Origin of the sequence: Pseudomonas sp. KB_15, assembly GCF_052114525.1 — a bacterium.
Classification (GTDB): domain Bacteria; phylum Pseudomonadota; class Gammaproteobacteria; order Pseudomonadales; family Pseudomonadaceae; genus Aquipseudomonas.
Genome location: NZ_JBFREX010000025.1, coordinates 1 through 57,169, shown reverse-complemented (window position 1 = coordinate 57,169; position 57,169 = coordinate 1). Strand labels below are relative to the sequence as shown.

Annotated in this window: 48 protein-coding genes and 2 pseudogenes; 17 read left to right on the top strand and 33 right to left on the bottom strand. The window is 60.1% G+C overall.

Annotated elements, in window-relative coordinates; genetic code table 11:
- The 17 genes and pseudogenes from AB4Z35_RS19535 to AB4Z35_RS19455 all read right to left on the bottom strand — a co-directional run.
- Positions 1-535 (bottom strand): annotated as a pseudogene (locus tag AB4Z35_RS19535) (IpaD/SipD/SspD family type III secretion system needle tip protein); the annotation flags it as partial.
- A 14-nt stretch (positions 536-549) separates the two neighbouring features.
- Entirely contained in the window at positions 550-1,650 is a 1,101-nt protein-coding gene (locus tag AB4Z35_RS19530) for a cell invasion protein (protein WP_442098764.1), read from the bottom strand.
- A gap of 26 nt (positions 1,651-1,676) precedes the next feature.
- Positions 1,677-3,446 (bottom strand): type III secretion system translocon subunit SctE, encoded by a 1,770-nt coding sequence (sctE, locus tag AB4Z35_RS19525; RefSeq protein WP_442098762.1) that lies wholly within the window; start codon positions 3,444-3,446, stop codon positions 1,677-1,679.
- Positions 3,439-3,930 (bottom strand): type III secretion system translocator chaperone SicA, encoded by a 492-nt coding sequence (gene sicA / locus AB4Z35_RS19520; protein WP_442098760.1) that lies wholly within the window; start codon positions 3,928-3,930, stop codon positions 3,439-3,441. Before sicA ends, sctE begins: the two co-directional genes overlap by 8 nt.
- A gap of 119 nt (positions 3,931-4,049) precedes the next feature.
- Positions 4,050-5,084: an EscU/YscU/HrcU family type III secretion system export apparatus switch protein gene (locus tag AB4Z35_RS19515; RefSeq protein ID WP_442098758.1), complete on the bottom strand. Its 1,035-nt coding sequence runs from the start codon at positions 5,082-5,084 to the stop codon at positions 4,050-4,052.
- Entirely contained in the window at positions 5,059-5,865 is an 807-nt protein-coding gene (gene sctT, locus AB4Z35_RS19510; protein ID WP_442098766.1) for a type III secretion system export apparatus subunit SctT, read from the bottom strand. The genes AB4Z35_RS19515 and sctT overlap by 26 nt, the downstream gene beginning before the upstream one ends.
- Positions 5,866-5,869: 4 nt before the next feature.
- Positions 5,870-6,124 carry an EscS/YscS/HrcS family type III secretion system export apparatus protein gene (locus tag AB4Z35_RS19505; protein WP_017337483.1) on the bottom strand — a complete coding sequence of 85 codons (255 nt, stop codon included), beginning with the start codon at positions 6,122-6,124 and terminating at the stop codon, positions 5,870-5,872.
- Between the two features lie 10 nt (positions 6,125-6,134).
- Positions 6,135-6,794, bottom strand: a complete 660-nt coding sequence (locus tag AB4Z35_RS19500) for an EscR/YscR/HrcR family type III secretion system export apparatus protein (RefSeq protein ID WP_442098755.1) — start codon at positions 6,792-6,794, stop codon at positions 6,135-6,137.
- Positions 6,791-7,714, bottom strand: a complete 924-nt coding sequence (locus AB4Z35_RS19495) for a FliM/FliN family flagellar motor switch protein (protein ID WP_442098753.1) — start codon at positions 7,712-7,714, stop codon at positions 6,791-6,793. Before AB4Z35_RS19495 ends, AB4Z35_RS19500 begins: the two co-directional genes overlap by 4 nt.
- A complete protein-coding gene (locus tag AB4Z35_RS19490) occupies positions 7,711-8,604 on the bottom strand; it encodes a SpaN/EivJ family type III secretion system needle length determinant (RefSeq protein ID WP_442098751.1) in 894 nt (297 codons plus the stop codon). Before AB4Z35_RS19490 ends, AB4Z35_RS19495 begins: the two co-directional genes overlap by 4 nt.
- On the bottom strand, positions 8,601-9,056 hold the full coding sequence (locus AB4Z35_RS19485; protein ID WP_442098749.1) for a type III secretion protein: 456 nt from the start codon (positions 9,054-9,056) through the stop codon (positions 8,601-8,603). Before AB4Z35_RS19485 ends, AB4Z35_RS19490 begins: the two co-directional genes overlap by 4 nt.
- Positions 9,053-10,339: a type III secretion system ATPase SctN gene (gene sctN / locus AB4Z35_RS19480; RefSeq protein ID WP_442098747.1), complete on the bottom strand. Its 1,287-nt coding sequence runs from the start codon at positions 10,337-10,339 to the stop codon at positions 9,053-9,055. The genes AB4Z35_RS19485 and sctN overlap by 4 nt, the downstream gene beginning before the upstream one ends.
- Positions 10,336-10,743, bottom strand: a complete 408-nt coding sequence (locus AB4Z35_RS19475; RefSeq protein WP_442098745.1) for an Invasion protein B family — start codon at positions 10,741-10,743, stop codon at positions 10,336-10,338. Before AB4Z35_RS19475 ends, sctN begins: the two co-directional genes overlap by 4 nt.
- A gap of 13 nt (positions 10,744-10,756) precedes the next feature.
- On the bottom strand, positions 10,757-12,808 hold the full coding sequence (locus AB4Z35_RS19470) for an EscV/YscV/HrcV family type III secretion system export apparatus protein (RefSeq protein ID WP_442098743.1): 2,052 nt from the start codon (positions 12,806-12,808) through the stop codon (positions 10,757-10,759).
- A gap of 23 nt (positions 12,809-12,831) precedes the next feature.
- Complete coding sequence (gene sctW, locus AB4Z35_RS19465; RefSeq protein ID WP_442098741.1) at positions 12,832-13,938, bottom strand: type III secretion system gatekeeper subunit SctW; 1,107 nt, start codon at positions 13,936-13,938, stop codon at positions 12,832-12,834.
- Positions 13,935-15,590, bottom strand: a complete 1,656-nt coding sequence (gene sctC / locus AB4Z35_RS19460) for a type III secretion system outer membrane ring subunit SctC (RefSeq protein WP_442098739.1) — start codon at positions 15,588-15,590, stop codon at positions 13,935-13,937. Before sctC ends, sctW begins: the two co-directional genes overlap by 4 nt.
- 4 nt (positions 15,591-15,594) lie before the next feature.
- The gene (locus tag AB4Z35_RS19455; RefSeq protein WP_442098737.1) at positions 15,595-16,377 is read right to left on the bottom strand and encodes a helix-turn-helix domain-containing protein; all 783 of its coding nucleotides are present in this window, start codon (positions 16,375-16,377) and stop codon (positions 15,595-15,597) included.
- A 175-nt stretch (positions 16,378-16,552) separates the two neighbouring features.
- Between AB4Z35_RS19455 and AB4Z35_RS19450 the strand changes: the two genes are divergently transcribed.
- The 8 genes from AB4Z35_RS19450 (at position 16,553) to cobA (ending at position 28,152) form a co-directional block, all read left to right on the top strand.
- Positions 16,553-17,764: a CmpA/NrtA family ABC transporter substrate-binding protein gene (locus AB4Z35_RS19450; protein ID WP_442098735.1), complete on the top strand. Its 1,212-nt coding sequence runs from the start codon at positions 16,553-16,555 to the stop codon at positions 17,762-17,764.
- 15 nt (positions 17,765-17,779) lie between these two features.
- A complete protein-coding gene (locus AB4Z35_RS19445) occupies positions 17,780-18,355 on the top strand; it encodes an ANTAR domain-containing response regulator (RefSeq protein ID WP_442098733.1) in 576 nt (191 codons plus the stop codon).
- Between the two features lie 339 nt (positions 18,356-18,694).
- Positions 18,695-19,906, top strand: a complete 1,212-nt coding sequence (locus AB4Z35_RS19440) for a nitrate/nitrite transporter (protein WP_442098731.1) — start codon at positions 18,695-18,697, stop codon at positions 19,904-19,906.
- A gap of 7 nt (positions 19,907-19,913) precedes the next feature.
- Positions 19,914-21,581, top strand: coding sequence for a protein kinase domain-containing protein (locus AB4Z35_RS19435; RefSeq protein WP_442098729.1), 1,668 nt, complete (start codon positions 19,914-19,916; stop codon positions 21,579-21,581).
- A 290-nt stretch (positions 21,582-21,871) separates the two neighbouring features.
- Positions 21,872-24,325: a nitrite reductase large subunit NirB gene (nirB, locus tag AB4Z35_RS19430; RefSeq protein WP_442098727.1), complete on the top strand. Its 2,454-nt coding sequence runs from the start codon at positions 21,872-21,874 to the stop codon at positions 24,323-24,325.
- Positions 24,322-24,639: a nitrite reductase small subunit NirD gene (gene nirD, locus AB4Z35_RS19425; protein ID WP_008048618.1), complete on the top strand. Its 318-nt coding sequence runs from the start codon at positions 24,322-24,324 to the stop codon at positions 24,637-24,639. Before nirB ends, nirD begins: the two co-directional genes overlap by 4 nt.
- Entirely contained in the window at positions 24,639-27,356 is a 2,718-nt protein-coding gene (locus tag AB4Z35_RS19420; RefSeq protein ID WP_442098725.1) for a nitrate reductase, read from the top strand. The genes nirD and AB4Z35_RS19420 overlap by 1 nt, the downstream gene beginning before the upstream one ends.
- A 10-nt stretch (positions 27,357-27,366) precedes the next feature.
- The gene (cobA, locus tag AB4Z35_RS19415; protein WP_442098723.1) at positions 27,367-28,152 is read left to right on the top strand and encodes a uroporphyrinogen-III C-methyltransferase; all 786 of its coding nucleotides are present in this window, start codon (positions 27,367-27,369) and stop codon (positions 28,150-28,152) included.
- 75 nt (positions 28,153-28,227) lie between these two features.
- Here cobA and AB4Z35_RS19410 read toward each other — a convergent pair whose 3' ends face one another.
- The 8 genes from AB4Z35_RS19410 to ppsA form a co-directional block, all read right to left on the bottom strand.
- Positions 28,228-29,274 (bottom strand): OmpA family protein, encoded by a 1,047-nt coding sequence (locus AB4Z35_RS19410; protein WP_442098721.1) that lies wholly within the window; start codon positions 29,272-29,274, stop codon positions 28,228-28,230.
- A 107-nt stretch (positions 29,275-29,381) separates the two neighbouring features.
- Positions 29,382-29,972 carry an RNA polymerase sigma factor SigX gene (sigX, locus tag AB4Z35_RS19405; RefSeq protein ID WP_442098719.1) on the bottom strand — a complete coding sequence of 197 codons (591 nt, stop codon included), beginning with the start codon at positions 29,970-29,972 and terminating at the stop codon, positions 29,382-29,384.
- A gap of 90 nt (positions 29,973-30,062) precedes the next feature.
- A complete protein-coding gene (locus AB4Z35_RS19400) occupies positions 30,063-30,887 on the bottom strand; it encodes a mechanosensitive ion channel family protein (RefSeq protein ID WP_007996721.1) in 825 nt (274 codons plus the stop codon).
- Positions 30,888-30,889: 2 nt separating this feature from the next.
- Positions 30,890-31,138, bottom strand: a complete 249-nt coding sequence (locus AB4Z35_RS19395) for a hypothetical protein (protein WP_007996720.1) — start codon at positions 31,136-31,138, stop codon at positions 30,890-30,892.
- Positions 31,139-31,200: 62 nt separating this feature from the next.
- Positions 31,201-32,196, bottom strand: a complete 996-nt coding sequence (locus AB4Z35_RS19390; protein ID WP_116261790.1) for a zinc transporter ZntB — start codon at positions 32,194-32,196, stop codon at positions 31,201-31,203.
- Between the two features lie 34 nt (positions 32,197-32,230).
- Positions 32,231-32,719, bottom strand: a complete 489-nt coding sequence (gene rraA, locus AB4Z35_RS19385; protein WP_178087199.1) for a ribonuclease E activity regulator RraA — start codon at positions 32,717-32,719, stop codon at positions 32,231-32,233.
- A gap of 134 nt (positions 32,720-32,853) precedes the next feature.
- On the bottom strand, positions 32,854-33,849 hold the full coding sequence (locus AB4Z35_RS19380) for an alpha/beta fold hydrolase (RefSeq protein ID WP_442098716.1): 996 nt from the start codon (positions 33,847-33,849) through the stop codon (positions 32,854-32,856).
- Between the two features lie 215 nt (positions 33,850-34,064).
- Positions 34,065-36,440 (bottom strand): phosphoenolpyruvate synthase, encoded by a 2,376-nt coding sequence (ppsA, locus tag AB4Z35_RS19375; protein WP_442098714.1) that lies wholly within the window; start codon positions 36,438-36,440, stop codon positions 34,065-34,067.
- 174 nt (positions 36,441-36,614) lie between these two features.
- Here ppsA and ppsR point away from each other — a divergent pair, with 174 nt between their 5' ends.
- On the top strand, positions 36,615-37,433 hold the full coding sequence (gene ppsR / locus AB4Z35_RS19370) for a posphoenolpyruvate synthetase regulatory kinase/phosphorylase PpsR (RefSeq protein ID WP_007996714.1): 819 nt from the start codon (positions 36,615-36,617) through the stop codon (positions 37,431-37,433).
- Positions 37,434-37,551: 118 nt separating this feature from the next.
- Here the strand turns inward: ppsR and prpD are convergent, their stop codons facing one another.
- The 6 genes from prpD to AB4Z35_RS19340 form a co-directional block, all read right to left on the bottom strand.
- Complete coding sequence (gene prpD, locus AB4Z35_RS19365; protein ID WP_442098712.1) at positions 37,552-39,036, bottom strand: 2-methylcitrate dehydratase; 1,485 nt, start codon at positions 39,034-39,036, stop codon at positions 37,552-37,554.
- A gap of 126 nt (positions 39,037-39,162) precedes the next feature.
- A complete protein-coding gene (prpF, locus tag AB4Z35_RS19360; protein ID WP_442098710.1) occupies positions 39,163-40,353 on the bottom strand; it encodes a 2-methylaconitate cis-trans isomerase PrpF in 1,191 nt (396 codons plus the stop codon).
- A gap of 66 nt (positions 40,354-40,419) precedes the next feature.
- Positions 40,420-43,014 carry a Fe/S-dependent 2-methylisocitrate dehydratase AcnD gene (gene acnD, locus AB4Z35_RS19355; protein ID WP_442098709.1) on the bottom strand — a complete coding sequence of 865 codons (2,595 nt, stop codon included), beginning with the start codon at positions 43,012-43,014 and terminating at the stop codon, positions 40,420-40,422.
- Positions 43,015-43,217: 203 nt separating this feature from the next.
- Positions 43,218-44,345, bottom strand: a complete 1,128-nt coding sequence (gene prpC / locus AB4Z35_RS19350) for a bifunctional 2-methylcitrate synthase/citrate synthase (protein ID WP_442098708.1) — start codon at positions 44,343-44,345, stop codon at positions 43,218-43,220.
- 193 nt (positions 44,346-44,538) lie between these two features.
- Entirely contained in the window at positions 44,539-45,429 is an 891-nt protein-coding gene (gene prpB / locus AB4Z35_RS19345; protein WP_007988902.1) for a methylisocitrate lyase, read from the bottom strand.
- A complete protein-coding gene (locus tag AB4Z35_RS19340) occupies positions 45,426-46,145 on the bottom strand; it encodes a GntR family transcriptional regulator (RefSeq protein WP_008017617.1) in 720 nt (239 codons plus the stop codon). The genes prpB and AB4Z35_RS19340 overlap by 4 nt, the downstream gene beginning before the upstream one ends.
- A 297-nt stretch (positions 46,146-46,442) precedes the next feature.
- On the opposite strand from AB4Z35_RS19340, the gene rloA reads away from it, so the two are divergent.
- The 4 genes from rloA to pabB all read left to right on the top strand — a co-directional run bounded on the left by rloA (position 46,443) and on the right by pabB (position 51,063).
- Positions 46,443-46,979: a retropepsin-like aspartic peptidase RloA gene (gene rloA / locus AB4Z35_RS19335; protein ID WP_033051843.1), complete on the top strand. Its 537-nt coding sequence runs from the start codon at positions 46,443-46,445 to the stop codon at positions 46,977-46,979.
- Positions 46,980-46,984: 5 nt separating this feature from the next.
- A complete protein-coding gene (rloB, locus tag AB4Z35_RS19330; protein ID WP_442098706.1) occupies positions 46,985-48,520 on the top strand; it encodes an osmotic stress tolerance membrane protein RloB in 1,536 nt (511 codons plus the stop codon).
- The gene (locus AB4Z35_RS19325; protein ID WP_007993023.1) at positions 48,520-49,506 is read left to right on the top strand and encodes an alpha-L-glutamate ligase-like protein; all 987 of its coding nucleotides are present in this window, start codon (positions 48,520-48,522) and stop codon (positions 49,504-49,506) included. The genes rloB and AB4Z35_RS19325 overlap by 1 nt, the downstream gene beginning before the upstream one ends.
- Positions 49,507-49,719: 213 nt before the next feature.
- Positions 49,720-51,063, top strand: coding sequence for an aminodeoxychorismate synthase component I (gene pabB / locus AB4Z35_RS19320; RefSeq protein ID WP_442098705.1), 1,344 nt, complete (start codon positions 49,720-49,722; stop codon positions 51,061-51,063).
- A gap of 99 nt (positions 51,064-51,162) precedes the next feature.
- On the opposite strand, the gene thrH is transcribed toward pabB, so the two are convergent.
- The gene (thrH, locus tag AB4Z35_RS19315; protein WP_253561814.1) at positions 51,163-51,780 is read right to left on the bottom strand and encodes a bifunctional phosphoserine phosphatase/homoserine phosphotransferase ThrH; all 618 of its coding nucleotides are present in this window, start codon (positions 51,778-51,780) and stop codon (positions 51,163-51,165) included.
- A gap of 172 nt (positions 51,781-51,952) precedes the next feature.
- Between thrH and AB4Z35_RS19310 the strand changes: the two genes are divergently transcribed.
- The 3 genes and pseudogenes from AB4Z35_RS19310 (at position 51,953) to AB4Z35_RS19300 (ending at position 55,149) form a co-directional block, all read left to right on the top strand.
- Positions 51,953-52,693, top strand: a complete 741-nt coding sequence (locus AB4Z35_RS19310) for a phosphoadenylyl-sulfate reductase (protein WP_007971943.1) — start codon at positions 51,953-51,955, stop codon at positions 52,691-52,693.
- Between the two features lie 566 nt (positions 52,694-53,259).
- A pseudogene (locus tag AB4Z35_RS19305) lies at positions 53,260-54,364 on the top strand (cytosine permease).
- 56 nt (positions 54,365-54,420) lie between these two features.
- Complete coding sequence (locus AB4Z35_RS19300) at positions 54,421-55,149, top strand: aspartate/glutamate racemase family protein (protein ID WP_442098704.1); 729 nt, start codon at positions 54,421-54,423, stop codon at positions 55,147-55,149.
- Positions 55,150-55,295: 146 nt separating this feature from the next.
- Here AB4Z35_RS19300 and AB4Z35_RS19295 read toward each other — a convergent pair whose 3' ends face one another.
- Entirely contained in the window at positions 55,296-56,219 is a 924-nt protein-coding gene (locus AB4Z35_RS19295; RefSeq protein WP_442098703.1) for a LysR substrate-binding domain-containing protein, read from the bottom strand.
- 124 nt (positions 56,220-56,343) lie between these two features.
- On the opposite strand from AB4Z35_RS19295, the gene AB4Z35_RS19290 reads away from it, so the two are divergent.
- Positions 56,344-57,090 carry a 3-oxoacyl-ACP reductase family protein gene (locus AB4Z35_RS19290; RefSeq protein ID WP_033051845.1) on the top strand — a complete coding sequence of 249 codons (747 nt, stop codon included), beginning with the start codon at positions 56,344-56,346 and terminating at the stop codon, positions 57,088-57,090.
- The last annotated feature ends 79 nt before the right edge of the window (positions 57,091-57,169 follow it).

Sequence of the window (57,169 nt, the reverse complement as noted above, 5' to 3'; positions counted from 1 at the left end):
GCTCATAACCGGCCAGGTAGCCGTTTTTGATCAGGTCGATGAGATTGAGCAGCTTGTCGAAAAATTCGTTAGACGATCTCAGTTCGGCGGCAAATTCGTCAGCTATCTCTACCGGTACCGGCATTCGTTTCAGCTCACCGAGAATAAGATTCTGCCCGTCATAGAGTGGCTGTAGTTGTTCCATCGACAGCGTTGCAAGGCAATGGGTAAGCACCATTGCACATTGCCTTGTCTGCTGTATCCACATCTGCGATCGAATGCGTTTGCTCTGGATTTGTTCGACAAATTCGGCCGACGCGAAGTATTGCGCCAACGTCTCGGCTGACCCGCCTTCAAGCCCTTTGGCAACTCCTGCCGGGCACTTGAGCATATTTTCAAGATTACGATTCAGCGCTTTTACCGAGCGTTCGAGCAACTGTACAAGGGAAAACCCGGCGTGGATCGCGGTGGGAATTTCAGGAGGCAGCGGCGCCTCCCTGACGACGTTGAAGTCTGCAGGCAGGCTGGTTGCAGGTACGAGGTCCGAAATTCTCATATTGGTTTCCTCACTCAAACCCTTCCAATGACTTCAATGCGCGACTGCAGTATCTGCATCACCATATCCATGAGTTTTTGCAGCAGTGCCCCGTCGGCCGAGTCTTTCTGGCCGACCTCGTCGCTCAAACTCTTCTGAGTGTTCTGCGCACTTTGCTGCAGGACTTCTTTCTCCCGCGCAGCGTGTTCGGCAATGCGCACTATGCAGGACACGACCTGACTCAGGTTCATCGACATCGCACTGAACGTACGGCCGGTTTCGAGCTTTTCCTCGATGCCTTTGGTGCCCATTTGGCTCAGCCAGTCGCAGGTTTGCCCAATCTTCTGCGCCTTGAGGATTTCCCTGTCGAACCACGCCTGCTCCTGAGGCGTCAGCGTGGCCCCCTTGGGTTTGAAGTCGACGGAATTCGACCGGCCGAAATCATCGAAGGTCTTAATTTTGTAGGTGGTTTGCGGATCCCAGTCATCGCGGGAACGATGGTGCTTCAGGTCACGCTCAATGTTGTTGGCGTCCAGAGCGTTGCGCTTGTGCAGGTTGATATCCGCATGCTTGAGCCCCTGACCTTGAAAGGTTTTGAACATGGCAAATCCGGCGATTGCACCGGACACCACGGCGGCAGTGATGGCGCTGTTAAGGGCGGCCTTGCCTGATTCAATGATGGCAGAACCCTGAGCCTTGGCGGCCTCCGCGGCCATGACACTGAAATGCCCGCGCAATTGCGCGTTGGATACCCGTGCGATGTTGAGTGCAATTATCGCAGCGACCAATACGTTGGCATGTTTCTCCCAAGCGCCCGGATCAAACACCAGATCGTTGCGCGCTTCATCGTTGAGCATCGCCTTGGCTGCAACGAAGTCTTGCCAGTCCGACTCACCGGGCTGGTAGGCGTTGATTGCACTTTCGAGCGCCGCCACCGTAGGCGCTATGAAGCTACCGTTCTGGAGCACTTGCTTTGCGGTGACCTGGTTGAGAAACACCGTATCCGAGAGGCGCTTGCCTTTGAGATCTTTCGAGAATTGCTCCTGGGCAATCAACTCGCTCAACCCTGCGTCGTTCACCGGATCGTGAGTCAATACCGCTGGAGCAGGCCTGGTCGTGGTGTGAATGGTGGTCATGAAAAATTACCTTTTTATCAGTGACTTCAAACGTGCCGCGCCATTTGCAGGCTCACGGAATGACTGCGTTGCATGTCGGCAAAGACCTGCTCGATCTGTCGGGTGCGGACCTGCATCGCCTGGCCGTAGTCATCGACCAGCCGGGTGAGGTAGGCAGTGATCTCTTCGCTGATCGCCATGCGCACCCGCACGTCCGCCAGGTGCTCCGCTGCCTGGGCCTGATGTACACCGCTCCTGATCTGCAAACCGCCCTGCACCGCCACATTGCCGAACTCGGTGACGGCCTGAGCTGTCTGCAGATTGGCGGCATAACGCGCCAGGGACACGGCATCGGCGCCGTTGGTGATGAAGCTGCGCAACTGGGTCAGCATCTGCGTCAGTGAATTTCCGGCCGATGTGGCCGCCTGTTTGAACACTTGCATCGCGGCAGGCGCGACCCCGCTGATTGCCGAGGCCAGTTTCGAAGCAATGGCGCCGAGCATTGGCCCGATCACCTGCGCCCCGACCACGGCCACCAATGCCACGGCCGCCAGCGTTGCGGCGATACCCTGAATCATGCCGGCGATTTGCGCGATGTCTTTCGCGGACTCCGGGTCGACTCCAAACGCCACCAGCAATTTTGTATAAAGCTCGGTGAACAGCTTGATGGCTTCCTGCATCACCGTCGTCAGCGGTTTCATGGCTTCGGCCATGAACGACACGCCGGTCGCTTGCTGGATCACGGAGTCGGAAATCATCACCGCCGCGCCAATCACGCCCACCGCGATCAGCACCGGGTTGGCGGTCAACACGCCGGCAGCAATGGTTGCAACGGTCAATATCGCACCGACGATCTTGCCAATGCAGCCCATGGTCTTCTGCAGCGCCTCGGCCTTGCGCACTTCTTCCAGATACTTTTCCGACTCAAGCTTCATGTGTTCCTGAAGCCTGGTTTGCAGCTCCTGGAACAACTCCTGACTGAGCTCCTCCTTGTTCTGCGCCGACTCGCCGAGCATCTCGATAATCTTCAAGCGATTGAGCAACGCCAGTGCGCTGCTGCTCAGCGCTTTTTCGCTGGACTCCTTCACCGAGGGTCCAGCGAGTCCGGCTTCTTGCACCTTCACAGCCACCGCGGCCAGCGTTCTGGCGCAGGCATTGGCGATCTCGATCAGTTTCAGGTGAGCATCGGTCGCCTTTTGCAACGATTGGGTATGGCCCGCCAGTTCACCTTTCAGCTTGTCACGCAGTGCAAGTTCGCGAGCGTATTGCGGTGATTCAGGATCCAGTTCCGCCAACCGTGCCTCACTCTCATCCAGCAGTCCCTGGACCTGCCGAACCCGCTCCTGCAACTGATCGAGGTGCTCCTGGCTGCTGCCGATCTCACCTTCGGCGGCTTCCAGCGTCTCGACGGCGGTGGCGTATTCAGCCGCCAGTTTTTCATGCCCCTGCTGCCTGGCACCGGCCATGCTTTGCAGCATCGCCAGGCGGTTTTTCAGTTTGTTGACGTCGACTTCGCCGATCAACTCGCTGATCATCGCCATCAACAGCGTGAACAGATCACTGTTGGTTTCCTGTTTGTTGCCGTCGGCGCGCGGAGGTGGCACGTGCAGCAAGGGTCTGCCCGCACTGGCGACGGCTGGGCCAGGCTGGCCTCCGTAGCTCACCGACATCAGGCGAGCCAATGCCTCTTGGCCGGCTTTCTGATAATCCGCCGTCCTGGCCGCTTGACTGGCAGCCTTGCCATATTTTTCAAAGGCCTCGTTTCGACCGGTCAAGCCCGAAAATGCCGGGTTGAAGGTACTTCTGATTTCACTCATGTTCAGTCTCCGAACAATCCTTTTCAATGTGACTCAAGGTGTCGAGATACACCTGAGCCTGTTCGCGCAAATCGTCTTCCGTGGCTTGCTCAAGCACATATTCGAAGCACAATCTGGCCTTGCCGACCTTGCCCAGCGCCAGGTGACACTGGCCGGTGTACAGCATCGGTCGGTAGTCGTTCTTGCCTTGGGCGAAGGCGATCGCATACAGGTCGATAGCTTTCTGGTGGTCCTGCTTGAGTTGGTACACGGCGGCCAATCCCATCCAGTAATGGCTGTTGTTGAAATCGTAAATGCACAGGAAGTGGAAGAACTTTTGCGCATCGTCCAGCCGTCCCTGTTCGTAGAACTGGAACGCGAAGGCATAAAGGCTGTTCATGTGCTCGTCACTGATGCCTTGCACGTCTTTCAATGCCGCACCACCAAGCACTGCTTCCACTACATCGAGGGCCACTTGTTCATCTGGTTGTTTGTCGCGACTCATCAGCCACACTCCTGAAAAACGTCAGCGCTGCTGACGACTGCATTGAGCCAAAGCGCTGCTGAGCACGCTGCCAAATTGCGCTCATGCCAACGTTTGGAGGAAAAAGGAAAAGGAAGAAATCAGGCCTGCTCGACCTGTTCGAGCCAGATCAACAGACGCAGGACTTCTTCGATTTCCTGTACTTGAAGGAAGCTGTAGCGCTGGTGGGTTTTGAATATCCGCCGGGCCAATGCGATGTCATTGATCACCGGCACCCCGACTTCCCTGGCATAGGCTCGTACAGCCAGAGCGCGTTGGTTGGTTTCCATCAGGGAGATAAACGGCAGCACGGTGATTTCCGGGCGGAAATACACACCGATGGCAATGTGCGTCGGGTTGGCAATGATCATCCGCGAGCTACGCACATCGGATTTGACCTGCTCCGACAGCAGTTCCATATGCAGGTCACGCCGGCGTCCCTTGATTTGCGGATTGCCGTCCTGCTCCTTGTGTTCGCGCTTGACCGAGTCCTTGTCCATCATTTGATCTTTCATGAACAGCCAGTATTCGCTCAGCGCATCGAACACGACGATCAGCAGCACGCATCCGAGGAACGCCAGCACCAGCACCAGCAACAAGTGACCCCAGATTGCGAACAGATCCGGGGCCAGGGCGAACAGCTGGGCAAACACAAGTTGCCGCTGGGTGATCCAGACAATCCACAGCGCCAGGGCAAAACTGCCCAGGTACAGCAGCGCTTTGACCGTGTCCTTGACCGTGCGCAGGCTGAACAGTTTTTTGAAGCCATTGATCGGGTTCAACGCTCCCAGGTTGAGCTTCAAGGCTTCGCTGGCCAGGGCGAAACCGCTTTGCAGCAGTGCAGGCAATGCGCTGGTCAACACACAGACCAGCAGCAACGGCAACAATGCCTTGAGCCCGACCAGCACCAGCGTCGCCGAGTACGCTTGCAGGTCCGTGTCAAAGTCACTGGCAATGATGCGTCGATAGACTTCCATGACCTCCACCAGCGAGCTGTTGAACACCATGTAGGTGATGCCGCAGAGGGTCAGGCAGGTGATCACCAGATCCTTGGCCTTGAACGTCTGTCCTTTGCGTGACGCATCGCGCAAACGCTTGGCGGTGGGTTTCTCAGTCTTCGAGGCGCTGGACGACATCGGCAGCCTCCCCTTCGCGACCCAGATAATGTTCCAGCCCTTGGGACTTCATGCCCATGCGCAGGACTTCGTCCGGCAGGTGCACGCCGAAATACAGCATCAACACCACCAGCGCCACCAGGCTCTTGACCGTCAGCGACACCGAGAAAGCATTCATTTGCGGCGCATACCGCGAGAGCAAGCCAAGCAGTGCTTCGCTGATCAACAGCGTGGCCACCACCGGCGAGCTGATCACCAGTGTCTTGCTCACCAGCGCGTCGAGCAGGCTCAGTAGCGACTGCAGGTGCATCTCGCACCCACTGGCCGGAGTGCAAATACGGTAGCTGTGGCCAACGGTTTCAAGCATCAGCAGCATGCCCCCGCCCTCGAGATAAACCGCCGCGGCGAACAACTGGAGAAAATTTGCCAGCTCCGACGTATCGACTCCGTTGGCCGGGTCCACGGTGCTGCTGAGCATTGCCCCGCGCTGGTTGTCGATCAGGTTGCCCATGGCGTGCAATACCCAGAACGGCCAGCACAGCAGGCATCCAAGCAGCACGCCAATGCCGGCCTCACGCAACACCAGACCAAAGAACGCCAACCCGTCGAGGTCAGGCAGCGGCACCCCCACATAAGTCTGGAAACCCAACGCCACCAACACAATGACAGCCTGGCGTGGCACGCCCGTGAGCACCCCACTGTTGAGAAACGGCAACATGAAAAAAATCGGCGCCAGGCGTGCAAACCCCAGGATGGCGGCGGCGAACCAGGTGTACAGGTCGAAAAACAGCGTCACCGACATCGCGCTAACCCAACGCCAGACGGATGACTTCACGACTGAAATCGAGCAAGGTTTCGCCGTACCAGCCCGAGAGCAAAAACAGGCACGCGGCGACCGCCATCAGCTTGAAACCGAACGGCAACGTCTGCTCCTGCAACTGGGTCACGGTCTGAATCAACCCGACCACCAGACCGACCACCGTGGCGACAATGATCGGCCAGGCCACCATCAACAGGATCAGGTACAGGGTTTTATTACCGGCATAGACCAGATCGTTCATGAGCCCGCGCCTATGCCAGCAACGTCAGGTATTGCTTGACCAGCCCGGTGGACAGCAGCGCCCAGCCGTCCAGTGCAACAAACAATACCAATTTGATCGGTACCGAAATGATCACCGGGCTCATCATCATCATGCCCAGCGCCAGCAGGATGCTGGAGATCACCAGATCGACGATCACGAAGGGCAAATACAGGTAGAAGCCGATCTTGAAGGCGCTTTTTATTTCACTCAATGCGTAGGCCGGCAGCAGGGAAAACAGCGACAGCACGAGTTCTTCATCGGCGGGCAGATCGATGTCGGAATCACTGTGCACCGCTTGCGCCCGCTCGAAGAACAGCGCCAGTTCCGGGTCGGTGTATTTACGCAGGTATTCCTTGTATCCCCCCAACCCGTTCTCGGCGAAATTCACCACCGACTCGATGTCGGTAAAAGCCACCTGTTCTTCCTTGTAATAGCCATAGCCTTGCTTCAGCACCGGCGTCATCACGAAAATCGCCAGCAACAAGGCAATCGCATTGAGAGTCATGTTCGAGGGCACCTGCTGCAAGCCCAAGGCGTTACGCACGATGACAAAGACAATGGAAAACTTGATGTAGCAGGTGCCGGCCGCCACCAGAAACGGCAGCAGTGAAGCGAATGCCAGCAGCGCAATCAGCGAGACGTCGTTCATCGCGGCATTCCGTCCGGTGAACCGTTGCGATAGACCTCGAGCAACTCCACAGCCAACTGCTCTTGCAGTTGCACCAGTTCGCCACGGGCCACCCGCTTGCCATTGGCGCGCACCTCGATGTGCCGCGCCGCATCGTCCGCCAGCGGGATCAGTTGGCCCGCGATGATCCGCGACAGCGTGGCCAGGTCGATTTCCCGGGCCGCGAGCAAGAACTCCAGACGCACCGGCAAAGCGCCGAGGTCAAAATCGGGATCGGGATCTGCTGTGCTTTGGGCGTCGGTCGCGGTCGATAGCATGTGTATCCCCTGTTCAGTAAAGGTGAAAGCGCCGAGGCATTGATGCCCCAGGTAGCATCGTTGCGAACGCTGAATGATTCGCAGGACATCGCCGGCCTTCAGCCGTATCCCGTGTCTGAGGTGACTCGACCCCAGCATCAGCTCCAGGCGCAGCGGCAAATCGCTCAGCCATGAGTCGGCGTCCAGTGGCCGGCTGGCGGTCCGTGCCGGTGGCAATCGGGTCAACCACAGGCGCCCGCGAAGCGTGTCGAGCCATGGCAGTTCTTGCGGGGGCAATTGCCCGGGAAGGACCCCGTCGACGTCGGAAATTTGCCGGTAGTGCAAGTCGTCTACCTCCAGCAGCAAGGGTTGCGGCACCGCACGGAACAGTTCGGCGATGTTCATCAGCGAGCACTCGACCGACAGTAACGACCGCAACCCCGGGAGTGATCGATGCAACCAGTCGCGGGCGTCGATCAAACCCCGCCATTCCCCACCCTCGCCTGATGCGCGAAAACACAGATAGCCCGATTGCCCTGGCGGATGGCCGGAACCGGCGTCGACATCCGCGTTTCGCCAGCGTCGTATCGCTTGCGCGGCGGCATGCGCCCGGGCGTTGATCCGGCGCAACTTCAGTGCGCTCATGCGCCCTGCCCGGCGTCTTCGGTCTGCTCGTCGTCCGGCGGCTGCCGTGAGCCCTGGCGCTGCTGCTCGCCGTCGCTGTCGGTCAGGCGCCAGGCGGGTTCGCGGACGTGCTCCAGCGACACTTTGAGTTGTTCGAAAACCAGGGCATTGCTCGGGCTGAGTTGCAGGTTACGGGTGGGCTCATCGGCCACGCGGCTGATCGTCACCTGCCCGCTGGCGGTACCTTTATTGAACGGAACCTGCAGCAAGCCCCGGTCGGCAACCGGCAGGGTTTCGATGATCGGGTCGAGGGCAGGCGGCGCTGGCGGCATCCCGGACGCCGAGGCCGCAGGTGATGCAACTGTCGGCACATGGCGCGCGGTCGGGAGGCTCGATAAGGCTTCGGGCCTTTGCCCTTCGAACTCAAATATCGAGGGTGCACCTGGACTGGCGGCACGTTCGACCGGTAGCGGTTCGACGATGTTTGACGGGCGCTCGGTCGGCCCTGGCTCAACAACGATCCGAGTCGCCAGGTTTGTCGGTGTCGGCGCGACAACCCTGTCGACAACAGGCGCAACATCAGCCACCGGTGGCAACAACCGAGGCTGCACAGGTTTACTCGACAGCGGCTGCGCTTGTGGATGAGACACCGGTGTGAGCGGCCGTACTTCGTCGAGTTCAGCAGCCGGCTTTTCCGGGAGCGTGACCATCGCCTGCAAAGTGATTGCGCGACCAGTGTCCATCAGGGGCCGATGACGCAGGATCAACGGCGCCATCAGCTCCAGCACACCTTGCGGCAGCTCATCCTCCTGCACCGGCACCAGCCTGTCGTGCAACTCGTCCATCGGTTCTTCGGTGACGGGGTCCAAGGGTTGAACCGGCAAGGGTGAAATTACAGATACGTTGCTCATCGCGGAACTCCGTTCATCTCTTCGGTTTCTCTTTCTTCCCGGCGCACCTGCTCCAGCCGTTGCCCCCGCAACAGCTGCTGAACAGCCCCTTCGTACTTGTCGTGTTTGCGCTGCGCGAATCGCAGTTGCTCGCGCTGCTCCTGCAACGCTTGCTCAATCTCCCGGCACTGCTGATCGACCCGGTTACGCTCGACGCGCAACAGCTCGATCTGCCGCCGAATGACCGCCTGCCTTCGCAACAGCGCCAACAGTTGCCCGTGATCGAGCACACAGTCATTGGCGCGATGGCTGGCCAACAAACCGTGTAGTGCCGCCTCTTGTCGGTCGAAAGCGGCCCGCTCCTGGACCAGCGGCTGCAGTTGCTGCCGGGTACGCGCTATCAGCAGTTGACCGCGTTGCCGACGGAACTGGCTGAGCGCCAACAGGCGAAGACGATCGGCTAATGGATTCATGCCATGACCCCCTGCAATTGGCCCAGGGCCTCGTCCGGTTCACAGCATTCGCCCGTGGGCTGGCGCAACCACTGGTAGAGGGCTGCACGGCGTTGCAGCGCCTGGTCATTGGCGGCGTCCGCGCCCGGGCTGTACTCGCCCATGTCGAGAAAGATCTGCAGCTGCTCAAGCCGCGTCAGCGTTTCCCGGGTCGCCGCCGCCAGTTGCTGCACCTGCGGCGGGGTGACTTGCGTCGCCACGCGACTGACGCTGCGCAACACATCGATCGCCGGGTAGTGCCCCTTGGCCGCCAGCGCACGGCTGAGGTAAATATGGCCGTCGAGGATTGAGCGAATCTCCTCGGCGATCGGGTCCGGTTCGTCGTCACTTTCCAGCAGCACCGTGTACCAGGCGGTAATGCTGCCGGAGGCAGTCACCCCGGGCCGTTCCAGCAGGCGCGGCAATGCATCGAACACCGAGGCCGGATAGCCTCGTCGCGCCGGCGCTTCACCTGCGGCCAGGGCCAGATCGCGACGGGCCCTGGCGTAGCGCGTCAACGAGTCCAGCAACAACACCACACGCTGGCCCTGGTCACGGAAATACTCGGCGATGGCCGTAGCCTGCAGGGCCGAGTTGCAGCGATCCACCGAGGAAAAATCCGACGTGGCATACACCACCACGCATCGTGAGCGTATTTCAGACTGACGCAGATGCTCGATGAATTCGGTCACTTCACGTCCGCGCTCACCGATCAGGCCAATGACAAACACATCGGCGTCGGTATGGTTGATCAGCATATTGATCAGGGTGGTCTTGCCGGAGCCGGCGGCGGCGAAAATGCCGATGCGTTGGCCGACACCGCAGGTCAGCAATCCGTCGATGACCCGAATGCCGGTGCGCAACGGGGTGTCCACCGGGCGCCGCTGCTGGTATGACGGCGGGTCGGCGTCCACCGGATAGTCCTGTTGCGCCAGCGCCGTAGACGGTGCCAGACGCTCGACGATAGTGCCTTGCGGGTCGACTACGCTGCCGAGCAAGGCATCACTGCACGTCAGTTGCAGGATCGAGCCCGTGGGAACGATCATCGACTCCCTGGACAAGCCCTTGGCATCGCCGAGCAAACTGAGCAGGACCGCGCCGGGCTTGAAGCCAATGACCTGCGCCCTGGCCGCTACCTCAGGCAAGCGCCAATGCCGACGCACTTCGCAGACTTCACCGATCACCACGTCGCCCAGCGCCGCTTCGATCAATGGACCACTCAAACGCAAGGGATGGGCACCGTGCCGTTGCAGCCGGATTTTCATCGACGCAACAGTTCGCACAGTGTTTCGAGCGCCAGCACAAAAGAGTCGAGGGCCTGGGCGAAATGTCCGGCGTCACTCAGGGCATCGGCATTGGCCATCAATCGCAGCTCCAGGCGCTCCTGAACCTCGCACAGATGCAATTGCCCGGTGCGGGAAAAGGCGTTGCCTTCGAGCAAAAACCGTATCAACTCACCGGCACAATGATGGGTAATCTGTGGGCCGGCTTCGGCGACCACCGCCCAGACCCATACATCACCCTCCACCTCAGCGACGCTGACATCAGGCAGGCTCTTCATCTGCATTTCGATTGTACTGTGACTGTCGAAGTGCCCTATCTGGCTGTCCTTACAACCACTGTGCCGCAGCGCTTCGCGCAACAGGTCGGCAATATCCATCGGAACCATTTGCAGTATTTCCTTATAGCGTTTTGATGACATTGACGGAGACGGTTTCGGAGATTTCGCCGAACGACATCACGTCCAGCTCCCGGAACCGCCCCTCGATCAGCTTCTTGATGTAGCGCCGCACATCGACCGAACACAGCAACACCATGTCCTTGTGTGCAATGTGCAGACTGTCCAGGCCGACACTCAGCCGGTCCATCAGCTCTTCCGACTCGGCCGGTTCCAGGTTGATGAAACTGCCGCCCGAGGTTTGCCGGATGCCCTTGCGCACCACCTCTTCGAACTCCGCCGACAACAGCAACACCCGCAAGTCATTACCCTGGGCAAACTTGTTGCTGATGTAGCGGGCCAGCGAGCCACGAACGTGCTCGACCAGCGCCAGCACGTCTTTTTCCCGGGACGCCCAATGGGCCAGGGACTCAAGAATCAGCTTCATGTTGCGCACGGAAATGCGCTCGCCAATCAGGCGCTGCAGCACTTCGGCGATCTTCTGCACGGTGACGTGGCGATAGACTTCCTTGAGCAGATCGGGACAGCGGGTTTCCATTTCGTCGAGCAGTTGCTTGGTTTCCTGCACGCCAAAAAACTCCTGGATGTTGCGCGCCAGCAAGGTGACCAGGCAGCGGTAGCATTCCTCGTCCGCCGGGCGCAGGTGATAGCCCAATTGCTGCACCCGTTCCTGGTCGGTGGCGTTGACCCACACCCCGCCCAGGCGATTGCTGTCACTGCCGTGCACCAGGGCAAAGCCCATGGGTTCCAGCTCCGCCGAGTAGTCGAGCAGCCGCCAGTGATCGAAATGAATATCGAATTGCTCGGCGCGCACCTCGTTGATCAGCACCGCCACTTGATGCGCTGGCAAGGCTTCGCTGGCGCGCAATTGCGGCTCAGGAATGCGCAGCCCGTAATCGACGAAAAACTGGCTGCGAAAACGCGCCGCCCAACGGGCCCTGGTCAACTCATCGAGGCGCGCGGTGGGCACCAACAACATCAGCGGGATGGTTTCAGTGGCGACGTTATCGATGTCCTCGAGCAGGCCCGAGCCGGTCTGCATGGCTTGGCCCTGCGTCGACGATGGACGGCTGTCACCCTGACCCTCGACCCTGGAGGCCTTGCGCCGGCGAACGAATACCAGCAGTGCCAGGGCCACGGCGATGGGCAGGAAGGTCAGCAGCGGAAAACCGGGCAACAGGCCGACGCCCACCGCCAGCAGCGCCGTCACCCCCAGCACGAACGGATGACCGAGCATCTGGGCGAGCATGTTGCGCCCCAGGTTGGCGTCATCGCCGTTGACGCGGGTGACGATGAAGCCGGCGCCGATGGCGATCAGCAACGCCGGAATCTGCGCCACCAGACCATCGCCGATGGTCAGCAGGGTGTAGGTCGACAAGGCGGTGGACAGGTCCATGCCCATCTGCCCGACGCCAATGGCCATGCCGCCGATGAAGTTGACGAAGATAATGATGATGCCGGCGATGGCATCGCCCTTGATGAACTTCATCGCGCCGTCGAATGAGCCGTACAACTGGCTTTCGCGCTCCAGCACGCTGCGCTTTTCCTTGGCTTCCTCGGCGGTAATGGCACCGGCCTTGAGGTCGCCGTCGATGCTCATCTGCTTGCCGGGCATGCCGTCCAGCGAGAAGCGCGCCGCGACTTCGGCCACCCGCTCCGAGCCCTTGGTGATCACGATGAACTGGACAATGGTGACAATGGAAAAGATCACGAAGCCCACCACCAGGCTTTCGCCGATCACGAACTCACCGAAGGAGGCGATGATCTCCCCCGCATCAGCCTGGCTGAGGATCAGCCGGCTGGTGCTGATCGACAGCGCCAGGCGAAACAGGGTGGTCAACAGCAGCAAGGCCGGAAAGGTCGAGAAACTGAGGATGCGTTCGATGTAGAACGACCCCATGAACACCAGCAGCGAAATCACGATGTTCAGGCCGATGAGAAAATCCACCAGCACCGTCGGCAGGGGAATGATCAGCATGGCGATGATCATCACCATCAGCGTCAGGATCAGCAGCTCCGGACGAGCGCCGACGTTGCGCAAAAACACATTGAGCATGGCAGGTCAGCTCCGGGAAAAAGTCATGGGCAGCCGCCGAGACGTCGCCGTTCTTTACATTCGTGGGCGTAGGCAATGTCAGCCAGTCGGGTGAACTGTTCTGCCAGGCGCAGTGGCGCTCGTTCATCGGCAAACAGTTGCGGCGGCAACTGCAGGCTGTGCCGGCGCACCTTCTGCAGTAGCGTCGAGCGCTCATGGTGCGGGCTCAACAGCACGCGCTCACCCAACGCACCGAGCAACAACTGGTCGAGCTCATCGGGGTACGTCAGCACGCCGAGCAGGAACACCAGCCAGTCGGGCTCATTGGCGTTGTGCCGGCAGATGAGTGCATCGCCGAGCAGTTGGCTGATAAACAGCTCATCGGCTGAGCGCAGGCGCTTGAGGTCGGTCACCCTGGCCAGCAGTTGACCGAACTCCACGCGCGAGCAACTGGGGTCCTGGGCACTGATATCCGTGAGCAATGCCGCTTCGATGAAGGACAGCACCGCCATGCGCTGTGACGGACCATACAGTGCGATCCAGTCCTGATAACAACTGGTCGGGCCCTCGTCGGACTCCAGAAAATCCCGGTAGGTCTCGCGCAACAACCCAGCGCGCACCGCCATGTTCGCTCCGAACATCCTGGCTTTGAGGGCGGCGTTGATCCCGGCATTCATACGCTTGGGGGAGCCTTGGGCAACCACAGTCTGTAAAAGCGTTTCAAGTCGCTGACGGGTGTTCTTTTCCAGTTTCTTGCGACGTAACAGTTCTCGTAGCACCAACGCCAGATCACTGTCATCGGGGAACAGCTGTCGCACCATTTGCAGCAACCAGGCGACCGGCTTGTCCGCCAGCCGCGCGAGGCTGAGCACCTGCTGCACCTTGGGTACAGTGTCGTCTTCAAGGACTCGTTCGAAGTTGTCCATCAGGGTCTCGGACTTGAGTTCGAAATGTCGCCGCCCGCGAAACTGGGCCAGTGCCGCCGACATTTCATCGCTGATCTGCACAAAGCGCTGCGCAATGGCAAGCGTTGAGCTGTCGTCGAGATCAACCTGCGCATCCGCCTGGGGCTGTGGATGTTCGGCGGCCTTTTCGGCATTGAGCCGTGCCTGGGCGGCTCGCCCGCCTGTGGAAAGCGGCGGCAGGATCATTTTTCTGCCGCCCGGAAATAGGAGCGGCGCACCCGCTCATGCTGCTGCGGGGTCAGCAGCCGGGTGGCCGGATCAGTCGTGGCGGGCTCAAGTGTGTCGAGAATCTCCTTGGGCTGAATCAGGAACACCCGCACCGTGTTGGCCGAGCGGTTCTGGCGATAACTGAACAAGCGCCCGATCCACGGAATCGAACCCAGTACCGGAATCCGTCCGACTTGCTCGCTGTGGTCATCGCGGGTGAAACCGCCCACCAACAGACTCTTGCCCTGGGGCACGCGCGCCACCGTGCTGATCCGTGTGCGCCCGACCGTCGGCAAACTGCCGGGTTGCTTGTTCTGGTCAGGGTTTTCCACTTCGTTGCCGTCTTCGATATTGAGTGACATTTCAATTTCGTCCGCCTGGGCGAAACGGGGCAGAACACTGACGAGCGTGCCATAGGTCACGTGCTGCAAATCGACACTGCGCTCCCCCACCAGCGGGGCATAAAAGGTGCGGTTGTTGTCGAAGATCGCCGGTACGTTCTCTTGTGTCAGGATCACCGGACGCGAGACCACATTCGCCCGGTTGGTGCGCTCCAGGGCCATGACCTGGGCGACGAACGAAGCGCCATCGAGGGTGGTCGCCGAGCCGGCGTTCAGCGATACGCTGAATGTCCCACTGGACTTCAATGCGCCCTGCCAGTTGATGCCCAGCTGATTGAGCTCATCCTTGTGCAAATCGATGATCCACAACGACAACTCCACGTGTCGTTTCGGCGTGTCCAGCGCACTCACCAGGTTCTCGATAAAGCGCACTTGCTCCGGCAGCCCCTTGACCAGCAGGCTGTTGGTGTCGGGATAGGCCACCACCCGTATATTTCCGGCAGCCACCTCTCGCGCAATGATTCGCGGCGCGGTCGAGTCTTGCTCCGAGGCGGCGCTCGCCAGGCCTTCCAGGGGAAACGCCGGCATCAATCCCTGCGGACGCTGCGCGGGGGCTTGTGCCACCGACGGCTCGACCTCGCGCTTTTCGCCACGCAACAAGTCCTCGATCACGGTTGCCAGCCCGGGAATGGTCACCTTGTCATCACGCAGCTCATACTTGCGGTCGCTGACAAAGGTGTTGCGCACCTGGATCACGCCGATCTGCTGCTTGCCCAGCAACAGTTCCGAGCGCTGGTTATCCATCAGTCCGGCGGCTTGCACCACCAGATCGACATACATCGGCGGGCCCGACACATGAAAAGTGCGCAAGCCGTCGTGGCGCAATGGATAACGTGCATCGTGCAACCCGGAACGCTCAAGGAACGCCTGAAGTCGGGTGACTGTCAGGGTCTGCAGCGACATCATCGAGCTTTTGACTTCCGACGCGTCATACAGATAAATCGCCTGGCCATCGCTATACCAGATAAGCTCCATCTGCGCGCTGACCCGTTCAAAGGTCCGCTGCGGCGAACGCAGATCGAAGGCACCGGAAATCCGTTTGGCGGCGGCAGTCTTGCTGACGATGACAGGTTTGCCCAAGGGTCCGGACAACTCGGTGAAGAATGTGCGCACGCTCTGTTCGCGAGCCACGTAGCCGTCGGCATTGGCGCGCACGGCAAGCGGCACCAGCGACAACAGGGTGCCTAACCAGAACGGCAATACAAATAACGAAAGCAATCGGCGGTTCATTGGCTCACTTGCCTGGGAGGTAGGTTATGTCGGCCAGGCTACTGGGCGTGAAGCCAACCAGATCACGGATTTCCTTGGAGAAATGCGAAGAAGAGGCAAAACCCAATTCCAGCGCGACATCCGTCAGGGAGCCGTCCTGCAGGCTCATGTTCAACAGCGCCCTGGCTGCGCGCCAGCCGCGCAATGCAGGCTTGGCCGCCGTGCCTAGCGCCTGCCGGCACAGTCGACGGAAGTGCGACACAGAAACGCCATAACGCTGGGCCAGGGTGGTCAACTTTTCGCTGTGGGTGCCCTGCTCCAGCAGGAAGCGCACGAGTCCGTAACTCTCGGTATGACGCAGCACGCCGGCGAAGGTCTGGTAAGCCATACCCCCGACCATGGCCTGTTCGATGTACCAGCGCTCAAGCGCCCGCCCGGACCAGACGGTGGGGTACGCCACCGGCAACGCCGCCCAGGATGTCGGGCTGGGTCGTTGATCAACCAGCGTGTTTCCCAGATCGATGAACACTTGCAATTTCACCAACTGCGCTTCGGCAACCGGCAGGGTCTGTACGCCGCCGCTCAGCTCGAATGCATCGCTCGTTGCAATCAGCCCTTCCCAACCGACCGGCAGACAGACCCGCGGGCACTGCGCCGAAGCCAGATACACAGGGAATTCGCTGACCCGCACATGCAGCACCCGCTCGCTGCAACGAGCATCAGGCAGAACGGTGGCGTGTAGTGATTGGATTTGCACGCCAACCTCCTTTGCGGCCTGACGATTAACGGCCGGCAGGATGAAAGACATGGCGCGATGAATCCTGATGTAAAGCTGATGAACCGGCGATGGCATATGCCTTGCACCCTCTCAGGCATCAGCACCCGGACCAACGGCGGAATGTGTGCAAGGACAATGGCGTCGTCATCCGGCCTTGCGCGTGCAAGGGAGGGGGCGACGCTTTTTTTTGCAAGGTGAACACGCGATGAACGAACCGTCAGCCGGCCCTCTGGCTTGGGTCAATGGCAGCGATGCCCCGGAAAAAACCGAAATCAATCTCGGCTTCATGGCTCTGAGCGACTGCGCCTCAGTGGTGGTCGCCGCCACCCAGGGCTTCGCCCAACCCCACGGCTTGACCCTGAATCTCAAGCGCCAGTCGTCCTGGGCCAGCCTGCGGGACCAACTGGTCAGCGGCGAACTCGATGCAGCCCACAGCCTCTATGGCCTGATTTACGCCGTTCACCTGGGCATCGGTGGCGTGGCCGCGACTGACATGGCCGTGTTGATGGGCCTGAATCAGAACGGCCAGAGCATCAACCTGTCCCGCGGCTTGCAGGCGCTTGGAGTGACCAGTCCTGAAGCACTGGATCGACGCGTGCACCAAACTCGCCCAAAACTCACCTTCGCCCAGACGTTTCCAACCGGCACCCACGCCATGTGGTTGTATTACTGGCTCGCCAGCCAGGGCATTCACCCGCTGCTGGATGTCGACAGCGTAGTGGTGCCGCCACCGCAAATGGTCGCGCACCTGCGAGCCGGGCGTATCGACGGGTTCTGCGTCGGCGAACCCTGGTCCGCCAGCGCGGTGCAACAGGACCTCGGTTTCACCCTGGCCACGACTCAAACCATCTGGCCTGATCATCCGGAAAAAGTCCTCGGCTGCACCCGTGCGTTCGTCGAGCAATACCCCAATACCGCCCGGGCATTGGTGATGGCGGTCCTGGAAGCCAGCCGCTTCATCGAAGAAAGCACCGAGAATCGCCGCAGCACCGCGCAATTACTCAGTGCCGCGCAGTACCTTGACGCGCCACTGGACTGCATTGAACCGCGCCTGCTGGGCGAATACGCCGACGGCCTTGGCCATCACTGGCACGACCCGCACGCGCTGCGCCTGCACGGGGATGGCGAGGTCAACCTGCCGTACCTGTCCGACGGCATGTGGTTCATGACCCAGTTCCGCCGCTGGGGTTTGTTGCGCGATGACCCGGACTATCTCGCGGTGGCCCGGCAGGTCCAGCAACTGGACCTCTATCGAGAGGCCGCCAGTGCCGTCGGCGTCGCTTCGTCAGCCGAGCAAATGCGCAGCAGTCAGTTGATCGACGGTAAAATCTGGGACGGTTCGGACCCGACCGGTTATGCCCGCAGTTTCAAACTGCACGCCATGAGCGACAGCTCGCACCGATCCGCCAGCCGCTGACAGGAGACTACGAACATGCTGCGTATCCTGCTGATCAACGATACCGCCAAAAAAGTCGGACGCCTGAAGGCCGCCCTGACCGAGGCCGGATTCGAAGTGATCGACGAATCCGGCCTGRCCATCGACTTGCCCGAACGCGTCGAAACGGTGCGTCCGGACGTGATTCTGATCGATACCGAGTCACCGGGGCGTGATGTCATGGAACAAGTGGTGCTGGTGACTCGCGACCAGCCACGACCGATTGTGATGTTCACGGACGAACACGACCCCGATGTGATGCGACAGGCGATCAAGTCCGGGGTCAGTGCCTACATCGTCGAAGGCATTCACGCACAACGCCTGCAGCCGATTCTCGATGTGGCCATGGCACGCTTCGAAAGCGATCAGGCCTTGCGTGCCCAGTTGCATGCCCGCGACCAGCAATTGGCCGAGCGCAAGCGCATCGAACTGGCCAAGGGGCTGCTGATGAAAATGAAGAACTGCAACGAGGAAGAGGCCTACACCCTGATGCGCCGCCAGGCGATGAGCCGACAGCAGAAGCTGATTCAAGTGGCGGAACAGATTATTGCCATGAGCGAGTTGCTTGGCTGAAGTCCTGTGGTGCCTGTGAGGACGCCATCGCGAGCAAGCTCGCTCCCACAGGGGAATGGCGTCGAACACAAATCACCTGTGGGAGCGCGCTTGCTCGCGAATGGCAGCGACTCGATTTCGAGTGTTGGCACAGATCTGGCTAAGTAATCACCACAGGTAACCAACGGCGGTTGCCCCACCTACGACAAAGACGTCGCTCACCTCATTTGCCCTTGGCGGATCGGGTGGCGGCGTTTTTTCGTTTTGGCCCCACAGCACGGGGCCGGTGGTGCGGCCGTAACGGCGCCCCACCTGCAAGCTCATGACTCCTTCCGAGACTCTTCACAGCTGAGGTGCGCGATGAATTCAAGCTTCTGGAAATCCGGCCATACCCCCACATTGTTCGCAGCCTTCCTCTATTTCGACCTGAGCTTCATGGTCTGGTACCTGCTCGGCCCCTTGGCGGTACAGATCGCCGCCGACCTGCACCTGACGACGCAGCAACGCGGGCTGGTGGTCGCCACGCCCATTCTGGCCGGGGCGGTGTTGCGCTTCGTGATGGGGATGCTGGCTGATCGCCTGTCGCCCAAAACCGCCGGGCTGATAGGCCAGGTCATCGTGATCTGCGCCCTGTTCGGCGCCTGGAAACTCGGTATCCACAGCTACGAACAAGCGCTGCTGCTGGGGCTGTTCCTCGGCATGGCCGGCGCGTCTTTCGCCGTCGCCCTGCCCTTGGCATCGCAATGGTATCCGCCGCAGCATCAAGGCAAGGCCATGGGTATCGCCGGCGCGGGAAACTCGGGCACGGTGTTCGCCGCCTTGATCGCCCCGGTGCTGGCGGCGGCATTTGGCTGGAGCAACGTGTTCGGTTTCGCCCTGATTCCGCTGATCCTGACCCTGATCGTCTTCGCCTGGCTGGCCAAAAACGCTCCCGAGCGGCCAAAAGCCAAATCCATGGCCGACTACTTCAAGGCCCTGGGTGATCGTGACAGCTGGTGGTTCATGTTTTTCTACAGCGTGACATTCGGTGGCTTCATCGGCCTGGCCAGCTCCCTGCCCGGTTATTTCAACGACCAGTACGGCCTGAGCCCGGTGACTGCCGGCTACTACACCGCCGCCTGCGTGTTTGGCGGCAGCCTGATGCGACCCTTGGGCGGCGCGCTGGCTGACCGCTTCGGCGGCATTCGAACCCTGCTGGCGATGTACACCGTCGCGGCGATCTGCATTGCCGTGGTCGGTTTCAACCTGCCGAGTTCCTACGCCGCGCTGGCACTTTTCGTCTGCACCATGCTCGGTTTGGGTGCAGGCAATGGCGCGGTATTCCAGTTGGTGCCGCAGCGTTTTCGTCGGGAAATCGGCGTGATGACCGGCCTGATCGGCATGGCGGGTGGCATCGGTGGTTTTGCCCTCGCGGCCGGCATGGGCGCGATCAAGCAAAGCACCGGCAGCTATCAACTGGCACTGTGGTTGTTCGCCAGCCTCGGCGTTCTGGCCTGGTTCGGCCTGCACGGCGTAAAACGGCGCTGGAGAACCACCTGGGGTTCGGCCGCCGTGACGGCTGCGCGGGTCTGACACCTCGATGAGCCTGCAATTGAGTTTCGCCGAAGCCAGCGCCATCGGTCCTCGCGAGGAAAATCAGGATGCCCTGCGCCTGGTCACGCCGGCTCCGGCGCTGGCCGCGAGCAAGGGTTACCTGTTCGCCATCGCCGACGGCGTCAGCCAGTGCGCCGATGGCGGCCTGGCGGCCCGTTCGACGCTGCAGGCCCTGGCGCTGGATTACTACGCCACGCCGGAAACCTGGAGCGTCGCACAGGCACTCGATCGTCTGTTGCTGGCGCAGAACCGCTGGTTACAGGCCAATGGCGGCGGGCAACCGCTGCTGACCACCCTCAGTGCGCTGGTCCTGCGCGGTCGGCGTTTTACCCTGGCCCATGTCGGCGATTGTCGGGTGTATCGCTGGCACGCCGATCGATTGCAGCGAATCAGCGAGGATCACGTCTGGGACCAGCCGGGCATGCAGCATGTACTGAAACGGGCGCTGGGGCTCGATCAACATCTGGTGCTGGATTTTCTCGACGGTGAGTTGCGCCCCGATGAAAGCTTCGTTCTGCTCAGCGACGGCATCTGGGCCGTCCTGGGCGATACCGCCATTGCGGCGATCCTGCGTGATCAACCGGACTTGCGCAGCGCTGCGCAAACCCTGGTCAATGCCGCGCACCTGGCGGGCAGTCAGGACAACGCCAGCGCCTTGCTGGTGCGGGTCGATGCCCTCGGTGAAGCGAGCATTGGCGATGCGTTGATTCACTTGCAGCAATGGCCACTGCCGCCAGCCCTGAAACCGGGTCAGGCGTTCGAGGGCTGGCAGGTCGAGGGGATCGTCGCGCAGAGCCAGCAATCGCTGCTCTATCGCGTGCGCGACAGTCAGCAACAACCCTGGCTGCTGAAAACCCTGCCAGGGCGCCTGCACGACGATCACCAGGCCGGGCAAGCGTTACTGTCGGAAGAGTGGTTTCTCAAACGCGTGGCCGGTCGACATTTTCCTGAAGTCCATGCCGCCAGTCAGCGTCAGCATTTGTACTACGTGATGCGTGAATATTCGGGCGCGACCCTGGCCCAACGGCATGAGCAAAGCGGAGCGTTGCCGCTACCCCAGTGGCAAGACATCGCCGAACGATTGTTGCGAGCGGTCGGTCTGTTGCATCGACGGCAGATTCTGCATCGCGATATCAAACCGGAAAACCTGTTGCTGGGGGACGATGGCGAGTTACGCCTGCTGGATTTCGGCCTCGCCTACTGCCCTGGCCTCTCGCAAGATCTGCCCTGGGCTCTGCCGGGCACACCCAGTTACATCGCGCCAGAAGCCTTTCGCGGCGATGCGCCGACGCCACAGCAGGACTTGTACGCCGTCGGTGTGACCTTGTACTTCCTGCTCACCGGGCACTATCCCTATGGCGAAATCGAAGCGTTCCAGCGCCCGCGGTTTGGCCTCCCGGTCAACGCCAGCCGCTACCGGCCCGACCTGCCGGACTGGATCGCCCATCACCTGGAGCGCGCCTTGGCGGCGGCCCCCGACCAGCGTTTCGAAACGGCGGAAGAATGGTTACTGCTGATCGAACAGGGCGAACGCCACAGTTTGAATGTGCGCCCCAAGCCGTTGCTGGAGCGTGAGCCGCTGAAGGTCTGGCGGACATTGGCGCTGGTTTCGTTGCTGCTCAATCTGGCGCTGCTGGTGGTTGCGCTCCATTAGCGGGCAACGCGCCTTGAATCGGTGCAATCCCTCACGGTTCTGCCCTTGCGAACGGGAAAAAAGCCAACAAACACGGGATTTGAGCGACTTGGCATAACCACTGCATTACCTCTTTCAACAAACATACAGCGCAGGCTTCAACGACGAAGGTTGCACTTCCCGAGAGAACGGGACCAGGACAAAGGTGTCCTCGCTAGGCAACTGGCGGGACGCCTTTTTTTGTTTGCGCAAAATTTGTCGAGCATGGCCTGAACCCTGATGAGGCAGGCCTGAGCTCCCCGGAGAACCTGATGAAAAAACTAAAACTGGTGATGATCGGCAACGGCATGGCCGGGGTCCGGACCCTGGAAGAGCTGCTCAAACTGAGCACGGAGCTGTACGACATCACGGTCTTCGGTGCCGAGCCGCACACCAACTACAACCGCATCCTGTTGTCGCCGGTGCTGGCAGGCGAACAGACCTTCGAAGAAATCGTGCTCAACGACCTGGACTGGTACCTGGAAAACAACATCAAGCTGCTGCTCAACCGCAAGGTGGTGGAGATCGACCGGGTCAAGCGCCGGGTGATTGCCGAAGACGGCAGCGAAGCCGAATACGATCGCCTGCTGATCGCCACCGGCTCGACGCCTTTCATCCTGCCCATTCCCGGCAACACCCTTGAGGGCGTGATCGGCTACCGCGACATCGCCGACACCCAGGCCATGATCGACACCGCAAAAACCCACCGGCACGCCGTGGTGATCGGTGGCGGCCTGCTCGGCCTGGAAGCCGCCAACGGCCTGATGCTGCGGGGCATGCACGTCACCGTGGTGCATATCGGCGAGTGGTTGCTGGAGCGGCAACTGGACAAGACCAGCGGCCAGCTGCTGCAAAGCGCCCTGGAGTCTCGCGGCCTGCACTTTCGCCTGTGCGAGCAGACCCAGGCCTTGCACGACGCGGGCAACGGCCGGGTCGGGTCGGTGCAATTCAAGAACGGCGACATCATCCCCGCGGACCTGGTGGTGATGGCCGCCGGCATTCGCCCCAATACCGAACTGGCGGAGAAATCCGGCATTCCATGCAGCCGCGGGATTCTGGTCAACGACACACTGCAAACCTACGACCCACGGATCTATGCCATCGGTGAATGTGCCAGCCACCGCGGCATCGCCTATGGTCTGGTGGCGCCGCTGTTCGAACAGGCCAAAGTCTGCGCCAACCACCTCGCGCAACTCGGTTTTGCCACTTACAAGGGGTCGGTGACCTCGACCAAACTGAAGGTCACTGGCATCGACCTGTTTTCCGCCGGCGACTTCATGGGCGGTGAAGGCACGGAAACCATCACCCTCTCCGACCCGATTGGCGGGGTCTACAAGAAACTGGTGATCAAGGATGACGTGCTGGTCGGCGCCTGTCTGTATGGCGATACGGCAGATGGCGGCTGGTATTTCCGGCAGATCCGTGAAAACCATGCCATCAGTGAGATCCGCGATCACTTGATGTTCGGTGAAAACGCTTTGGGCGACGTAGGACATCAGGGCCAGGATAAAGCCATGAGCATGGCCGACACGGCCGAAGTCTGCGGTTGCAACGGTGTGTGCAAAGGCACCATCGTCAAGGCGATCCAGGAGCACGGGCTGTTCAGTGTCGACGACGTCAAGAAACACACCAAGGCTGCCAGTTCCTGCGGTTCGTGCGCGGGTTTGGTCGAGCAGATCCTGATCAACACGGTAGGCGGCGCCGCCGACGTCAAACCGAAAAGCGAAAAGGCCATCTGCGGCTGCAGCGACCTCAACCACGGGCAAATCCGCCAGGCCATACGCGAGCAGCACCTGCTGACCATCGCAGGCACCATGAGCTACCTGAACTGGCGCACACCCAACGGCTGCGCCACCTGCCGGCCGGCGCTCAACTACTACCTGATCTCCACCTGGCCGGGGGAAGCCAGGGACGATCCGCAATCGCGCCTGATCAACGAAAGGGCTCACGCCAACATTCAAAAAGACGGCACCTACTCGGTAGTCCCGCGGATGTGGGGCGGTGTGACCAATCCCTCGGAACTGCGGCGCATTGCCGACGTCGCCGACAAGTACAACGTGCCGATGGTCAAGGTCACCGGTGGCCAGCGCATCGACTTGTTGGGCATCCGCAAGCAGGACCTGCCGGGGGTGTGGAAGGACCTGGACATGCCGTCCGGCCACGCCTACGGCAAATCCATCCGCACAGTGAAAACCTGCGTCGGCAGTGAGTTCTGCCGCTTTGGCACGCAGAACTCCACACAGTTGGGCATCGAACTGGAACATGACCTGTTCAACATGTGGTCGCCGCACAAGGTGAAGCTGGCTGTCTCCGGCTGCCCGCGCAACTGCTCGGAAGCCGGCATCAAGGATGTGGGAATTATCGGCGTGGACTCCGGCTGGGAGATGTACATCGGTGGTAACGGCGGGATCAAGACCGAGGTCGCGGAATTCTTCGTCAAACTGAAAACCGCCGAAGAAGTCCGCGAATACAACGGTGCATTCCTGCAACTGTATCGCGAAGAAGCCTTCTACCTCGAACGCACCGTGCACTACCTGCAGCGGGTAGGCATGGACCATATCAAGAAAGCCGTGCTTGAGGACCCGGAGCGTCGCAAGGCGCTCAATGATCGCCTGCAATTCTCCCTGTCGTTCGAACAGGATCCGTGGAAAGAACGCCTGGAACAGCCACAGCTCAAGAAAGAATTCGATGTCATCCCCGTGAAAAACCTGGAGGTGCTGGCATGAACTGGCTGGATATCTGCGCGCTGGAAGAGATCAATGCCCTGGGCTCGCGGATCATCGCCGGTCCTAAGGGTGACATCGCGATTTTTCGTACCAGCGACGACGAAGTGTTCGCCCTCGACGACCGTTGCCCGCACAAGGGCGGGCCGCTGTCCCAAGGTCTGATCTACGGCAAACGGGTGGCCTGCCCGCTGCACAACTGGCAAATCGACCTGGAAAGCGGCGAAGCCCAGGCCCCGGACGTCGGCTGCGCCCACCACCATCTCGCCCGGGTGGAAAATGGCCGGGTGATGCTGGCCCTGCGGGATGCAGGCTGATGGACCGCCAGATCACAGCGTCCACCTGCTGTTACTGCGGGGTTGGCTGCGGCGTGCTGATCGAGCATGACGGCGAGCGCATCCTCGGCGTCAGCGGCGATCCGGCGCACCCGGCCAATTTCGGCAAGTTGTGCAGCAAGGGATCAACCCTGCATTTGACCGGCGACTTGACGGCAAGGGCGCTGTACCCGGAACTGCGCCTGGGCAAAGGCCTGGCGCGAAGCCGCACCGACTGGGATACCGCGCTTGATCACGCCGCCAGCGTTTTCGCCCAAACCATCGCCGAGCATGGCCCGGACAGCGTGGCGTTCTACATTTCCGGGCAGTTGCTGACCGAGGACTACTACGCCTTCAACAAACTGGCTCGGGCGCTGGTGGGCACCAATAACATCGACAGCAATTCGCGGCTGTGCATGTCGTCGGCTGTGGTCGGCTACAAGCGCAGCCTGGGCGCCGACGCGCCGCCCTGCAGCTACGAAGACCTGGAGTTGAGCGATTGCGTGATGATCGTCGGCAGCAACATGGCCTACGCCCACCCGGTACTGTTTCGCCGACTGGAAGAAGCCAAATCCCGCCGACCGCAGATGAAGGTCATCGTCGTTGACCCACGTCGTACAGATACCTGCGATCTGGCTGACCTGCACCTGGCGATCTTGCCCGGCACCGATGTCGCCTTGTTCCATGGGATTTTGCATCTGCTGTTGTGGGAAGACTGGATCGATCGTGACTTTATCAGGGACCACACCGAAGGTCTGGCCGAGCTGAAAAGCCTGGTGCGTGACTACACGCCGCAAATGGTTTCGCAGCTCTGCGGAATCAGCATCGGGCAATTGCAGGAATGTGCCGAATGGATCGGCACATCCCCGAGCTTCCTGTCGCTATGGTGCATGGGGCTTAATCAGTCCACCGCCGGCAGCGCGAAAAACAGTGCATTGATCAATCTGCACMTGGCCACCGGACAGATCGGTCGTCCTGGCGCCGGACCTTTCTCCCTCACCGGTCAGCCAAATGCCATGGGCGGGCGGGAAACCGGCAGTTTGTCCAACCTGCTGCCCGGCCATCGTGATGCCGCCAATGCGCAACACCGTGCGCAAGTGGCGTCTTATTGGGGCGTCGAGCAACTGCCGGAAAATGCCGGGCTCACGGCGATCGAGCTGTTCGAGCAAGTACGCAGCGGCAAGATCAAGGCGTTGTGGATCGCCTGCACCAACCCTGCGCAATCCATGCCGGACCAGACGGCCGTGCGCGCAGCCTTGCAAGCCTGCCCGTTCGTGGTGTTGCAGGAAGCCTTTTGCACCACTGAAACGGCGAAGTTCGCCGACCTGCTGCTGCCCGCCGCCAGTTGGGGAGAAAAAGAAGGCTGCGTGACCAATTCCGAACGGCGCATTTCCCACGTACGCCAGGCCATCGTCGCACCGGGTGAGGCACGGCCGGACTGGGCAATCACCGTAGATTTCGCACAACGCCTGGAGAAATACCTGCGTCCCGGTCAAACCAGCCTGTTTGAATTTGATAACCCCGCTCAAGTCTTCGATGAATACAAACAACTGACTCGCGGTCGCGATCTGGATCTGTCCGGTATCAGCCATGCGCTGATCGATCGTCTCGGCCCGCAGCAGTGGCCCTTCCCTTCGGGTGCCGTTAAAGGCACGGACCGGCTGTACGTCGACGGGATATTTGCCACGGCCAATGGGCGCGCGCAGTTCGTGGCCGATCCGTACCGCGCCGCCAAAGAGCAACGCGATGCACGCTTCCCGCTGACCCTGATCACCGGCCGCCTGCGCGATCAATGGCACGGCATGAGCCGCACCGGCACCGCCGCGCAACTGTTCGGCCATGTCAGCGAAGCGCAGTTGAGCCTGCACCCGGATGAATTGCGCCGTCATCGCTTGCAGCCGGGGGATCTGGTCAGCCTGAAAAGCCGGCGCGGCGCAGTCATCGTTGCGGTTGCCAGCGATGACAGCGTGCGTCCTGGCCAGGCCTTTTTGCCGATGCATTGGGGCGACCGTTTTCTCAAGGGCGGAGTGAACAGCCTCACCTTGCCCGCATTCGATCCCTTGTCGAAACAGCCCGAGCTTAAACACAGCGGTGTACGCCTGGAACCGGTGGATTTGCCCTGGAAACTGTTCGCACTGATCGAAGGTGATGTTCAACAGCACTTTGAGGCGCTACGACCGCTCTGTGAGGCGTTTTCCTACGTCAGCCTCAGCCTGGTTGGTCGTGAGCGCCCTGCCCTGCTTGTACGGGTTGCCAATACTTCAGCACCTTCGGCAGAGCTGCTAAGCGAAATCGATAGAAACCTGGAACTCAATGACGGCCCGGTACTGGCTTACGACGACCCACGACGAGCCATTGGCAAACGGGTGCGAATCGAAAATGGCCGGATCACTGCCATTCGACTGGCCGGAGAAACCCTTGCCCAACACTGGTTGCAGGGTCTGTGGCTCGAAGGTCGCGCGGACGAGCAACTGCGGCGCTGGTTACTTGCTCCGCTCAGCGCACCACCGGGCAACCTCGATGCGCCTGTCAACGCCAACAAAACCCTGTGCAATTGCAAGAACGTCAGCCAGAACGCTATCTGCGTCGGCATCGGCCGTGGCCTGGACTTGCAGGGACTGAAACAGGAACTGGGTTGCGGCACGCAATGCGGGTCCTGTGTTCCGGAAATCAAACGCCTGCTGGCTGCCAAGGCGCGGCCGATCACCGTCATCTCGTGAGGAAAACACTATGAGTGCAAAAGTCTGGCTGGTGGGTGCGGGCCCGGGTGATCCGGAGTTGCTCACGTTGAAAGCAGTACGTGCCTTGCGCGAGGCTGATGTGGTGCTGATCGATGATCTGGTCAATGTCGCGGTACTCGAGCATTGCCCCGGGGCGCGGATCATCCCGGTGGGCAAGCGCGGCGGCTGCCGCTCCACCCCGCAAGCGTTCATCCATCGCCTGATGCTTCGTTATGCCCGGCAGGGTAAATGCGTGGCGCGGCTCAAGGGTGGCGATCCGTGCATTTTCGGCCGCGGTGGCGAAGAGGCGCAGTGGTTGCGTGAGCACGGGGTCGAAGCCGAACTGGTCAACGGCATCACGGCCGGACTGGCGGGGGCAACGCAGTGCGATATTCCGCTGACCTTGCGGGGTGTAGCCCGCGGTGTAACGCTGGTCACAGCACATACCCAGGACGACAGCCAATTGAACTGGCAGGCACTGGCCCAAGGCGGAACGACGCTGGTGATTTACATGGGAGTGGCCAAGCTGGGTGAAATCCGTGAGCAGCTATTGGCCGGCGGCATGTTGGCGGATACGCCCGTGGCCATGATTGAAAACGCGTCCTTGCCCCATCAGCGGGAATGTCGGAGCACACTCACAGCGATGGATGAAGCTGCCTGCGGATTCCAGCTGAAAAGCCCTGCCATTCTGGTGATCGGCGCAGTCGCAGCCAACGCCATCCCCTCCTGTGGGAGCGAGCCTGCTCGCGAAGAGGCTCTATTCGTCGACATGAATGTTGGACTTCAACGCGCCTGACGCGTCCCTCCTCACCAAATCGCAGACAAAGAAAAGCCCGGCCTGAGCCGGGCTTTCCTCAGAGCTGCGAGCTAATTACTTAGCTTTAGCTTCAACCTGCGCTTCTACGCGACGGTTAACAGCGCGGCCAGCTTCAGTTTTGTTGTCAGCAACTGGGCGGGATTCGCCGTAGCCAACGGACTGAACGCGGGACGACTCAACACCGTACTGGTTGGTCAGAACTTGCTTAACGGCGTTTGCACGACGCTCGGACAGTTTCTGGTTGTAAGCGTCAGGACCGACGTTGTCAGTGTGACCTTCAACAGTAGTGGTGGTCGACGGGTACTGCTTCATGAAGTCAGCCAGGTTCTTGATGTCGCCGTAGCTGTTTGGCTTGACTACCGACTTGTCGAAGTCGAACTTCACGTCCAGCTCTACACGAACGACTTCAGCAACAGCTGGGCAGCCATCAGCGTCAACAGTTACGTTGGCTGGGGTGTCAGGGCACTTGTCAACGTTGTCGCAAACGCCGTCGTTGTCGCTGTCGGAGCAGACTTCTGGTGCTGGAACCGGAGCAGCAGCAGGCTTGTTGCCGCCACCGAAGTTCACACCCAGACCTACGGACGGGATGTAGTCCCACTTGCCGTTGTCCAGCTTGTAGTCAGCTTCTACGCCAGCACGAGCGTAGACGTTTTCGAGGAAGTAGTACTTCAGGCCAGCGCCAGCAGTCAGGAAAGTCGACTGGTCACGACCGGTGTGGCCGTCAGCGGCTACGTTGGTCATGCTGCCGTGCTTGACACCACCTTGAACGTAAGGACGCAGAGCGTCGCCAGCGTTGTTGAAGTGGTACTGAGCGTTCAGACCGAACTGGTCGCCTTCGATTTTCTGATTACCAGTGCCGTTGTTCGAACGGGTGTGGTCGTCATTGTTGTAGGTCAAGTTCAACGATACGTCGTCGGTCAAGAAGTAACCGATGGAGGCGCCAGGAGTGTAGCCGTCTTCAACGTTCTTAACGCTGTCGTTGTACTTCTTCCCGTAGTTGAGCTCGCCTTCAACTGCGCCTTGGCCTTGTGCCAGTGCGCCGAACGAAGTAGCGGCAATAAGAGTACCAATGGCCAAGCCCAAGGTGTTTTTCAGTTTCATCCGTTAAATCCCCATCTGGTGATTGTGAAGCAGTCCCGCAAACCGGGGGACAACTCGGCGGCAAGTCTAACAGAACTTGCCTACACGTAAGAGATATTTGCGCTGAACTAAGTTTCAGCAATGCCTGCAAATTTCTCACGCAATTTATCTAGAGCGCGTTTGTACCGCATTTTTGTTGCACTCAAACCCATATGCATGATGTCTGCGATCTCCTGAAACTCCAGCTCTGCGACAAAACGTAGCACCAGAATTTCCCGGTCAATCGGGTTCACATACACTAGCCAGCGATCAAGTCCACCCTTTTCCTCAGGTTTCGGCGTCTTTTCTTCGGACGCTTCCTCAAGGGGGTCAAGACTCAATGCGTCCATCAAGCGACGCTTTCGCCGTTCCTTCCGATACTGGGTGATGCACTCGTTGTACGTGATGCTATATAGCCATGTCTTGAACTTCGATTTACCTTCGAAGTTCTTCAGGCCATACAGCACCTTCAACATGACCTCCTGACAGACATCGTCTGCGTCGCGATCGTTCCCGAGATACCGTGCACACACGTTAAATAATGTTCGTTGGTAACGCCGCATCAGTTCTTCATAGGCGCGTGTTACGTGAAACAGTTCGGTATGCGAGCGCGCGACCAACTCCTCATCAGAGAGCTCGCGGGGGTCGTAGCGCATGGATAGCGATTGGGTTTTATTCAAAACAAGTCGGGCCGACAGTCAGGTCAATGTCCGCCGCAGCCAGCATCAGCAGGCATTTTGCGGCGGCATACATTAGCAGGGTTTGCCGGGTTAGCGGCTACTCACATGCTGCTCAAGGAGGATCCGATTGGAAAGAGAGACTAGCTCACCCTCATCGGTCAGCAATGTGGTTTTAACCGTGCCGATCTCTTCGATCTGGCCTTCGACCTCGCCAACACGCACTTGTTGCCCAACCTGGTACAGCTCACGCACGTAGATTCCCGCAAGAATCTGGCCGGCAATTTCCCGGCTTCCCAACCCCATGGCCAGCGCTACCGCCAGACCAACGGTTATCAACACGATCACGATCACATGGTTCAGCAGGTCAGTCTTGACCTCCAGCTGACTGATCGCAACCGAAATACTGATGATGATCACCAGGCCCTGGGCAATTCGACCAAGTCCTGAAGCATAGTCCAGGCCCACGCCTTCTGCCGCTCCACGCACCAGCCCGTTGGCCAGTTGCGCCAGCAAAACACCTACCAGCAACACCAGCGCCGCGCCGAAAACCTTCGGCAAATACAACGCAAGCATGTCCAGCGTAGCTGAAACTCGCTCAAGTCCAAGAGACTCTGCGGCAGAAACCAGAAAAATAAGCAGAATGAACCAATAGACGATCTTGCCGATCAGGGTCGAGATAGGGACTTGCAATCCAGCGCGGGACAGCAGCTTGGTCAGGCCAGTGCCACCCATCAAGCGGTCAAGGCCCAATTTGGCGAGCAATTTGGAAAGCAAGGTGTCCAGCAGTTTGGCCACGACAAAACCCAATAGCAGCACAACCAGTGCGCCGAACAGGTTCGGAATGAAGTTCGCAACCTTGGTCCACAACGCAGTCATTGCAGTGACGAGGCTCTGAGTCCAGAGATCAAGTTCCATATTCAATCAGCCTTATCAGCAGTGCGAGCAGCAGGTTTACGAAGACGGGATACCGGCGCGACATGGGCCGATCCGTTATTCAGGGCGATCATCAGTGCAGGCAACCAGCGCCCCAGCAGGCTGAACAGATCACCGGCGCCGACCTGGCGGTTGGCGGTTTTCAGCACGCGCCCCAGGCACGCATCGTCGTCCCGGGTGGACGGCGAGGCCTTGAGCATGTCGCGTAAAGACTGTTCAAACGGATCGTGCATACGCACCTCTCGTGATGTCTGTGGAAGACGCGGTCAGTTTTGGTCGGGTCACATGGTTTCCCTCAGACCCAGCGCAAACGTCGGAATAACCACCACTGTCCCAACGCCACCGAGACCATCATCAGGCAGGCGATCAGAAAGCCATAAGGGCTTGCAGAGAATGGAATGCCACCGACGTTGATCCCCAAAAGCCCGGTCAGAAAACTCATTGGCAAAAAGATCCCGGTGATGATCCCGAAGCGGTACATCGTGCGATTCATGCGCACGCTCAACCGACGGTCTTCGGCTTCCAGGACCAGTCCCACCCGCTCCCGGGTCAATTCCAGTTCCTCGAGGTAGCGGGTCAGGCTGTTGTTCAATTCGTTCCAGTAATCACCATCGTCCTCGACGAACCAGGGCAACTTGATCCGCGTCAACTGCCCGAAAATATCCCGCTGCGGAGCGAGAAAACGCTTCAACGCGGCGGCCCTGCGSCGGATCTGCAATACGGCACCGTGCTCCGGTGCATACCGTTCGTCGGCATCCAGCTTTTCTTCTTCCTCATCGACCACTTCCGAGAGGTCGCTGACCAGATCCTGTACCTTGTTGGTGAGGTACTGGGCCATGTACAGGATGAGTTCGGAGGCTGTTTTCGGCCCCTTGCCTTCGGACAGTTGCACCAGCAGCTCTTCAGTGGCACGCAATGGACGCAAACGCAGGGAAATGACACGTTGGGCAGAGCCGAAGATCCGTACCGACACCATGTCTTCCGGCTCGGCACCGGGGTTCAGATTGACCCCGCGCAAAAATAGCAGCAGTTCGCTGTCGGAAAGCTGTAAAAGTCGCGGACGGGTGTTTTCTTCGAGTAACAGGTCACAGCTGAATTCGCTCAGACCGCTGGATTTGCGTAACCAGGTCCGGGTTTGCGGATGACTGCGATCCCAGTGCAACCACAGGCTTTCATGGGCCTGTAGCTGCAAGTCGTCGAGTTCTGTCCGGGCTATCGAACGCGCACCGCCTTTACCGTCCAGCACCAGGGCATGCACCAGCCCCCATTGCGCGTTTTCTTCCTCGAACATCCGCATTCCATTCATCAAAAAAGTCGACTAAAGCTTACTCAGGCATTGCAAGCGGGCTGGGCGAGATGATCACGCCGTTGTTGTCCGCGTAGATGTAATGGCCCGGATGGAAGGTCACACCGGCGAAGGTCACGGGTACATTGATATCGCCGAGCCCGCGCCTGTCGGATTTCCTCGGGTGGCTGGCGAGGGCCTGAACGCCCAGATCGGTCTGCGCGATGATATCGACGTCGCGGATGCAACCGTAGATCACCAGCCCTTCCCAACCGTTTTTCGCGGCTTTCTCGGCCAGCATGTCACCCAGCAACGCATGACGCAGGGAACCGCCACCGTCTACCACCAGCACTTTGCCATTCCCCTTGAGCTCGACTTGCTCCTTGACCCGCGAGTTGTCTTCGAAGCACTTGATGGTCACGATTTCGCCGCCGAAGGAATCACGGCCGCCGAAATTGCTGAACATCGGTTCCAGCACCTGCACCAGTTCCGGATAGGCGTCGCACAGGTCAGGCGTGAGGTAATGGATCATCGAGAAACTCCTGTAAAGAGGAAGACAGCACGAACATCAGTGATGGCTCAGTCACGAAAAGTGACCAGAGCAGCTCAATGCGTCATATCTTAGCCGCAAGCCGACCAGAGCGAAATGCCCTTGTTAGAGCGTCAGGCTCGGATTGCCGCGGCCAGATCCCGTTGCTCTCCCAACAGTGGTGTCTGCTGGTCCGCCAGCCAGCGGGCCACCAAAGGCCAGACTTCGGCCTGGGCGGGCTTGCTGACAAGCATTTCAACATGGCCGAAATTATCGGCAAAACCTTGATCACGACCCAGATTGATAAATTGCTTGTGCCCGGAACCGAGCTGATCGAACAGTTTGCGGCAAGCCCATGCAGGATCCTGATGATCACTCGCAGCGCTCACGGCGAGCACCGGCAACTTGACCTCGGCCAAACCCGCCCACCAGTTTTTATCGGCATCGCCAAAGCGCCCGAACAGTCCGTACCAACGCATGCTTTCCAGGGCCAGGCCGATCGGCTCGTCCTCCGGGCCGCGCTTGAGTCTTGAGCCGGACAACTGGGCAAAACGCTTGAGAATGAAGCGGCCGCCCCACTCCACCGGCGGAATCTTCAGTGGCCAATAGTTGCGACTGACCTGGGTGCCGAAAAACGCCGCCGAGGCCACGACCGGCTCACCGATGTACTCGCCGCCCAGCGCCGCCGCCAGGGTAATACCGCCCAGCGAATGACCGATCCAGTGCGGTACCTGCCCGCTCTGTTCACGCACGAATGCACCGATGGCTGGCAGATCGTAGCGCGCGTAGTCGGCGACACGGTTCTTGCGGTAGTCGTGGTTACGCTGGGACAAGCCGTGACCGCGCATTTCCGGAATCCAGACGTCGAATCCCAAGCGAGCCAGATAAGCACCCAACCCCAGGCCCTTGGGAGAAAACCAGAACCGGCGATTGGAAAAGCTGCCGTGCAGCAGGATCACCGGCACGCCGCGGGAGGATGGTTCATCGGCCAAGCCGAGACGCGTCACAGCCAGTTCGACGGTGAAGTCGGGGCTGTTGCCGGGCTTCAAACGATACACATCTTCGCTCAGATCGCCGCGCCGTTCGGCGCTGATCAGGGCGACAGGAAATAGGTTGCTGCTGCTTTGCATAATCTCTTGCACAAAAAAGGGCGGCTTCCAGAGGAGCCCGCCCTGCTTGAATCTCTAAAAGACCGCTCCCTGTGGGAGCGAGCCCTGCTCGCGAAGAACTTCAGGACACCACGTTTACCCAGGATAAACGCGTTATCGTTGACGTCCATCGTCGGAACGCCGCCCGGAGCAAGCTCGCTCCTACAAAGGCATGTGAGCGGTCCGTTCACACAGGATCAAGCCGAAGCCTGACCCTCAGCCAGGAAGAACCAGGTTTCCAGTACGGAATCGGGGTTCAACGAAACGCTTTCAATGCCCTGCTCCATCAGCCACTTGGCCAGGTCCGGGTGGTCCGAAGGGCCCTGACCGCAGATGCCGATGTACTTGCCGGCCTTGTTGCACGCGGCAATGGCGTTGGCCAGCAGCTTCTTGACCGCCGGATTACGCTCATCGAACAGGTGCGCGATGATCCCGGAGTCACGGTCCAGGCCCAGGGTCAGCTGGGTCAGGTCGTTGGAGCCGATGGAGAAACCGTCGAAGAACTCGAGGAATTCTTCAGCCAGGATGGCGTTGGACGGCAGTTCGCACATCATGATCACGCGCAGGCCATTCTGGCCACGGGCCAGACCGTTTTCCGCCAGCAGATCGACCACCTGGCTCGCTTCGCCCAGGGTACGGACGAACGGCACCATGATTTCGACGTTGGTCAGGCCCATCTCGTTGCGCACACGCTTCAGAGCGCGGCACTCGAGTTCGAAGCAGTCGCGGAACGATTCGCTGATGTAACGCGACGCACCGCGGAAGCCCAGCATCGGGTTCTCTTCTTCCGGCTCATACAGCTTGCCGCCGATCAGATTGGCGTATTCGTTGGACTTGAAGTCCGACAGACGCACGATGACTTTCTTCGGCCAGAATGCAGCCGCCAGGGTGCTGATGCCTTCGACCAGTTTCTCGACGTAGAAGCCGACCGGATCGTTGTAACCGGCGATGCGCTTGTCGACGCTTTCCTTGATGTCCAGCGGCAAACCGTCGTAGTTCAGCAGTGCCTTGGGGTGCACGCCGATCATGCGGTTGATGATGAACTCCAGGCGAGCCAGACCCACACCGGCGTTCGGCAGCTGCGCGAAGTCGAAGGCGCGGTCCGGGTTACCGACGTTCATCATGATCTTGAACGGCAGCTCCGGCATGGCGTCCACGGAGTTCTTCTTGATGTCGAAGCCCAGTTCGCCTTCGAAGATGAAGCCGGTGTCGCCTTCAGCGCAGGAAACGGTCACGCCCTGGCCGTCTTTCAACAGTTGGGTGGCGTTGCCGCAACCGACCACGGCCGGGATACCCAGCTCACGGGCGATGATCGCCGCGTGGCAAGTACGGCCGCCACGGTTGGTGACGATCGCGCTGGCGCGCTTCATGACCGGTTCCCAGTCCGGGTCGGTCATGTCGGACACCAGTACGTCGCCTGGCTGGACCTTGTCCATCTCGGACACGTCCTTGATGATGCGGACCTTGCCGGCGCCGATGCGCTGGCCGATGGCGCGACCTTCCACCAGCACGGTGCCGGTTTCTTTCAACAGGTAACGCTCCATGACGTTGGCCTGGGTGCGGCTCTTCACGGTTTCCGGACGGGCCTGCACGATGTACAGCTTGCCGTCGTCACCGTCCTTGGCCCACTCGATGTCCATCGGGCACTGGTAGTGCTTCTCGATGATCATCGCCTGCTTGGCCAGTTCGCTGACTTCGGCGTCGGTCAGGCAGAAACGCGCGCGTTCGGCCTTGTCCACGTCGACAGTCTTCACCGAACGACCGGCCTTGGCTTCGTCGCCGTAGATCATCTTGATGGCCTTGCTGCCCAGGTTGCGGCGCAGGATGGCCGGACGACCGGCCGCCAGCGTGCCCTTGTGGACGTAGAACTCATCCGGGTTCACCGCGCCTTGTACGACGGTTTCACCCAGGCCATAGGCGCCGGTGATGAACACCACGTCCCGGAAGCCCGATTCGGTATCGAGGGTGAACATCACGCCAGCAGTGCCGGTTTCGGAACGGACCATGCGCTGCACGCCAGCCGACAGGGCTACCAGCTTGTGGTCGAAGCCCTGGTGCACGCGATAGGAAATGGCACGGTCGTTGAACAGCGAGGCGAACACCTCTTTGGCGGCACGAATGACGTTTTCGACACCACGGATGTTCAGGAAGGTTTCTTGCTGACCGGCGAAAGAAGCGTCCGGCAGGTCTTCGGCGGTAGCGGAAGAACGCACGGCCACGGCCACGTCAGGATTGCCGGCGGACAGCGTGGCGAACGCGGTGCGGATTTCGGCATTCAGTTTTTCAGGGAACTCGGCCTCCATGATCCATTGACGGATCTGGGCACCGGTCCTGGCCAGGGCATTCACGTCGTCGACGTCCAGGGCATCGAGTGCGTCGTGAATCTGCTGATTCAGGCCGCTCAGCTCCAGGAAATCACGATAAGCCTGAGCGGTCGTGGCGAAGCCGCCGGGCACCGATACACCGGCACCCGCAAGGTTGCTGATCATCTCGCCCAGGGATGCGTTCTTGCCCCCCACATGCTCAACATCGTGTTTGCCGAGCTTATCGAGGGAAACTACGTACTCTACCAAGGTGATCTCTCCACTAACTGTGTTGGAAAAGCTCAGAAACCGGCTGCTTAAGTGAGCATTTGCCGGTTATATGGCCTGGACCTGGAAAATAAGTGAGAATGCGGGCCATTGGCGGCCGGCAAACCGCGCCTATCATATCCAAGAATGATCATTAGCTTAAGGCCCAAGGTGCAAATGAAACGATCTGCTTTCTTTATCTCCGATGGTACCGGCATTACCGCCGAAACCCTGGGTCAAAGCCTTCTGGCGCAGTTCGAAAACATTACCTTCAGCAAGGTCACGCGGCCGTACATCGACAACGTGGACAAAGCGCGGGCCATGGTACAACAAATCAACAAAGCCGCCGAAACCGACGGCTTCCGTCCGATTATCTTCGACACCATCGTCAATCAGGACATTCGTGAGATTCTCGCAACCTCGAATGGTTTCATGATCGACATTTTCTCGACGTTCCTGGCACCGCTTGAACAGGAACTGACCGAGCATTCTTCCTACACCGTGGGCAAGTCCCACTCCATCGGTGCCAACACCAATTACATGGAGCGTATCGAGGCCGTTAACTTCGCCCTCGACAACGACGACGGTGCCCGCACGCACTATTACGACAAGGCCGACCTGATACTAGTGGGCGTGTCGCGATGTGGTAAGACGCCGACGTGCCTGTACATGGCGATGCAATTCGGTATCCGCGCAGCCAACTACCCGTTGACCGAAGACGACATGGAACGCCTGCAACTGCCAAACGCCCTGCGCGCCCACCAGCACAAGCTGTTCGGCCTGACCATCGACCCCGACCGCCTCACCGCGATCCGCAACGAGCGCAAACCCAACAGCCGCTATTCGAGCTACGCCCAGTGCGAGTTCGAAGTGCGCGAGGTCGAGAACCTGTTCCGCCGCGAAAACATCCCGAACATCAACTCCACGCATTTTTCCGTGGAAGAGATCTCCGCGAAGATTCTGGTGGAAAAGGGCGTCGAGCGGCGATTCAAATAGTTTTTCGGTGCCTGTTCCGGCCTCATCGCGAGCAGGCTCGCTCCCACAGAGGAATTGCGGTGCACACAAATCAACTGTGGGAGCGAGCTTGCTCGCGATTGAACGATAACGCGGTCTCCTAAATAACAAACAAATCCACAAACCGGTTCACCGCTGTCGCCTCAAGTTTCTGCTGATCCTTGCACAGCGCGAAAATCTCCTCGCTACGCTGCCCCGCGAATCGTGTCAGCAAGTTCGCCCTGAATTTCTCCTCCAGCAATGGAATTCCTTCAGCCCGCCGCCGCCGATGCCCGATCGGGTACTCCACCACCACATTCTCAGTGCTGGACCCATCCTTGAAAAACACCTGCAGCGCATTGGCAATCGAGCGTTTATCCGCCTCCAGGTATTCACGGGTGTAACGCGGCTCTTCGACGATAACCATCTTGTCGCGCAGCACATCGATGAGCGGATGCGCCCTGTGGAAATCGTCTTCGTAGTGCTCGGCCACCAGGTTGCCGAAGGCCAGCGGCACGGCAGTCATGTACTGGATGCAATGATCGCGGTCGGCGGCATTGGCCAACGGCCCGACCTTGGAAATGATGCGGATCGCCGATTCATGGGTGGTGATGACGATTTTGTCGATTTCATGCAGACGATTACGCACTTGCGGATGTAGCGTCACTGCCGCCTCGCAGGCCGTTTGCGCGTGGAACTCAGCGGGAAAACTGATCTTGAACAGGACGTTTTCCATCACATAGCTGCCGTACGGCCGTGAAAAACTGAATGCCCGCTTATCTTCAGGCTTGAGCGCCAGATCATTATTGGTGTGACTGAACAGTACGTCGTAAAAGCCCCACTGCCTGGCACTCAACACACCAGGAATACCCATCTCGCCACGCATCGCAATATCCGCCAGGCGCACGCCACGACTGGACGCATCGCCCGCCGCCCAGGACTTGCGCGAGCCGGCATTCGGCGCATGCCGGTACGTGCGCAAGGCCTGACCGTCAGCAAAGGCGTGGGACAACGCCGACAACAACTGCTCGCGATTGGCACCCATCAGCCTGGCCGTGACCGCGGTCGAGGCGACTTTCACCAGAATCACGTGATCGAGGCCGACACGGTTGAACGAGTTTTCCAGGGCGATCACGCCTTGGATCTCGTGGGCCATGATCATCGCCTCAAGTACCGTGCGCACGGTCAGCGGCGCCTCGCCATTGGCCAGGCGCTTTTGCGACAGGTGATCGGCCACCGCAAGAATGCCGCCGAGGTTATCCGACGGATGTCCCCACTCGGCCGCAAGCCAGGTGTCGTTGTAGTCGAGCCAGCGCACGATGCAGCCGATGTCCCAAGCCGCCTTGACTGGATCGAGCCGATAAGAAGTGCCGGGAACCCGGGCGCCGAACGGCACGACGGTGCCTTCGACCACAGGTCCCAGATGCTTGGTGCATTCGGGAAAGCGCAGGGCCAGCAGGCCGCAACCCAAGGTATCGATCAGGCAGTTGCGGGCGGTGTCCAGAGCTTCTTTGGACTCGACCTTGTAGTTCAACACGTAATCGGCAATGTCCTGCAGGACCTTGTCGTAGTCGGGGCGGTTGTTCAGGTCGACGTTGGCACTCATGTTCGATTCACTCTTGTAGGAGCGAGCCTTGCTCGCGATGGTCGTCAACGATAACGCTGGGTGCCTGACACCCCGTGGTGCTCTCAGGTCCATCGCGAGCAGGCTCGCTCCTACAGAGGGTATGGATCAGAACGAATCCCCCGGCACACGCACATAACCTTCCATCAACACCCGCGCACTGCGGCTCATGATGGCTTTGTTCACCGTCCACTCGCCGTTCACCAGGCTGGCCTCGGCGCCGACACGCAAGGTGCCGGACGGGTGGCCGAAGCGCACCGCATTGCGTTCGATACCACCCGCCGCGAGGTTCACCAGAGTGCCGGAAATCGCCGCCGCCGTGCCGATCGCCACCGCCGCCGTACCCATCATCGCGTGGTGCAATTTGCCCATGGACAGTGCACGTACCAGCAGGTCGACGTCACCTGCGGCAATCGCCTTGCCGCTGGACGCCACGTAGTCCGCCGGTTTGGCAACGAACGCCACTTTCGGTGTGTGTTGGCGTTTGGCCGCTTCGTCGATGTTGGAAATCAGGCCCATGCGCAATGCGCCGTAAGCGCGGATGGTCTCGAACATCAGCAAGGCTTTCGGGTCGCCGTTGATCGCGCCCTGCAACTCGGTGCCCTTGTAGCCGATGTCTTCGGCATTGACGAAAATCGTCGGGATGCCGGCATTGATCATGGTGACCTTGAAGGTGCCGACGCCTGGCACTTCCAGCTCATCGATCAGGTTGCCGGTGGGGAACATCGAACCACCCGCGCCCTCTTCTTCTGCCGCCGGGTCGAGGAATTCGAGTTGTACTTCAGCCGCCGGAAAGGTCACGCCGTCGAGTTCGAAATCACCGGTTTCCTGCACTTCACCATTGGTGATCGGCACGTGGGCGATGATGGTCTTGCCGATGTTGGCCTGCCACACGCGAACCACCGCCACGCCGTTGTGCGGGATGCGGCTGGCGTCCACCAGACCGTTGCTGACGGCGAACGAGCCAACCGCCGCCGACAGGTTGCCGCAGTTGCCGCTCCAGTCCACGAAGGGCTTGTCGATGGACACCTGACCGAACAGGTAATCGACATCGTGATCGGCCTTGGTGCTTTTCGACAGAATCACGGTTTTGCTGGTGCTGGAGGTCGCGCCGCCCATGCCGTCGATTTGTTTGTCGTACGGGTCGGGGCTGCCGATCACGCGTAGCAGCAAAGCGTCGCGAGCCGGGCCTGGGACCTGTGCCGCTTCGGGCAGGTCCTTGAGACTGAAGAACACGCCTTTGCTGGTGCCGCCGCGCATATAGGTAGCTGGAATCTTGATTTGAGCTGCGTGAGCCATGGTGCTCGTTACTCCTGATCTGAAAGCAGACACGGGACTTGAAGTCCCGTGTCTGTATTGCGTGCGTTAAACGGCAACCGCCGACTCTTCGAGGAAGTCCTGGGCGAAGCGTTGCAGCACGCCGCCGGCCTCGTAGATCGACACTTCTTCGGCGGTGTCGAGGCGGCAGGTCACCGGCACTTCGACGCGTTCGCCGTTCTTGCGATGGATCACCAGCGTCAGCTCGGCGCGCGGAGTGCGATCACCGATCACGTCGTAGGTTTCGCTGCCGTCGATGGCCAGGGTGTGGCGGTTGGTGCCCGGTTTGAACTCCAGCGGCAACACGCCCATGCCCACCAGGTTAGTGCGGTGAATGCGCTCGAAGCCTTCGGCGGCAATCGCCTCCACACCCGCCAGACGCACGCCCTTGGCCGCCCAGTCGCGGGACGAACCCTGACCGTAGTCGGCGCCGGCGATGATGATCAGCGGCTGCTTGCGATCCATGTAGGTTTCGATGGCTTCCCACATGCGCATCACTTTGCCTTCCGGCTCGACACGGGCCAGCGAACCTTGCTTGACCTTGCCGTTTTCCTGAACCATTTCGTTGAACAGTTTCGGGTTGGCGAAGGTCGCGCGCTGCGCCGTCAGGTGGTCACCGCGGTGCGTCGCGTAAGAGTTGAAGTCCTCTTCCGGCAGGCCCATTTTCGCCAGGTATTCGCCGGCGGCGCTGTCCAACATGATCGCGTTGGACGGCGACAGGTGATCGGTGGTGATGTTGTCCGGCAGTACCGCCAGCGGGCGCATGCCCTTGAGCGGACGAGCACCGGCCAGCGCGCCTTCCCAGTACGGCGGACGGCGGATGTAGGTGCTCATCTCGCGCCACTCGTACAGCGGCGCGACTTTCGGGCCGGTGTCTTCGTGGATGGCGAACATCGGAATGTAGACCTGACGGAACTGCTCCGGCTTCACCGACGCCTTGACCACTGCGTCGATCTCTTCGTCGCTTGGCCAGATGTCTTTCAGGCGGATTTCCTTGCCGTCGACCACGCCCAGCACATCCTTCTCGATATCGAAACGGATGGTGCCGGCGATGGCGTAAGCAACCACCAATGGCGGCGATGCGAGGAACGCYTGCTTGGCGTACGGGTGAATCCGCCCGTCGAAGTTACGGTTGCCGGACARCACCGCGGTGGCGTACAGGTCGCGGTCGATGATCTCTTGCTGGATYACCGGRTCCAGYGCGCCGGACATGCCATTGCASGTGGTGCAGGCGAAAGCCACGACGCCGAAGCCGAGCTTGTCCAGCTCTTCGGTCAGGCCGGCTTCATCGAGGTACAGCGCCACGGTTTTGGAGCCCGGTGCCAGGGACGACTTGACCCACGGCTTGCGGGTCAGGCCGAGCTTGTTGGCGTTGCGCGCCAGCAGGCCGGCGGCGATCACGTTGCGCGGGTTGCTGGTGTTGGTGCAGCTGGTGATGGCGGCGATGATCACCGCGCCGTCCGGCATCTGGCCAGGCACGTCTTCCCATTGACCGGAGATGCCTTTGGCCGCCAAATCGGAAACCGCTACACGAGCGTGCGGGTTGCTCGGGCCGGCCATGTTGCGCACCACCGAGGACAGGTCGAACGTCAGGCCGCGCTCGTATTGCGCGCCTTTCAGGCTGTCAGCCCACAGGCCGACCTGCCTGGCGTAGTTCTCGACCAACTGCACCTGCTCGTCTTCACGGCCGGTGAGTTTGAGGTAGTCGATGGTCTGCTGGTCGATGTAGAACATTGCTGCGGTGGCGCCGTATTCCGGGGCCATGTTGGAAATGGTCGCGCGGTCGCCGAGGGTCAGCGCGGAGGCGCCTTCGCCGAAGAACTCCAGCCATGCGCCAACCACTTTTTGCTTGCGCAGGAACTCGGTCAGCGCCAGCACCATGTCGGTGGCGGTGATGCCCGGTTGCAGCTTGCCGGTCAGTTCGACGCCAACGCTTTCCGGCAGACGCATCCAGGAGGCGCGGCCGAGCATCACGCTTTCGGCTTCGAGGCCACCGACACCGATGGCGATCACGCCCAGCGCATCGACGTGCGGGGTATGGCTGTCGGTGCCTACGCAAGTGTCGGGGAAAGCCACGCCATCGCGCACCTGAATCACCGGAGACATTTTCTCCAGGTTGATCTGGTGCATGATGCCGTTGCCCGGCGGGATCACGTCGACGTTCTTGAACGCCTTCTTGGTCCAGTTGATGAAGTGGAAGCGGTCTTCGTTGCGACGGTCTTCGATGGCACGGTTCTTTTCGAACGCCTCCGGATCGAAACCACCGCGCTCGACGGCCAGGGAGTGGTCGACGATCAACTGCGTCGGCACCACAGGATTGACTTGCGCCGGATCACCACCTTGCAGGGCGATGGCGTCACGCAGGCCGGCGAGGTCGACCAGCGCGGTCTGGCCGAGAATGTCGTGGCACACCACGCGGGCCGGGAACCACGGGAAGTCGAGGTCGCGCTTGCGCTCGATGAATTGCTTCAGGGATTCGGTGAGCGTGGCCGGGTCGCAGCGACGCACAAGGTTTTCCGCCAGCACACGGGAGGTGTACGGCAGGGTGTCATAAGCGCCAGGCTGGATGGCCTCGACCGCTGCGCGGACATCGAAGTAATCCAGGTGGCTGCCCGGCAGCGGTTTACGGAATTGTGTGTTCATCGTCAGGACTCGGTCACGGTAGTTACAAAGGGCGGGGCCTGGCACCAGACTTGAAGTTCACACCATCCACTGTGGGAGCGAGCTTGCTCGCGATGACTGAGTCACATCCAACATACATGTCGACTGACCCACCGCTATCGCGGGCAAGCCCGCTCCCACAGGGATTTCGGTGAACTTCAATATCAGTGCTTAGCCTCCACCATTCAGCGTTGTTCGATTGGTACGAACTTGCGCTGTTCAACGCCGGTGTACTCGGCGCTTGGACGGATGATGCGGTTGTTGGCGCGTTGTTCGTACACGTGGGCGGCCCAGCCGGTCAGGCGCGAGCAGACGAAGATCGGTGTGAACAACTTGGTCGGGATGCCCATGAAGTGGTACGCCGAGGCATGGTAGAAGTCGGCGTTCGGGAACAGTTTCTTCTGCTCCCACATGGTCTTGTCGATGGCTTCGGACACCGGGAACAACACCTTGTCGCCCACTTCGTCAGCGAGTTTTTTCGACCAGCCCTTGATCACCTCGTTGCGCGGATCGTTGTCCTTGTAGATCGCGTGGCCGAAGCCCATGATCTTGTCCTTGCGCTCAAGCATGCCGAGGGTGCCTTTGATCGCCTCTTCCGGCGACGAGAAACGCTCGATCATTTCCATCGCCGCTTCGTTGGCGCCGCCGTGCAGCGGGCCGCGCAGCGAGCCGATGGCCGCGGTGATGCACGAATACAGGTCGGACAGGGTCGACGCGCAAACACGCGCAGTGAAGGTCGACGCGTTGAACTCGTGCTCCGCGTAGAGGATCAGCGAAACGTTCATCACCTTGACGTGCAGCTCGCTCGGTTTCTTGCCGTGCAGCAGGTGCAGGAAGTGGCCGCCGATGGACTGTTCGTCGCTCACGCAGTCGATGCGCTTGCCTTCATGGCTGAAGCGATACCAGTAAGTCATGATCGCCGGGAACGCGGCCAGCAGGCGGTCGGTCTTGTCATGCTGCTCGGAGAAGTTGTTCTCCGGCTCGAGGTTACCCAGGAACGAGCAGCCAGTGCGCATCACGTCCATCGGGTGGGCGTCGGYGGGGATACGTTCCAGCACTTCTTTGAGCGCTTGCGGCAGGTCACGCAGCTTGCTCAGCTTGCTGATGTAGGCGTTCAGTTGCGCTTTGTTCGGCAGCTCGCCGTACAACAGCAGGTAAGCGACTTCTTCAAACTGTGCGTCAGCCGCCAGTTCACGAACGTCGTAACCACGATAGGTCAGACCGGCACCCGACTGGCCCACGGTGGACAGTGCGGTTTGCCCGGCAACCTGGCCACGGAGCCCGGCGCCACTGAGTACTTTTGCTTCGGCCATTGCTGTCTCCAATCTTGAATTTGTTAGGGAATCGGCAAATTTATTAAATTTACACCGCTCTCTGTAGCAGCTGGCGAAGCCTGCGTCCGGCTGCGCAGCAGTCGTAAAACCTGCCTGCACGGATATCCGGTTTTGCGAGTCCTTCGGCCTCGAACGCAGCCTCGCAGGCTCGGCAGCTGCTACAGGGCTTTCATTATTTCTTTGACGCAAACAACGCATCGAGCTTCTGCTCGAAGGTGTGGTAGTCGATGCGATCGTAAAGTTCCATGCGCGTCTGCATGGTGTCGATGACGTTCTGTTGCGTGCCATCGCGACGGATCGCGGTGTAGACGTTTTCTGCAGCCTTGTTCATGGCGCGGAACGCCGACAGCGGGTACAGCACCAGCGATACATCGGCAGCGGCCAGTTGTTCGGTGGTGTACAGCGGTGTTGCGCCGAATTCGGTGATGTTGGCCAGGATCGGCGCTTTCACACGGCTGGCGAACAGCTTGTACATTTCCAGTTCAGTGATGGCTTCCGGGAACACCATGTCGGCGCCGGCTTCGATGCACGCCGCGGCGCGATCCAGGGCTGACTCCAGACCTTCCACCGCCAGGGCGTCGGTACGGGCCATGATCACAAAGCTGTCATCGGTACGCGCATCGACGGCCGCCTTGATGCGGTCGACCATTTCCTGCTGGGTCACGATTTCTTTATTAGGACGGTGGCCGCAACGCTTGGCGCCGACCTGGTCTTCGATGTGAATCGCCGCCGCGCCGAACTTGATCATCGACTTGACGGTGCGAGCGACGTTGAACGCCGAGGAACCGAAACCGGTGTCCACGTCCACCAGCAGCGGCAGGTCGCAAACATCGGTGATACGGCGCACGTCGGTCAGCACGTCATCCAGGCCGGTGATGCCCAGGTCAGGCACGCCAAGGGAGCCGGCAGCCACCCCGCCACCCGACAGGTAGATCGCCTTGAAACCGGCGCGCTTGGCCAGCAGCGCGTGGTTGGCGTTGATCGCGCCGACCACTTGCAGTGGATGTTCGCTGGCGACCGCATCGCGGAAACGCTGACCTGGTGTGCTCTTGTTCAAACTCATGACTCACCTCGTTTGGCTGTCGGGTTGACGCCGTCCTGGTAGTGACGGGCGATATTGCGTTTGGAGGCGCCGATGTGACGGCGCATCAACAACTCGGCCAGTTCACCGTCACGGTCGGCGATGGCATCGAGAATGCGGTGGTGCTCGGCGAAAGCCTGATGTGGGCGATTGGGCGTGGTGGAAAACTGGATGCGGTACATGCGCACCAGTTGATAAAGCTCGCCGCAGAGCATTTGGGTCAGCGTGCGGTTGCCGCTGCCCTGGATGATTCGATAGTGGAAGTCAAAATCGCCTTCCTGCTGGTAGTAGCCTCTCCCTGCCTGAAACGCCTCATCGCGCTCGTGGGTTTCCAGCACCCGACGCAGCTCGTCGATTTCTTCGACGCTCATGCGCTCGGCGGCCAGGCGACAGGCCATGCCTTCCAGGGATTCGCGAATTTCGTATAGCTCCAGCAGCTCGGCGTGATTGAGCGACACCACCCGCGCGCCGACATGCGGTACGCGAACCAGCAGGCGCTGGCCCTCCAGACGGTGGATGGCCTCACGCAACGGACCACGGCTGATGCCGTAGGTGCGCGCCAGTTCCGGCTCGGAGATTTTGCTGCCCGGCGCGATCTCGCCTTTGACGATAGCCGCCTGAATGCGTCGGAAGACGTTCTCGGACAGGGTCTCCGTATCGTCTTGCGCTAAAACCGGGGGATCGAGTTGATCCAGCATATTGTCGACACCTTGTGAGCCAATGCCGCAAAAACTAACGAATACAGGCGACACAGTCAAAGGTTAAATCGATATTGTCGACAATCTTCTGATAACCGGCTGCACCATAACGAAGCAACCCATCTATTTATAGCCACCGGCCAGCGCTGGCGCCAACAAACCACCGTGCTAGAATGCCGCCCGCATTTGTTTGTCACATCTGCACTGTCTGTCATAAAACCCTGATAGGCATACGAGGGAGCTTGCGCAGCGATGCCAGGGCCTTGAATCAAGTCGTACCGCTGCGCATCAGGATTTATGAGACTCAAGCCCTTCCCTGCCTTCCTTTGTTTCCTTTGTCTGCCTGGTTTCGCAATGGCCGGGGAAAAGACTGTGTATGGCCTTAATGAGTACGCATCGCTCAATGGCATCGATCTGGAAGTGGCGGCCAAACTCGACACCGGGGCGAAAACCGCTTCCCTGAGTGCACGGGATATCAAACGCTTCAAGCGCAACGGCGAGTCGTGGGTGCGTTTTTATCTGGCCATCGACGCCGCCCATTCGCACCCGATCGAACGCCCGCTGGCCCGTGTCAGCAAGATCAAGCGCCGGGCCGGCGACTACGACCCGGAGGAAGGCAAGAAGTACACCGCCCGCCCGGTGATCGAACTGGACATCTGCATGGGCTCGGCCCTGCGCAGCATCGAAGTGAACCTGACCGACCGCAGCGCTTTCCAATACCCGCTACTGATTGGCTCCGAAGCGCTCAAGCGTTTCGATGCACTGGTCGACCCCAGCCTTAAATATGCTGCCGGCAAACCCGCCTGCACCACCGACGCTCATACCGCCGAGTAATTTCAATGCGCTCTCTTACCCTTCATCTGAAACTGCTGATCGCCATCCTGGTGGTGCTGGGCATTTCAGTTACGGCCTATCAGATCTTCGTCCTGGGCATCCCGGTGACCGAAGACGCCACTGACGACCTGTGGAACATCGACGCCAAGGTCGAGTTCGTCGCCAGTGCCAAGGACCCGGTCAAGATCCAGATGTTCGTGCCACCGCTGAGCCGCGACTTCGTCAGTCTCAACGAGAGCTTCATTTCCAATAACTACGGCGTGGCCGTGAACCGGGTCGACGGCAACCGCAAGGTCACCTGGTCGGCACGCCGGGCCAAAGGCAATCAGACGCTGTATTACCGCCTGGTGCTGACCAAGCGTTATTCCGGTGAGAAAGCCAAGATCAAAGGCCCGACCTTTCGCGACAGCATGACCATCGAAGGCCCGGAAAAAATCGCCGCCGAAGCCCTGCTCGCACCGATCCGCCAGCACTCGGCCGACGTCGAAACCTTCGTCGGCGAAGCCATCAAGCGGGTCAACAACCTCAACGACGACAACGTGAAACTGCTGCTGGCCGGTGATCCGTCCACGGCGCACAAGGCGAAAATCGTCGAGTTGTTGCTGTCCATCGCCCACGTCCCGATCGAAAAAGTCCACACCATCCGCCTGGTGGCGGACCAACCGCAAATGCCGGAACTGTGGCTGCGCAGCTTCAACGGCACCGACTGGCTGTACTTCAACCCGGAAACCGGTGAACAGGGCCTGCCGACCGACCGCCTGCTGTGGTGGACCGGCGACGAAAACCTGATCACCGTCGATGGCGGCAAGAAAGCCAACGTGACCTTCAGCCTGAACAACAGCGAAATGAACGCCATTCGCCTGGCCAAGCTGACCGACGAAAACACCGACGCCAACTTCCTCGAGTACTCGCTGTACGGCCTGCCGCTGGAAACCCAGCAGACCTTCATGATCATGGTGATGATCCCGATCGGCGTACTGGTGATCCTGATCCTGCGCAACCTGATCGGCATCCAGACACTGGGCACCTTCACCCCGGTGCTGATCGCCCTGGCCTTCCGCGAAACCCAGCTCGGCTTCGGTATCGCGCTGTTTACCATCATCACGGCGCTGGGCCTGTCGCTGCGCTCCTACCTCGAACACCTGAAACTGCAAATGCTGCCGAGATTGTCGGTGGTGCTGACGTTCGTGGTGGTGTTGATTGCGGCGATCAGCCTGTTCAGCCATAAACTCGGCCTTGAGCGCGGCTTGTCGGTGGCGCTGTTCCCGATGGTGATCCTGACCATGACCATCGAACGCCTGTCGATCACCTGGGAAGAGCGCGGCGGCGGCCATGCCATGAAAGTGGCCATCGGCACGCTGTTCGCCGCGTCCCTGGCGCACCTGATCATGACCGTGCCGGAACTGGTGTACTTCGTGTTCACCTTCCCGGCGATCCTGCTGATCCTGGTGGCCTTCATGCTGGCCATGGGTCGTTATCGCGGTTATCGCCTGACCGAACTGGTGCGTTTCAAGGCCTTCCTGAAAAAGGCTGACGCCTGATGTTCGGCTTCTGGAAGACCTGGAAGGCCCTGGAAGCCCGGGGCATCATGGGGATCAATCGGCGCAACGCAGACTACGTGCTCAAGTACAACAAGCGCAGCCTGTACCCGATCGTCGATGACAAGATCATCACCAAGGAGCGCGCCATCGCCGCCGGCATCCATGTGCCCGAGCTGTATGGCGTGATCTCCACCGAAAAGGAAATCGATAATCTCGAGGAGATCATCGGCGGACGTAGTGACTTCGTGATCAAACCGGCCCAGGGCGCGGGTGGAGATGGCATCCTGGTGATCGCCGACCGCTTTGAAGGCCGATATCGCTCGGTGTCCGGCCGGATCATCAGCCATGAAGAAATCGAGCATCAGATTTCCAGCATCCTGACCGGCCTGTACTCCCTGGGAGGTCACCGCGACCGGGCGCTGATCGAATACCGCGTGATTCCTGACCAGATTTTCAAAAGCATCAGTTATGAAGGCGTGCCGGATATTCGCATCATTGTCTTGATGGGTTACCCGGTGATGGCGATGTTGCGTCTGCCGACGCGTCAGTCCAATGGCAAGGCCAACCTGCACCAGGGCGCCATTGGCGTCGGTGTGGACCTGGCCACCGGCCTGACCCTGCGCGGCACCTGGCTGAACAACATCATCAACAAACACCCGGACACCACCAATGCTGTGGATGGCGTGCAACTGCCCTACTGGGACGGTTTCATGAAACTCGCCGCTGGCTGTCATGAGTTGTGCGGGCTGGGCTATATCGGTGTCGACATGGTCCTGGACCAGGAAAAAGGCCCGCTGATTCTTGAGCTCAACGCCCGGCCGGGGCTGAACATCCAGATTGCCAATGACTGCGGGCTGACGTTGCGTACTCATGCGGTGGAAGCACGACTGGCAGACCTGAAGGCCCGTGGCGTGACCGAAACGGTCAAAGAACGCGTGGCGTTTGTGCAGGAGATGTTTGGGCATATTCCCGCGGTCGAGGGTTGATCCGAAACCGAGTTGCGCCTATCGCAAGAAAGCTCGCTCCCACAAGGACGGCGCCATCCCTGTGGGAGCGAGCTTGCTCGCGATAGCGGTTTCACAGTCACCGCAACCCTCAATCCCACCCCCAATCTGCCAATCCCCGACATCCCCTCTAGGAGCAATTCTCCGAGGGGACTACAATCGCCACCCCGCCTCGATGGCTGACTTCCCCCGCCCATGTTGACCTGCTCCGTACACCCGCTGCCCTATCGCGCCAACCCCGCCGAGTACTTCGCGGCGATTCGCCATGCCCCCGGTGCCGTACTGCTCGACAGTGGCCGCCCCAGCGCCGACCGCGGTCGCTATGACCTGCTCAGCGCCTGGCCATTGGAGCAACTGACGGTATCGCCCGACGAAAGTGGCGACGCTTTCCTGCAACGCCTGCGCGATAACCTGACATGCCTGGGCGAAGCCACTCTGCCGGCACCTTATGAGTTGCCGTTTGCCGGCGGATTGATCGGCTACCTGAGTTACGATTTCGGCCGACATCTGGAGCGCCTGCCGAGCCAGGCTCGGGACGACCTGCAACTGCCTGACGCGCGTTTCGGTTTGTACGGCTGGGCATTGATCAGCGATCACCATTCGCTGACCAGTCAATTGGTGTTCCACCCGACTTTGCCGGACAGCGAGCGTCAGCGCCTGACCGAGCTGTTCAGCCAGCCTGCAGCGGAAGTGGGCGCGCCTTTCAAACTGCTCACACCGATGACTGCCGACTTGAGCGCTGACCAGTATCAACAGGCAATCGAGCGCATCCAGCAATACATACAGGCCGGTGACTGTTATCAGGTCAACTTCGCCCAGCGTTTTCGTGCGCCCTGCCAGGGTGATCCGTGGACCGCTTATTGCGCGCTGCGCGCTGCATGCCCGACGCCTTTTTCCGGTTTCCAGAGCTTGCCTGACGGCGATGCCGTACTCAGCCTGTCGCCGGAACGCTTTGTCAAAGTCAGCCAGCGCCATGTGGAAACCCGCCCGATCAAGGGCACTCGACCTCGGGGCCTGTCGCCTGAGCAAGACGCCGCGAACGCCGCCGAACTGCTGGCCAGCCCCAAGGACCGCGCAGAAAACCTGATGATCGTCGATCTGCTGCGCAATGACCTCGGTCGCACCTGCCGCACCGGCTCGGTACGGGTGCCGGAACTGTTCAGCCTGGAAAGCTATCCGAACGTGCATCACCTGGTGAGCAGCGTCACCGGTGAACTGGCGGATGAGCGCGATGCCCTGGACCTGATCGCCGGCAGCTTTCCCGGCGGCTCGATTACCGGTGCGCCAAAGATTCGCGCCATGCAGATCATCGATGAGCTGGAACCGACCCGACGCGGACTGTATTGCGGTTCATTGGTCTACCTGGACGTGCGCGGCGAGATGGACAGCTCCATTGCCATCCGTAGTTTGCTGGTCAAGGACGGGCAGGTGTGTTGCTGGGGCGGTGGCGGGATTGTCGCGGACTCGGAGTGGCAGGCCGAATATCAGGAATCGATCACCAAGGTGAAGGTGCTGCTCGATACTTTGCAGAGTCTTTAAAAGCATCGTCGGATCGCCGCCCGGAGCAAGCCCGCTCCCACAGGGTTCGGTAATCACCTGTGGGAGCGGGCTTACCCGCGAAGGCGTCAGACCAGGCGACTACAGACTCAACGTCCGGTTCGAAGCCTTGATGAACTCCTGCTTCAACGCTTCAAACGTGTGCACCGCCGGGAACTGTGGGAACTCGGCGATCACGTTATCCGGCGCATGGAACAGAATCCCGGCATCGGCCTCGCCCAGCATCGTGGTGTCGTTGTAGGAATCCCCCGCCGCGATCACCCGGTAGTAGAGGCTCTTGAAGGCCAGGACTGACTGACGCTTGGGATCTTTCTGACGCAACTGGTAGCCAGTGACTCGCCCGCTGTCGTCAGTAATCAGACGATGGCAGAGCAAGGTCGGGAAGCCCAGCTGACGCATCAGCGGCTGGGAGAACTCATAGAAAGTGTCCGACAGGATCACCACCTGGAAGCGCTCACGCAGCCAGTCGACGAATTCGATGGCGCCGTCCAGCGGCTTGAGCGTGGCGATCACTTCCTGAATGTCGGAGAGCTTCAGGCCGTGCTCGTCGAGAATCCGCAGGCGCTGCTTCATCAGCACGTCATAGTCGGGAATGTCCCGGGTGGTGGCCCTGAGGGATTCGATCCCGGTTTTTTCGGCGAAGGCGATCCAGATTTCCGGGACCAGCACACCTTCAAGATCCAGACAGGCAATTTCCACAAGACACTCCCATTTGTATTGATTATTGAGTCGAGCGAGCAAAAAGACTGCCGAACTCTAGCGACTCGGGCCTGCCTGCGCAACGCAGAGGATGCCCCGGCCCGTGCAGCTTTTTGTTACCATCGACCCATATAGAGCGCCCAGCGCCACCGACCTGTAGGAAGCCGCCCTGATGAGCCCAACGTTCGACGTCGTGGAACTCGCCACGACCTATGCCAACAAATCCGCCCAGGACATCCTGAAACTCGCGTTTGCCGAGTTCGGCGATGACCTGTGGATATCTTTCAGCGGTGCCGAGGACGTGGTGCTGGTGGACATGGCCTGGAAGCTGAACAAAAACGTCAAGGTATTCAGCCTCGACACCGGTCGCCTGCACCCCGAGACGTATCGCTTCATCGATCAGGTGCGCGAGCACTACAAGATCGACATCGAACTGGTATCGCCGGACTACACGAAGCTCGAACCGTTCGTGAAGGAAAAAGGCCTGTTCAGCTTCTACAAGGACGGCCATGGCGAATGCTGCGGCATCCGCAAGATCGAACCACTGCGCCGCAAGCTGTCCGGCGTGAAAGCCTGGGCCACCGGCCAGCGTCGGGACCAGAGCCCCGGCACCCGCAGCGCCGTCGCGGTGATGGAAATCGACACCGCGTTCTCCACCCCGGAACGCACCCTGTACAAATTCAACCCGCTGGCGCAAATGACCAGCGAAGAGATCTGGGGCTACATCCGCATGCTGGAACTGCCTTACAACAGCCTGCATGAACGCGGTTTCATCAGCATCGGCTGCGAACCCTGCACCCGCCCGGTGCTGCCGAACCAGCATGAGCGCGAAGGCCGCTGGTGGTGGGAAGAAGCGACGCAGAAGGAATGCGGGTTGCATGCCGGGAATATCATCAGCAAATCCAAAGCGTAAACCCACTGTAGGAGCGAGCCTGCTCGCGATGAACCCGAGAACGCAGCCGGGTATCAGGCACCCCGCGTTATCGTTGACGACCATCGCGAGCAGGCTCGCTCCTACAGTGTTATCTGCCGCTTCAAATAATGTGTACACACGWATGTCACCATCAGTGCCATTTATGTGTGCACTTTTTGTTTCTGCGCCCCCAAAAGTTACATTCCTCCGCCTGCCTGGCGCCGCCACTCCCTCCTGAATCCTCTCCTGAAAATAAATACCTGATCAAACAGTCAATTTATATTGATTATTTTTCAGTAACTTGGCGAAAAGCCATAACAAAACGAAATGAGCAGTGCCTTTCATAGAACTTCCGCCTGGCACGGATATGGCTTAAGTGCATACATGTTTTGTATACAATAAATTCAAAACATACACACACTTTAGATCCGCAAGCCTGAAGCGCCCTATCCCGTACAGGCTGCAGATGCCCCGTAACCAATGATATTCGCCACCCGCGACGAAGATTTGTCGAGCCAACGCTCATGCACAGTCATCGCGGCGTCGAGCATCAGGAGCCTGCCGGAATGCGTACTAGTCTCTCCAATAACAATATCGCGCTGGATCTACCCTCCTCCCATTCCACTCACTCGATCGACAATCAGGCGCATCACGCCCCCGTGGTGCTCAGCCCCCGACTGCACAACAAGGACCTGGCGCCGACCAAGGCCGAAGGCCGGCGCTGGGGCCGCTACAGCATCTTTGCCCTGTGGACCAACGACGTTCACAACATTGCCAACTACTCGTTTGCCATCGGCCTGTATGCCCTGGGCCTGGGCGGCTGGCAGATCCTGTTGTCCCTGGGGATCGGTGCGGCGTTGGTGTATTGCTTCATGAACTTGTCCGGCTATATGGGCCAGAAAACCGGGGTTCCATTTCCGGTCATCAGCCGGATCAGTTTCGGCATCCACGGTGCGCAGATCCCTGCGTTGATCCGCGCCGTTATCGCCATCGCCTGGTTCGGTATTCAGACGTACCTGGCCTCGGTGGTGTTTCGCGTGTTGTTGACGGCGGTCCATCCCGGGTTCGCCGACTACGACCACAACTCGATCCTCGGCCTGTCGACCCTGGGCTGGGTGTGTTTCGTGGCGATCTGGTTCGTGCAACTGGCGATCCTTGCCTATGGCATGGAGATGGTGCGGCGCTACGAGGCATTTGCCGGCCCGGTGATTCTGCTGACCGTCGCCGCCCTCGCCGCGTGGATGTACACCCAGGCCGATGCGACCATCGCCTGGTCGATCCGTGAGCCGCTGACTGGCGGTGAGATGTGGCGCAACATTTTTGCCGGTGGCGCACTGTGGCTGGCGATTTACGGTACCTTGATTCTCAACTTCTGCGACTTCGCCCGCTCTTCGCCGTGCCGTAAAACCATCAAGGTCGGAAATTTCTGGGGCTTGCCGGTGAATATTCTGGTGTTCGCCAGCATCACCGTCCTGCTGTGCGGCGTTCATTCCCGCCGCCCTGATCGCCATCGTCCTGGCCCTGGTACCGGGGTTCCACAGCGTGTCGCCGTTCTCCTGGCTGATTGGTGCCGGCATCGCCGGGATGCTCTACCTGATCATCGCCAAGCGCCAGCCGCACTACGCCGACGTCAGCGGTGAAGCCATCGCGGTCGAAAACGTCAGCCATTAACTCCATGGCGGCCCGGCAATGTCGGGCCGCAGAACCATCCGCAATAAGGACTCCCCATGCGTATTCTCGTGGTCAACGTCAACACCACCGAATCCATCACCCAGGCCATCGCCCGCTCGGCGCAGGCCGTGGCCTCACCCGGCACGGAAATCGTCGGCCTCACCCCGTATTTCGGCGCCGACTCCATCGAAGGCAATTTCGAAAGTTACCTGGCGGCCATCGCGGTCATGGACCGGGTGATGTCCTACGACCAGCCATTCGACGCAGTGATCCAGGCCGGCTACGGCGAGCACGGCCGTGAAGGCTTGCAGGAACTGCTCAACGTACCGGTGGTGGACATCACCGATGCCGCCGCCAGCACGGCGATGTTTCTCGGTCACGCCTATTCCGTGGTCACCACCCTCGACCGCACCGTGCCGCTGATCGAAGATCGCCTCAAGCTCTCTGGCCTGTGGGACCGTTGCGCCTCGGTACGGGCCAGTGGTTTGGCAGTGCTGGAACTGGAGCACGAACCGCAGCGCGCACTGGAGGCCATCGTGCATCAGGCCGAACTGGCAGTGACCCAGGACAAGGCCGAAGTGATTTGCCTGGGCTGCGGCGGCATGGCCGGGCTGGACGAGCAGATTCGCCGACGTACCGGGGTACCGGTGGTGGACGGCGTGACGGCGGCGGTGACCATTGCCGAGTCATTGGTGCGACTGGGGTTGTCGACGTCGAAAGTGCGGACCTATGCGACGCCGCGGCCGAAAAACATCATTGGCTGGCCGGGGCGGTTTGCCCGTTAAGTTCGCAACTGTTGACCGAGTTGCCCCCTTCGCGAGCAAGCCCGCTCCCACATTTGATCTGTTGTGAACACAACATCTGTATTCAACGCAGATCCAGTGTGGGAGCGGGCTTGCTCGCGAAGGGGCAACTCGGTTCTGAGCCTGACTCAAAGAGCACTAAACCTCTGCCCCAACCCCCGCTCGGCAAACTGTTCAATGATGAAATCGACAAACGCCCGGGTCTTGCCGGGCAAAAGCTTGTGTTCGGCGTAATAGATGGAGGTGTAGCCGTCGTCGATGTACCAGTCCGGCAACACTCGCTGCAACCGGCCCGTTTCCAGATAGCCCACCGCAAACGGCATGCTCACCAGCGCAATGCCCAAGCCCTGCACTGCCGTGGCGCAGGCTGCCTCGGAGTCGCTCATGGTCATCCGGGACTTGAGCGTCAACGGGCTATGGTGCTGATGGCGATGGGTCAACTGCCAGGAGCGCACACGTCCGGTTTGCGGCGAGCGGATCAGAATCCCGTCATGGTGCTTGAGGTCATCTGGCTCGCTGATCGCAGTATGTGTCTCCAGGTAGTCCTTCGCAGCCACCAACACCCGATGCGCCGGGCTCAACCTGCGTGCAACCACGCCCTGGGGCAGTTCGAAGCCGCCACCGATTGCCGCGTCGAACCCCTGCCCGATCAGATCGACCTGACGGTTATCGAAGTGCCAGTCCGGGTTGATCGCCGGGAATCGCCGCAGAAACTCGCCGAGCATCGGCACAATGTACAGGCAGCCGAATACCGTCCCCATGCTGACTTTCAGGGTGCCCGCCGGCTGCCCTCCGGCGCTGGCGAGATTGGCCACGGCATTCTGGATGGTGTGAAGGCTGCTGCTGACTTCGCCGAGAAACAACTGACCGGCTTCCGTCAGCGTCAGGCTGCGAGTGCTGCGCTGGAACAATCTGACACCCAGGCGCGCCTCGAGCTTGGCAACGCTCTTGCCCACCGCCGCCGGCGTCAGGCTCAAGCGCCGCGCCGCTTCAGCAAAGCTGCCGACCTCGGCACTGCGCACAAAGCATTCGATACTGCTGAAGGTTTCCATAGGAACCACTATAAACTTTTGGTTTACACAGACTATCGCAACCATGGTCTACACGGCAGGTAATCCAGAACTGATACTAGGCTCCATCAACCGGGACATCTCGCCTCGGGACTTGGAGATCGACATGACTACTCAGAACCTCAGCGGCAAAGTGGCATTGATTCAAGGTGGTTCCCGCGGCATCGGCGCAGCCATCGTCAAGCGCCTGGCTGCTGAAGGCGCAACCGTTGCCTTCACTTATGTCAGCTCGGCGGCCAAAGCTGAAGAACTGCAAGACAGCATCACCGCCAAGGGCGGCAAGGCCCTGGCCATCAAGGCCGACAGCGCCGACGCCGACGCGATTCGCGGTGCCGTGTCCGCCACGGTAGAGACCTTCGGTCGACTGGATATCCTGGTCAACAATGCTGGCGTACTGGCTGTCGCACCGCTGGCCGAGTTCAAACTCGAAGACTTCGACCAGACCCTGGCCATCAACGTGCGCAGCGTGTTCATCGCCACCCAGGCCGCCGCCAAACACATGACCGAAGGCGGTCGCATCATCAACATCGGCAGCACCAACGCCGATCGCATGCCCTTCGCCGGTGGCGGCCCGTACGCCATGAGCAAGTCGGCGCTGGTCGGCCTGACCAAGGGCCTGGCCCGTGATCTCGGCCCGCAAGGCATCACCATCAACAACGTGCAACCGGGTCCGGTCGACACCGACATGAACCCGGCCCACGGTGACTTTGCGGAAAGCCTGATTCCGTTGATGGCCGTGGGCCGTTACGGCAAGGCCGAAGAAATTGCCAGCTTCGTCGCCTACCTCGTCAGCCCTGAAGCGGGCTATATCACAGGGGCCAGCCTGACCATCGACGGTGGTTTCGGCGCCTGATGCTTGTCAGCCAACTGCAATAACTGTGGGAGCGGGCTTGCTCCGGGCGGCGTTCCGACGAAGAGGCCAGCACTGACAA

Coding starts and splice junctions, on each gene's coding strand:
- AB4Z35_RS19295 (WP_442098703.1), bottom strand. CDS start 56,219: ATGGAAACCTTCAGCAGTATCGAATGCTTTGTGCGCAGTGCCGAGGTC.
- AB4Z35_RS19490 (WP_442098751.1), bottom strand. CDS start 8,604: ATGAGCAACGTATCTGTAATTTCACCCTTGCCGGTTCAACCCTTGGAC.
- AB4Z35_RS19300 (WP_442098704.1), top strand. CDS start 54,421: ATGCGTATTCTCGTGGTCAACGTCAACACCACCGAATCCATCACCCAG.
- AB4Z35_RS19380 (WP_442098716.1), bottom strand. CDS start 33,849: ATGCAAAGCAGCAGCAACCTATTTCCTGTCGCCCTGATCAGCGCCGAA.
- rloA (WP_033051843.1), top strand. CDS start 46,443: ATGAGACTCAAGCCCTTCCCTGCCTTCCTTTGTTTCCTTTGTCTGCCT.
- AB4Z35_RS19495 (WP_442098753.1), bottom strand. CDS start 7,714: ATGAGCGCACTGAAGTTGCGCCGGATCAACGCCCGGGCGCATGCCGCC.
- AB4Z35_RS19400 (WP_007996721.1), bottom strand. CDS start 30,887: ATGGAACTTGATCTCTGGACTCAGAGCCTCGTCACTGCAATGACTGCG.
- AB4Z35_RS19500 (WP_442098755.1), bottom strand. CDS start 6,794: ATGAACGACGTCTCGCTGATTGCGCTGCTGGCATTCGCTTCACTGCTG.
- prpD (WP_442098712.1), bottom strand. CDS start 39,036: ATGAGTGCCAACGTCGACCTGAACAACCGCCCCGACTACGACAAGGTC.
- prpB (WP_007988902.1), bottom strand. CDS start 45,429: ATGAGTTTGAACAAGAGCACACCAGGTCAGCGTTTCCGCGATGCGGTC.
- nirB (WP_442098727.1), top strand. CDS start 21,872: ATGAAAAAACTAAAACTGGTGATGATCGGCAACGGCATGGCCGGGGTC.
- prpF (WP_442098710.1), bottom strand. CDS start 40,353: ATGGCTCACGCAGCTCAAATCAAGATTCCAGCTACCTATATGCGCGGC.
- AB4Z35_RS19470 (WP_442098743.1), bottom strand. CDS start 12,808: ATGCTCAATGTGTTTTTGCGCAACGTCGGCGCTCGTCCGGAGCTGCTG.
- AB4Z35_RS19435 (WP_442098729.1), top strand. CDS start 19,914: ATGAGCCTGCAATTGAGTTTCGCCGAAGCCAGCGCCATCGGTCCTCGC.
- ppsR (WP_007996714.1), top strand. CDS start 36,615: ATGAAACGATCTGCTTTCTTTATCTCCGATGGTACCGGCATTACCGCC.
- sctC (WP_442098739.1), bottom strand. CDS start 15,590: ATGAACCGCCGATTGCTTTCGTTATTTGTATTGCCGTTCTGGTTAGGC.
- AB4Z35_RS19410 (WP_442098721.1), bottom strand. CDS start 29,274: ATGAAACTGAAAAACACCTTGGGCTTGGCCATTGGTACTCTTATTGCC.
- AB4Z35_RS19515 (WP_442098758.1), bottom strand. CDS start 5,084: ATGTCGTCCAGCGCCTCGAAGACTGAGAAACCCACCGCCAAGCGTTTG.
- AB4Z35_RS19455 (WP_442098737.1), bottom strand. CDS start 16,377: ATGTCTTTCATCCTGCCGGCCGTTAATCGTCAGGCCGCAAAGGAGGTT.
- pabB (WP_442098705.1), top strand. CDS start 49,720: ATGTTGACCTGCTCCGTACACCCGCTGCCCTATCGCGCCAACCCCGCC.
- AB4Z35_RS19475 (WP_442098745.1), bottom strand. CDS start 10,743: ATGGTTCCGATGGATATTGCCGACCTGTTGCGCGAAGCGCTGCGGCAC.
- sctW (WP_442098741.1), bottom strand. CDS start 13,938: ATGATCCTGCCGCCGCTTTCCACAGGCGGGCGAGCCGCCCAGGCACGG.
- sctN (WP_442098747.1), bottom strand. CDS start 10,339: ATGAAAATCCGGCTGCAACGGCACGGTGCCCATCCCTTGCGTTTGAGT.
- sicA (WP_442098760.1), bottom strand. CDS start 3,930: ATGAGTCGCGACAAACAACCAGATGAACAAGTGGCCCTCGATGTAGTG.
- AB4Z35_RS19325 (WP_007993023.1), top strand. CDS start 48,520: ATGTTCGGCTTCTGGAAGACCTGGAAGGCCCTGGAAGCCCGGGGCATC.
- AB4Z35_RS19440 (WP_442098731.1), top strand. CDS start 18,695: ATGAATTCAAGCTTCTGGAAATCCGGCCATACCCCCACATTGTTCGCA.
- AB4Z35_RS19530 (WP_442098764.1), bottom strand. CDS start 1,650: ATGACCACCATTCACACCACGACCAGGCCTGCTCCAGCGGTATTGACT.
- sctE (WP_442098762.1), bottom strand. CDS start 3,446: ATGAGTGAAATCAGAAGTACCTTCAACCCGGCATTTTCGGGCTTGACC.
- sctT (WP_442098766.1), bottom strand. CDS start 5,865: ATGTCGGTGACGCTGTTTTTCGACCTGTACACCTGGTTCGCCGCCGCC.
- AB4Z35_RS19340 (WP_008017617.1), bottom strand. CDS start 46,145: ATGCTGGATCAACTCGATCCCCCGGTTTTAGCGCAAGACGATACGGAG.
- AB4Z35_RS19485 (WP_442098749.1), bottom strand. CDS start 9,056: ATGAATCCATTAGCCGATCGTCTTCGCCTGTTGGCGCTCAGCCAGTTC.
- AB4Z35_RS19310 (WP_007971943.1), top strand. CDS start 51,953: ATGAGCCCAACGTTCGACGTCGTGGAACTCGCCACGACCTATGCCAAC.
- cobA (WP_442098723.1), top strand. CDS start 27,367: ATGAGTGCAAAAGTCTGGCTGGTGGGTGCGGGCCCGGGTGATCCGGAG.
- nirD (WP_008048618.1), top strand. CDS start 24,322: ATGAACTGGCTGGATATCTGCGCGCTGGAAGAGATCAATGCCCTGGGC.
- AB4Z35_RS19395 (WP_007996720.1), bottom strand. CDS start 31,138: ATGCACGATCCGTTTGAACAGTCTTTACGCGACATGCTCAAGGCCTCG.
- rloB (WP_442098706.1), top strand. CDS start 46,985: ATGCGCTCTCTTACCCTTCATCTGAAACTGCTGATCGCCATCCTGGTG.
- AB4Z35_RS19450 (WP_442098735.1), top strand. CDS start 16,553: ATGAACGAACCGTCAGCCGGCCCTCTGGCTTGGGTCAATGGCAGCGAT.
- AB4Z35_RS19290 (WP_033051845.1), top strand. CDS start 56,344: ATGACTACTCAGAACCTCAGCGGCAAAGTGGCATTGATTCAAGGTGGT.
- AB4Z35_RS19505 (WP_017337483.1), bottom strand. CDS start 6,124: ATGAACGATCTGGTCTATGCCGGTAATAAAACCCTGTACCTGATCCTG.